This window comes from Bacillota bacterium (assembly GCA_040755295.1).
GTDB lineage: Bacteria > Bacillota > Desulfotomaculia > Desulfotomaculales > Ammonificaceae > SURF-55.
The window spans coordinates 1-57,671 of record JBFMBK010000004.1 but is presented as its reverse complement, the minus strand read 5'-3'; the positions used below and the strand labels follow the sequence as shown (position 1 = coordinate 57,671).

General features: G+C 55.6%; 51 protein-coding genes, 1 tRNA gene and 1 pseudogene (1 of these 53 running past the window's edge). 9 read left to right on the top strand and 44 right to left on the bottom strand.

Annotation, left to right across the window (positions count from 1 at the left end):
- Positions 1-73, top strand: the 3' end of a protein-coding gene (locus AB1500_04550; GenBank protein ID MEW6182433.1) for a sulfite exporter TauE/SafE family protein. It extends 896 nt beyond the left edge of the window; 73 of the gene's 969 nt are visible here — the last part of the coding sequence; its start codon lies beyond the left edge, outside the window; it ends in the stop codon at positions 71-73.
- A 149-nt stretch (positions 74-222) separates the two neighbouring features.
- Here AB1500_04550 and clpX read toward each other — a convergent pair whose 3' ends face one another.
- From clpX to AB1500_04470, 16 genes are all read right to left on the bottom strand, one after another.
- Positions 223-1,476, bottom strand: coding sequence for an ATP-dependent Clp protease ATP-binding subunit ClpX (gene clpX, locus AB1500_04545; protein MEW6182432.1), 1,254 nt, complete (start codon positions 1,474-1,476; stop codon positions 223-225).
- Positions 1,477-1,491: 15 nt separating this feature from the next.
- Positions 1,492-2,091, bottom strand: coding sequence for an ATP-dependent Clp endopeptidase proteolytic subunit ClpP (gene clpP / locus AB1500_04540; GenBank protein ID MEW6182431.1), 600 nt, complete (start codon positions 2,089-2,091; stop codon positions 1,492-1,494).
- A 174-nt stretch (positions 2,092-2,265) separates the two neighbouring features.
- Complete coding sequence (gene tig / locus AB1500_04535; protein ID MEW6182430.1) at positions 2,266-3,612, bottom strand: trigger factor; 1,347 nt, start codon at positions 3,610-3,612, stop codon at positions 2,266-2,268.
- Between the two features lie 279 nt (positions 3,613-3,891).
- The gene (locus tag AB1500_04530) at positions 3,892-4,944 is read right to left on the bottom strand and encodes a 3-isopropylmalate dehydrogenase (GenBank protein MEW6182429.1); all 1,053 of its coding nucleotides are present in this window, start codon (positions 4,942-4,944) and stop codon (positions 3,892-3,894) included.
- 243 nt (positions 4,945-5,187) lie between these two features.
- Positions 5,188-5,409 carry a hypothetical protein gene (locus AB1500_04525; protein ID MEW6182428.1) on the bottom strand — a complete coding sequence of 74 codons (222 nt, stop codon included), beginning with the start codon at positions 5,407-5,409 and terminating at the stop codon, positions 5,188-5,190.
- A gap of 92 nt (positions 5,410-5,501) precedes the next feature.
- The gene (gene argH / locus AB1500_04520; GenBank protein MEW6182427.1) at positions 5,502-6,878 is read right to left on the bottom strand and encodes an argininosuccinate lyase; all 1,377 of its coding nucleotides are present in this window, start codon (positions 6,876-6,878) and stop codon (positions 5,502-5,504) included.
- A gap of 334 nt (positions 6,879-7,212) precedes the next feature.
- On the bottom strand, positions 7,213-8,421 hold the full coding sequence (locus AB1500_04515) for an argininosuccinate synthase (GenBank protein ID MEW6182426.1): 1,209 nt from the start codon (positions 8,419-8,421) through the stop codon (positions 7,213-7,215).
- A gap of 29 nt (positions 8,422-8,450) precedes the next feature.
- Complete coding sequence (gene argF / locus AB1500_04510) at positions 8,451-9,389, bottom strand: ornithine carbamoyltransferase (protein ID MEW6182425.1); 939 nt, start codon at positions 9,387-9,389, stop codon at positions 8,451-8,453.
- Between the two features lie 418 nt (positions 9,390-9,807).
- Complete coding sequence (locus tag AB1500_04505; GenBank protein MEW6182424.1) at positions 9,808-11,025, bottom strand: aspartate aminotransferase family protein; 1,218 nt, start codon at positions 11,023-11,025, stop codon at positions 9,808-9,810.
- Between the two features lie 275 nt (positions 11,026-11,300).
- The gene (gene argB, locus AB1500_04500) at positions 11,301-12,188 is read right to left on the bottom strand and encodes an acetylglutamate kinase (protein MEW6182423.1); all 888 of its coding nucleotides are present in this window, start codon (positions 12,186-12,188) and stop codon (positions 11,301-11,303) included.
- Positions 12,189-12,280: 92 nt separating this feature from the next.
- The gene (gene argJ / locus AB1500_04495) at positions 12,281-13,474 is read right to left on the bottom strand and encodes a bifunctional glutamate N-acetyltransferase/amino-acid acetyltransferase ArgJ (GenBank protein MEW6182422.1); all 1,194 of its coding nucleotides are present in this window, start codon (positions 13,472-13,474) and stop codon (positions 12,281-12,283) included.
- 194 nt (positions 13,475-13,668) lie between these two features.
- Positions 13,669-14,709 (bottom strand): N-acetyl-gamma-glutamyl-phosphate reductase, encoded by a 1,041-nt coding sequence (gene argC / locus AB1500_04490; GenBank protein ID MEW6182421.1) that lies wholly within the window; start codon positions 14,707-14,709, stop codon positions 13,669-13,671.
- A gap of 265 nt (positions 14,710-14,974) precedes the next feature.
- The gene (gene amrS, locus AB1500_04485) at positions 14,975-15,982 is read right to left on the bottom strand and encodes an AmmeMemoRadiSam system radical SAM enzyme (protein ID MEW6182420.1); all 1,008 of its coding nucleotides are present in this window, start codon (positions 15,980-15,982) and stop codon (positions 14,975-14,977) included.
- Positions 15,983-16,068: 86 nt separating this feature from the next.
- Complete coding sequence (gene amrA, locus AB1500_04480) at positions 16,069-17,448, bottom strand: AmmeMemoRadiSam system protein A (GenBank protein MEW6182419.1); 1,380 nt, start codon at positions 17,446-17,448, stop codon at positions 16,069-16,071.
- 399 nt (positions 17,449-17,847) lie between these two features.
- The gene (locus AB1500_04475) at positions 17,848-18,570 is read right to left on the bottom strand and encodes a LysE family transporter (protein MEW6182418.1); all 723 of its coding nucleotides are present in this window, start codon (positions 18,568-18,570) and stop codon (positions 17,848-17,850) included.
- Positions 18,571-18,757: 187 nt separating this feature from the next.
- Entirely contained in the window at positions 18,758-19,492 is a 735-nt protein-coding gene (locus tag AB1500_04470) for a YkgJ family cysteine cluster protein (GenBank protein ID MEW6182417.1), read from the bottom strand.
- Positions 19,493-19,641: 149 nt separating this feature from the next.
- Here AB1500_04470 and AB1500_04465 point away from each other — a divergent pair, with 149 nt between their 5' ends.
- Complete coding sequence (locus AB1500_04465) at positions 19,642-20,478, top strand: hypothetical protein (protein ID MEW6182416.1); 837 nt, start codon at positions 19,642-19,644, stop codon at positions 20,476-20,478.
- 132 nt (positions 20,479-20,610) lie between these two features.
- Here the strand turns inward: AB1500_04465 and AB1500_04460 are convergent, their stop codons facing one another.
- The 20 genes and pseudogenes from AB1500_04460 to AB1500_04365 form a co-directional block, all read right to left on the bottom strand.
- The gene (locus tag AB1500_04460) at positions 20,611-21,297 is read right to left on the bottom strand and encodes an N-acetylmuramoyl-L-alanine amidase (GenBank protein MEW6182415.1); all 687 of its coding nucleotides are present in this window, start codon (positions 21,295-21,297) and stop codon (positions 20,611-20,613) included.
- A 513-nt stretch (positions 21,298-21,810) separates the two neighbouring features.
- On the bottom strand, positions 21,811-22,203 hold the full coding sequence (rpsI, locus tag AB1500_04455; GenBank protein MEW6182414.1) for a 30S ribosomal protein S9: 393 nt from the start codon (positions 22,201-22,203) through the stop codon (positions 21,811-21,813).
- Between the two features lie 64 nt (positions 22,204-22,267).
- The gene (gene rplM / locus AB1500_04450; protein MEW6182413.1) at positions 22,268-22,696 is read right to left on the bottom strand and encodes a 50S ribosomal protein L13; all 429 of its coding nucleotides are present in this window, start codon (positions 22,694-22,696) and stop codon (positions 22,268-22,270) included.
- Between the two features lie 156 nt (positions 22,697-22,852).
- A complete protein-coding gene (rnr, locus tag AB1500_04445) occupies positions 22,853-24,979 on the bottom strand; it encodes a ribonuclease R (GenBank protein ID MEW6182412.1) in 2,127 nt (708 codons plus the stop codon).
- 334 nt (positions 24,980-25,313) lie between these two features.
- Complete coding sequence (gene minE, locus AB1500_04440; GenBank protein MEW6182411.1) at positions 25,314-25,595, bottom strand: cell division topological specificity factor MinE; 282 nt, start codon at positions 25,593-25,595, stop codon at positions 25,314-25,316.
- A 97-nt stretch (positions 25,596-25,692) separates the two neighbouring features.
- Complete coding sequence (gene minD / locus AB1500_04435; GenBank protein MEW6182410.1) at positions 25,693-26,487, bottom strand: septum site-determining protein MinD; 795 nt, start codon at positions 26,485-26,487, stop codon at positions 25,693-25,695.
- A gap of 326 nt (positions 26,488-26,813) precedes the next feature.
- Positions 26,814-27,245, bottom strand: a complete 432-nt coding sequence (locus tag AB1500_04430) for a septum site-determining protein MinC (protein ID MEW6182409.1) — start codon at positions 27,243-27,245, stop codon at positions 26,814-26,816.
- A 214-nt stretch (positions 27,246-27,459) separates the two neighbouring features.
- Entirely contained in the window at positions 27,460-29,445 is a 1,986-nt protein-coding gene (gene mrdA / locus AB1500_04425) for a penicillin-binding protein 2 (protein ID MEW6182408.1), read from the bottom strand.
- 1 nt (position 29,446) lies between these two features.
- Positions 29,447-29,944, bottom strand: a complete 498-nt coding sequence (mreD, locus tag AB1500_04420) for a rod shape-determining protein MreD (protein MEW6182407.1) — start codon at positions 29,942-29,944, stop codon at positions 29,447-29,449.
- Between the two features lie 110 nt (positions 29,945-30,054).
- Positions 30,055-30,873 (bottom strand): rod shape-determining protein MreC, encoded by an 819-nt coding sequence (gene mreC / locus AB1500_04415; GenBank protein MEW6182406.1) that lies wholly within the window; start codon positions 30,871-30,873, stop codon positions 30,055-30,057.
- Between the two features lie 2 nt (positions 30,874-30,875).
- Positions 30,876-31,907, bottom strand: a complete 1,032-nt coding sequence (locus AB1500_04410; protein MEW6182405.1) for a rod shape-determining protein — start codon at positions 31,905-31,907, stop codon at positions 30,876-30,878.
- Between the two features lie 22 nt (positions 31,908-31,929).
- The gene (radC, locus tag AB1500_04405) at positions 31,930-32,649 is read right to left on the bottom strand and encodes a DNA repair protein RadC (protein ID MEW6182404.1); all 720 of its coding nucleotides are present in this window, start codon (positions 32,647-32,649) and stop codon (positions 31,930-31,932) included.
- 375 nt (positions 32,650-33,024) lie between these two features.
- Complete coding sequence (locus tag AB1500_04400; GenBank protein ID MEW6182403.1) at positions 33,025-33,597, bottom strand: Maf family protein; 573 nt, start codon at positions 33,595-33,597, stop codon at positions 33,025-33,027.
- Entirely contained in the window at positions 33,594-33,848 is a 255-nt protein-coding gene (locus AB1500_04395) for a DUF4321 domain-containing protein (GenBank protein ID MEW6182402.1), read from the bottom strand. The genes AB1500_04400 and AB1500_04395 overlap by 4 nt, the downstream gene beginning before the upstream one ends.
- 384 nt (positions 33,849-34,232) lie before the next feature.
- Positions 34,233-34,694, bottom strand: a complete 462-nt coding sequence (locus AB1500_04390) for a RidA family protein (protein ID MEW6182401.1) — start codon at positions 34,692-34,694, stop codon at positions 34,233-34,235.
- A 580-nt stretch (positions 34,695-35,274) separates the two neighbouring features.
- On the bottom strand, positions 35,275-35,526 hold the full coding sequence (locus tag AB1500_04385) for a hypothetical protein (GenBank protein ID MEW6182400.1): 252 nt from the start codon (positions 35,524-35,526) through the stop codon (positions 35,275-35,277).
- A gap of 18 nt (positions 35,527-35,544) precedes the next feature.
- Positions 35,545-36,540: pseudogene (locus tag AB1500_04380) on the bottom strand (Ger(x)C family spore germination protein).
- Positions 36,541-36,555: 15 nt separating this feature from the next.
- Complete coding sequence (locus AB1500_04375) at positions 36,556-36,777, bottom strand: hypothetical protein (protein ID MEW6182399.1); 222 nt, start codon at positions 36,775-36,777, stop codon at positions 36,556-36,558.
- A gap of 179 nt (positions 36,778-36,956) precedes the next feature.
- A complete protein-coding gene (locus tag AB1500_04370; protein ID MEW6182398.1) occupies positions 36,957-38,591 on the bottom strand; it encodes a spore germination protein in 1,635 nt (544 codons plus the stop codon).
- A complete protein-coding gene (locus AB1500_04365; GenBank protein MEW6182397.1) occupies positions 38,563-39,753 on the bottom strand; it encodes an endospore germination permease in 1,191 nt (396 codons plus the stop codon). The genes AB1500_04370 and AB1500_04365 overlap by 29 nt, the downstream gene beginning before the upstream one ends.
- A 162-nt stretch (positions 39,754-39,915) precedes the next feature.
- Between AB1500_04365 and AB1500_04360 the strand changes: the two genes are divergently transcribed.
- The 4 genes from AB1500_04360 (at position 39,916) to AB1500_04345 (ending at position 43,944) form a co-directional block, all read left to right on the top strand.
- Positions 39,916-40,341, top strand: coding sequence for a hypothetical protein (locus AB1500_04360; GenBank protein ID MEW6182396.1), 426 nt, complete (start codon positions 39,916-39,918; stop codon positions 40,339-40,341).
- A 4-nt stretch (positions 40,342-40,345) separates the two neighbouring features.
- A complete protein-coding gene (locus AB1500_04355; protein ID MEW6182395.1) occupies positions 40,346-41,344 on the top strand; it encodes a hydrogenase small subunit in 999 nt (332 codons plus the stop codon).
- 591 nt (positions 41,345-41,935) lie between these two features.
- Complete coding sequence (locus AB1500_04350; GenBank protein MEW6182394.1) at positions 41,936-43,342, top strand: nickel-dependent hydrogenase large subunit; 1,407 nt, start codon at positions 41,936-41,938, stop codon at positions 43,340-43,342.
- Positions 43,343-43,368: 26 nt separating this feature from the next.
- Positions 43,369-43,944 (top strand): cytochrome b/b6 domain-containing protein, encoded by a 576-nt coding sequence (locus AB1500_04345; protein MEW6182393.1) that lies wholly within the window; start codon positions 43,369-43,371, stop codon positions 43,942-43,944.
- A gap of 231 nt (positions 43,945-44,175) precedes the next feature.
- Here AB1500_04345 and AB1500_04340 read toward each other — a convergent pair whose 3' ends face one another.
- The 4 genes from AB1500_04340 to AB1500_04325 form a co-directional block, all read right to left on the bottom strand.
- Positions 44,176-44,439 carry a DUF3243 family protein gene (locus AB1500_04340; protein ID MEW6182392.1) on the bottom strand — a complete coding sequence of 88 codons (264 nt, stop codon included), beginning with the start codon at positions 44,437-44,439 and terminating at the stop codon, positions 44,176-44,178.
- A gap of 117 nt (positions 44,440-44,556) precedes the next feature.
- Positions 44,557-45,891 carry a folylpolyglutamate synthase/dihydrofolate synthase family protein gene (locus tag AB1500_04335; GenBank protein ID MEW6182391.1) on the bottom strand — a complete coding sequence of 445 codons (1,335 nt, stop codon included), beginning with the start codon at positions 45,889-45,891 and terminating at the stop codon, positions 44,557-44,559.
- A gap of 169 nt (positions 45,892-46,060) precedes the next feature.
- The gene (locus AB1500_04330; GenBank protein MEW6182390.1) at positions 46,061-46,579 is read right to left on the bottom strand and encodes a transposase; all 519 of its coding nucleotides are present in this window, start codon (positions 46,577-46,579) and stop codon (positions 46,061-46,063) included.
- A 65-nt stretch (positions 46,580-46,644) separates the two neighbouring features.
- On the bottom strand, positions 46,645-49,290 hold the full coding sequence (locus AB1500_04325; GenBank protein MEW6182389.1) for a valine--tRNA ligase: 2,646 nt from the start codon (positions 49,288-49,290) through the stop codon (positions 46,645-46,647).
- Between the two features lie 490 nt (positions 49,291-49,780).
- Here AB1500_04325 and AB1500_04320 point away from each other — a divergent pair, with 490 nt between their 5' ends.
- On the top strand, positions 49,781-50,734 hold the full coding sequence (locus tag AB1500_04320) for a hypothetical protein (protein MEW6182388.1): 954 nt from the start codon (positions 49,781-49,783) through the stop codon (positions 50,732-50,734).
- A gap of 249 nt (positions 50,735-50,983) precedes the next feature.
- On the opposite strand, the gene lon is transcribed toward AB1500_04320, so the two are convergent.
- The gene (lon, locus tag AB1500_04315) at positions 50,984-53,389 is read right to left on the bottom strand and encodes an endopeptidase La (protein MEW6182387.1); all 2,406 of its coding nucleotides are present in this window, start codon (positions 53,387-53,389) and stop codon (positions 50,984-50,986) included.
- Between the two features lie 93 nt (positions 53,390-53,482).
- On the bottom strand, positions 53,483-55,183 hold the full coding sequence (gene lonB / locus AB1500_04310; protein MEW6182386.1) for an ATP-dependent protease LonB: 1,701 nt from the start codon (positions 55,181-55,183) through the stop codon (positions 53,483-53,485).
- A 548-nt stretch (positions 55,184-55,731) separates the two neighbouring features.
- Here lonB and AB1500_04305 point away from each other — a divergent pair.
- Positions 55,732-56,085 (top strand): winged helix-turn-helix domain-containing protein, encoded by a 354-nt coding sequence (locus AB1500_04305; GenBank protein ID MEW6182385.1) that lies wholly within the window; start codon positions 55,732-55,734, stop codon positions 56,083-56,085.
- Complete coding sequence (locus tag AB1500_04300) at positions 56,082-56,339, top strand: hypothetical protein (protein ID MEW6182384.1); 258 nt, start codon at positions 56,082-56,084, stop codon at positions 56,337-56,339. The genes AB1500_04305 and AB1500_04300 overlap by 4 nt, the downstream gene beginning before the upstream one ends.
- An 811-nt stretch (positions 56,340-57,150) precedes the next feature.
- Here the strand turns inward: AB1500_04300 and AB1500_04295 are convergent.
- Together AB1500_04295 and tuf are read right to left on the bottom strand one after the other, a co-directional pair.
- A tRNA-Asn gene (locus AB1500_04295) sits at positions 57,151-57,225 on the bottom strand.
- A 309-nt stretch (positions 57,226-57,534) separates the two neighbouring features.
- Positions 57,535-57,671, bottom strand: a 137-nt coding sequence (tuf, locus tag AB1500_04290; protein ID MEW6182383.1) for an elongation factor Tu, incomplete at its 5' end; no start/stop codon positions are given.

Sequence of the window (57,671 nt, the reverse complement as noted above, 5' to 3'; positions counted from 1 at the left end):
GTGGATACGTATTTTGCTGGGCATGCTGGTTACCGGTCTCGCGGTCCAGTACGTCGCGCAATACTTTGTTTAGAGCCTTTAATCCAAAGATCTTAGCAAATCGTAAAAAAGCAATTCTGTTAAAGATATTTAGGCTAAATCAACTTCAGTCCCACATGTAAAAAAGGGCCGTCCCCTGAGAGGATCGGCCCTTTTTTGCCTGCCGTTTTTTTACTCCTGCCTTTACACGGCGCCTTCTTTTTTCTTTTTCCGGTCAACCGTCACAATCAGCGGTTGCTCGTGCTTTACCACCGTATCCTTTGACACGACGCATTTTGTTACGTCGCCGCGGGAAGGTATGTCGTACATGACGTTCAGCATGATCTCCTCGAGTATCGCCCGCAACCCACGGGCACCGGTATTCCTGCGGATGGCCTCCTGCGCTACGGCTTTCAGGGCCTCCAACTGGAACTCCAGGGTTACGCTGTCGATCTCGAAGAGCTTCTCATACTGACGCACCAGGGCGTTGCGCGGCTCAGTCAGGATCCGCACCAGATCGTCTTCCGTAAGCGGCTCCAGGGTTACTATGATCGGAAGCCGTCCTACAAATTCCGGTATAAGACCGTATTTGAGCAGGTCCTGAGGCAGGATCTGGCGTAAGACCTGGCCGATATTCTGTTCCTTGCGGACGACAAGCTCCGCCCCGAACCCCATCGTCTTCTTACTGACGCGGGTCTGGATGATCTTGTCTACGCCCTCGAAGGCCCCGCCACAGATGAACAGTATGTTCGTGGTATCGAGCTGGATAAACTCCTGGTGCGGGTGTTTCCTGCCACCCTGAGGCGGCACGCTGGCCACCGTACCTTCGAGAATCTTCAAAAGCGCCTGCTGCACACCCTCACCGGAGACGTCACGGGTGATCGACGGATTTTCCGATTTGCGCGCGATTTTATCGATCTCGTCGATGTAAACGATCCCTTTTTCCGCTTTCTCGATATCATAGTCCGCCGCCTGGATCAGCTTGAGAAGAATGTTCTCAACATCCTCACCCACGTAGCCTGCTTCGGTAAGCGAAGTAGCGTCGGCGATTGCAAACGGAACGTTAAGCATCCGGGCCAGGGTCTGCGCCAGGAGCGTTTTACCGCAGCCCGTCGGCCCAAGCATTACGATGTTGCTCTTCTGCAACTCCACTTCATCGATTTTACCGCCGAGATTAATCCGCTTGTAATGGTTGTAAACAGCCACCGACAGCATCTTCTTTGAATATTCCTGGCCGATTACGTACTGGTCAAGAAATTCCTTGATTTCTTTCGGCGTCGGTACGTCACGTAACTCAGAACTAAGGTCCTCGCTTAGTTCCTCTTCAATGATTTCGTTGCATAGTTCTATACATTCATCGCAAATATAGACCCCGGGTCCTGCCACGAGTTTCTTTACCTGATCCTGATGTTTGCCGCAAAACGAACACTTCAGATGCCCCTTCTCGCTGTTAAGCATTGCCTTCCACCTCGCTCACTTCGTCGGCTTCTTTCGAACCGTTATTACTTCATCCACAACCCCGTATTCCCTGGCCTGCTGCGCCGACATAAAGAAATCTCTTTCAGTGTCCAGGCTGATCTTATCGACCGATTGTGCAGTGTGTTTGGACAATAGTTCATTCAGGATGCTTCTTGCCCTTAAAATCTCCTTCGCGTGAATCTCAACCTCCGTCGCCTGCCCTTGAATCCCGCCGAAAGGTTGATGAATCATTATCCTGGCGTAAGGAAGCGCGTACCGTTTCCCTTTAGCCCCCGCCGCAAGAAGGAACGCCCCCATACTCGCCGCCTGCCCGAGACAGATGGTGGAGACATCAGGGCGGATGTACTGCATCGTATCGTAAATGGCCATCCCTGCGGTAATAAGTCCCCCCGGCGAGTTGATGTAGAGGTGGATGTCCTTTTCCGGGTCCTCCGCCTCAAGAAATAGAAACTGGGCTATGATAAGGTTGGCGATATGATCGTCGATCATCCCGCCGATAAAGATTATCCTATCTTTAAGTAAACGTGAATAAATATCGTAGGCGCGCTCGCCTCGATTCGTCTGTTCCACAACCATAGGCACCAAGGTAGACATGTTCCCCACTCCTCTTCTTTATGATAAACCCTAACCTCTTTTTTTAAAAAGGGGTATCTTAAGGTTATTTCCCTCCATTTGTCTCTATAAAACCTTTTTCCCTCCGGGCATTTTCCCGGGGTTCCCCACCGGCCGATGCGCGGTTTGGCTCTAAGCGGATCAGGAATTCTCTCGTTATGGTTGTTCTTCGGAAGCCTTTTCCGGAACTTGACCTTCAGCTTCAGGTGCTTTTTCATTCACAATCGCGTTATCTACAAGAAATCTTATAGCTCTTTCACGCAGTAGTTTTTCTTTGACGACATCGATCCGGCCCCCTTCTTCCAAGGCCTTACGCAATTCTTGTGGGTCCTGGCGATAAACCGCGGCCAGCTTTGCTATCTCTTCATCCACTTCCGTATCGGTTACATCGAGGTTCTCAGCTTTAACGACCGCATCAAGCACGAGCCGCATCTTGATGGTTCTTTCGGCGTCGGGTTTCATTCGCTCCCGCATCTCCTCGGGAGAACTGTTCAGAAGTTGAAAAAAGCGCTGTGGTTCAACCCCCCGGCCTTCGGCCGAATTCACCATATCCTCCACCATTCCCTCGACCTGCTCCGTTATCATCGAGGACGGGACCTCAACCTTTGCGAGCTCCGAGACCTTATCCAGGATATCCTGGCGGACGGCCAGGTCGGCCTGGTCTGTTGCGGCTTCTCTCAGCTTATTCTCAAGGTCCGTTTTCAATTCCTCAAGTGTGTCAAACTCACTTACTTCCTTAGCCAAATCATCGTCATAAGGCATCAGTTCTTTACGACGAACGCTCTTGACTTTAATCTGAAAAACCGCCTTCTTTCCGGCCGCTGCGGTGTCCGGGGATTCGGCAGGGACGTCGACCCCCACTTCTTTCGTTTCACCGGCACGCATCCCGATCAATGCATCGTCCACATCCGGGATCAAGTACCCGTGTCCGACCTCGATCTCTCTGCCTTTAGCAGTACTGCCGGAAAACGCTTTACCTTCAATCGTTCCCTCGTAATCTATGGTAACAATATCGTCTTTGTCCACGGCCCCGTCTTCAACCGTCACCAACCGGGCGTAGCGGTTCCGCAGCTTTTCAAGCTCCGCTTCAACGTCCTCCCGGGTGACGGAATTAACCCGCCGTACGACCTCTATACCTTTATACTGTCCTAATTCAACCTCCGGCTTGACCTCTACCTTGGCCTTGAAAATCAGCGGCTTCCCCTTTTCAGCCTGAACGATTTCCACTTCCGGCTGAGAAACCGGATCTATTCCGGCGTCGCTTACCGCTGTCGGGTAAACCTCGCCGAGAACCAGTGTCGCCGCCTCCTCATATAGTTTCTCCTTGCCCACATAACGTTCGAGGATAACCTTCGGTACCCTTCCCTTGCGGAAACCAGGGATTGTAACATCCTTCGCCACCTTCCGGTAAGCGCGTTCAACCGCCTGGTCAAAGTGTTCCGCCTCTACTTCTACCTGCAAAAGTACGGTGCTCTTCTCTAAACGCTCCGACGTAACCTGCATCCGCGTCCTCCCGTCTCCGTGTTTTAACATCTATTCACCGCGTTCCGTCAAAGAAACACTAGGCGGCTGAATACTTCCTCAAAATAAACTACCTATTCGGCGTGCTGTAGTCAAGTCCTTTAAAATTTTCAGCGCATTTGTCCAAAAAAACCCAACGAAAAAGATAACCAGGGTACAACCCCTGGCACCTGACTGACTACCACTCATTATAGCAAAACCCATCGGAAAATCAAGTTTTGTCATTTTCAAGGTCGACCGGCCCCGTTTTGCAGCAGCCTCCTAGGAAAGGTGTCTGATGACCAGATCACCCACTTCGCTCGTGGAATGGCCCATCCTCCCGGCGGCGAGGCTTTTCAGGTGTTTTGCGCACACCTCCTGAACCGCGCGCTCAACCCGTGCAGCCGCCCGCTCCTCACCAAGCTGTTCAAGCATCATCGCCCCGGCGTAGATAGCGGCAAGCGGGTTAATGACATTCTTCCCCGCATACTTGGGCGCCGAACCGCCGATAGGCTCGAACATGGAAACCCCGGTCGGATTGATATTACCGCCTGCGGCGATGCCCATGCCGCCCTGGATCATTGCTCCGAGGTCGGTGATGATATCACCGAACATGTTGTCCGTTACAATCACGTCGAACCATTCGGGGTTTTTTACCATCCACATGCAGGTGGCGTCAACGTGCGCGTAATCCCGCTGAATATCCGGGTATTCCTCTCCTACCCCGTGAAAAACCCTCTCCCACAGGCTGAAGGCGTAAGTCAGGACGTTTGTTTTCCCGCAAAGCGTCAGTTTCTTGTTTTTATTTCTTTTCCGACAGTACTCAAAGGCGTAGCGAATGCAGCGCTCGACCCCTCTGTAAGTATTAATCGAATTCTGGACGGCCACCTCATCCACGGTCCCCCGCTTCAGAAAACCTCCCGCGCCGCAGTAAAGCCCTTCCGTATTCTCCCTGACCACCACAAAGTCGATATCCTGAGGGCTCTTGTCTTTAAGCGGGGTATCAACACCCGGGTAAAGTTTAACAGGCCGCAGATTAACATACTGATCGAGTTCAAAACGAAGACGCAACAGGATGTCCTTTTCCAGAATACCGGGTTTAACGTCGGGGTGTCCGATCGCGCCCAGATAAATTGAATCAAATCCCCGCAACTCTTCAAGGGCGCTGTCTGGAAGCGTCTCACCGGTTCTGAGGTATCTATCGCCGCCGAAATCATAGGTAACGGCATCGAACTTGAATCCTTCGATTTCCGCCGCCGCTGACAGGACCTTCATTCCCTCTCTAATTTGTTCCGGACCCGTCCCGTCGCCGGGTATCACCGCGATTTTGGGCACAAGGTTCTCCTCCTGCAGGCTCTTTTTAAGCTGGGTGAAATTTTACCTCTATTTACCCGTCATGTCAAGATGAACCGATTACTAAAATCTTATCCCCAGAGGCGGGACTCACCCGCCGTAAAAATTAAAAACTCGTGAAAAAAGAAACACTCACAAGCGATCGGCTTTAATCAAAAAAATAGGGCCAGTCAAACTGGCCAAAGGGATGGGGGTTATAGTTAAGGTATCACCAATGAATTTATGTTATACGATGAGGCTGTTTACATTTGCCGTATTCACTTTATGTAACCACTCTCGGATTTGTGCCGGTTCGCTTCTTTCGAGGACTTTAATAATGTCCTTTTCCTTCACCAGCACCATCCAGCCCTCCGGGGCGTGCAGTTCGTACCATTTCGTGCCGGGAACCGGAAGGAGTCGGCACCCCGCCGCTTCAAGGACCCGATAAGCTTCATCAAGCTTACTCATTGCAATCACCCCGCTCGGATGGGCGGAATAAACCATCTTCTTGTGAAAGATATAACTTGCACTTTTAAGTATATGGTGGAAATGGAACATTGTCAATCATATTTTAGAATTTCTTTCAAATATTCAATTCTTTCCCGTACCACGTCGGGTGAAGGGCCGCCCAACACCCGGCGGGCTTTAACCGACTCCTCAAGTTTAACCGCCTGAAAAACGTCTTCCGCGATAACCGGGGAAAAACGGCGGTATTCTTCGAGGTCAAGATCATCAAGCCGCTTACCTGCATCAAGACAATATAGAACCACCCCGCCGACCACCTCGTGCGCCTCCCGGAACGCAAGCCCCTTGTTGACAAGGTACTCCGCCAGGTCGGTCGCGCACAGAAAACCAACGGAAGCCGCAGCGGCCATTCGCCCGCGGTCAACCCGGAGCGACTCGATCATGGGGATGAAAACCTCAAGACACCCCTTCAGCGTATCCACGGTGTCGAAAAGCAGGGGCTTGTCCTCCTGCATGTCCTTGTTGTAAGTAAGCGGTTGTCCCTTCAGCAGTACCAGCATCCCCGTCAGGTTCCCGATCACCCGCCCCGTTTTTCCGCGGGACAGTTCCGCGACATCCGGGTTTTTCTTCTGGGGCATCATGCTCGATCCTGTGGTAAAGGCGTCATCGAGCTCAATAAAACCGATTGCGGGCGTACTCCATAAGATAATCTCTTCGCACAGGCGGCTCAGGTGGACCATGGCAAGCGCCGCCGCCGAACAGAACTCCACCACGAAGTCCCGGTCGCTCACCGCATCCATGCTGTTTTCGGTAAGGGCGTCAAAACCCAGTTCTTCCGCAAGGAATTCGCGGTCGAGGGGAAAGGTTGTTCCGGCCAAGGCCCCGGCGCCCAGAGGCATCACATTTGTACGGTAGTAGCAGTCTTCGAAACGGGCTTTGTCACGGCTGAACATCTCGTAATAGGCAAGGAGGTGGTGAGCGAAGGTAACCGGCTGGGCCGGCTGGAGGTGGGTAAACCCGGGCATCAGCGTCTCGCAGTGGACCGCCGCTAAATCCACCAGTACCCGGCGGATTCCGGTGAGGAGTTCGCGAACCGCCCTTATTTCATCTCTTAAATACAGCCTTAAGTCGGTTGCCACCTGGTCGTTCCGGCTTCGACCGGTATGCAGCTTCTTCCCCGCGTCCCCCACCCATTTCACCAGCAGCGCTTCGATCAGCGAGTGGATGTCTTCCTCTCCCGTAAGCGCCACCTTGCCGGCGAGAAAAGCATCGTAGATCTTCTCCAGGCCTTTCACGATCATGTTCCCCTCTTCGGAACTGAGGATGCCTGTTCTCACCAGCATCCTGGCGTGTGCCATGCTGCCCTGGATGTCATAAGGCCAGAGGCGGGAGTCGAAACTCAGGGAATCCTGGAAGGCTCTTACCCGCTCGTCGGTTTCCTTCTGAAAGCGGCCACCCCAAAGGGTACTCATAAAACCCCTCCTTCTTTCTCGCCCAACTCGAATAAGCCGGAACCACCCAACACTTAACGGTACGTTAAAACTACATCGTTTTATGCATGTTACTTAGAACGCGCGTCTTAGGATCAGCACATTAAATGTGGGTCACAGCAGAGGCAGATCATCAAGTCCGAAGTCCTATGTCCTGCGTCCTAAGTCCGGAAACAGGAACTGGGGACTTTCGACTGAGGACTTAATTCATGACTCGCCGCTTTATATCAGTACCCTCCGTGTGCTCTGTGCCTCTGTGGTTATTTTTTTTTGCCATCTTGCGCAAATCTTCACGCCCTAAGTGCCTGGCGGCCCGCTATTCACCTTCAGCCTCTTTTTCCACCAGCGCCCTGACTTTTAAGGGCAGGCCGAAGAGATTGATAAAGCCCGCGGCGTCCTTCTGGTCATACATCTCATCGCGCTCAAAAGTTGCCAGGTCCTTAAGATACAGGGAATGCGCCGACCGGATACCGGATGTGGAAATATTCCCCTTATAAAACCGGAGACGGATGCTCCCGGTCACCGTCCGGGTAACCGCGGTGACAAAGGCGTCGAGAGCCTCTCTGAGCGGGGAAAACCATAAACCGTCGTAAACAAGCTCCGCATACTTGAGCGCCACCACTTCCTTGAAGTGAAGCGTGGCCCTGTCCAGCGTCAGACGCTCAAGCTCCCTCAGGGCGTAAAAAAGCGCGGTCCCTCCGGGGGTCTCGTAAACCCCCCGGGATTTCATCCCCACCAAACGATTCTCGACCATATCAACGATCCCGACGCCGCTTTTCCCGGCCAGGGCGTTCAATCGTTCGACCAGGGTAACCGGGTCGGGGCGGGTATCATCAAGCGCCACCGGGGTTCCGGCTTCAAACTCAAGGTTCACGTAGGCAGACTCCGAAGGCGCCTTCTCCGGCGCGGTGGTTATAAGATAAATGTCCTGCGGCGCCTCGTTTCCGGGGTTCTCCAGGTCTCCGCCCTCGTGGCTCAGGTGCCAAATGTTCCGGTCCATGCTGTAAGGGCGCTCTTTGGTAACCGGTACCGGAATACCGCGGGCCGCGGCGTAAGCAATCGCCTCTTCGCGCGAACCAATCTCCCACAGGCGCCAGGGAGCAATCACCGCCAGGTCCGGGGCCAGGGCCTTCACACTGACCTCAAAACGCACCTGGTCGTTTCCTTTGCCGGTAGCGCCGTGCGCTACGGCCTCCGCTCCTTCCTTGCGCGCCACCTCGACCAGTTTCCTGGCGATAAGCGGTCGGGCCATGGAAGTACCGAGAAGGTACTTTCCTTCGTATACAGCGCCTGCCCGAAGTGTCGGGAATGCATAATCCGTCAGGAACTCCTCCCTGACGTCCTCTATATAAACCTTGCTCGCGCCGCTCTTCAGGGCCTTTTCCCTTACCGCTTTCAGTTCCTCACCCTGGCCGAGGTCGGCGGCCATGGCGATTACCTCACAGCCGTAATTCTCTTTAAGCCAGGGGATAATGATCGAGGTATCGAGGCCCCCGGAGTATGCAAGCACAATTTTCCTGGTCATTAAGTCACCCCTTCTTGCCGCGGCCGGCTCTAAAGCAACAATGACAACAACGCTTTCTGCACGTGCAGCCGATTTTCCGCTTCGTCCCACACCCGGCTTGCCGGTCCGTCAATAATCTCGTCCGTAACCTCCTCGCCGCGGTGCGCCGGCAGGCAGTGCAGGAATATGTAATCGGGCTCGGCGTGGGCAACCAGAGCGCTGTTGACCTGGTAAGGCTGAAAAACCTTCGCCCTTTCCTCGCGCTCGTCGTCCTGTCCCATGCTCGCCCACGTGTCTGTAACCACAACGTCCGCGTTTCGGACTGCCTCAACCGGATCGTTAAGAACCTCCACCCTGCTCCCCCTACACGCCGCCCTAGCCATGTCGACTATTTCCGGGAGCGGTTCGTAGCCCGGCGGGCTGGCGACGGCGATATGCATCGCCACATTGGGGCAGGCCAGCAACAGGGAATTGCAGACGTTGTTGCCGTCTCCCACCCATGCAAGTTTCAGCCCTTCAAACCGCTTTTTATGTTCCAGAATCGTCATAAGGTCCGCAAGGATCTGGCAGGGATGCTCCCGGTCTGTGAGTCCGTTGATTACCGGGACCGTTGCCTCCGCAGCAAAGATTTCCACGTCCCGCTGGTTGAACGTACGAATCATTATACCACCCACGTAACGGGAAAGAACCCGCGCCGTGTCGGCGATTGTTTCACCCCGGCCGAGTTGAAGATCCCCCACGTTCAGGTTAAGGGCGTGTCCCCCGAGCTGGGACATTCCGACCTCGAAGGAGACCCTTGTTCTGGTTGAAGGCTTCTGAAATATCATGGCAAGGGTTTTACCCGCGCAAAAGGTGTGGGTTTCGCCCCTTGATTTAGACCCTTTCAACTCGCGTGAAAACTCAAGAATATCCATAATTTCCGGACCTGTAACGTCTGCCATCGTGAGAAAATTCCTTTTGTGAAACCTCTTCCGCAAGGACGCATACATAATGTGATCTCACCTCCTTGAAAATAGTGCTGCTTTCGGTGGGCGCATCGATAAGTAACACATTGCTGTGTCAGCCCGGCAGAGCCGAATCCTCACGTACCATTTTGGAGGTGAGAGGCCAGAAGTTAGAGGTTAAACCTTTTACAGGAATTCGCTTTGTGAATTCCCTTAATAACTCCAACTTCCAACCTCCTGCATCCAACTTCTAAAATGGTTCGTCTCCTCCGGTCTTCCTTGCACTGCATCACTTCTCGCTGCGTTCCGCCTTTGTTACGTTACTGCTTCAAAGTGACCAGCTCAAAGGGTCCTCTTTTTCATTCGACGTAGTGCCGCTGAATGCGTCATATAGAACTCTTCTGGATCTGAGTAACCGGCTTACGGGTCCGACATATTGATATTTATAAACCTATAGTTAAAATTAATTCCCTGCAACCGCCAGCAAACCTTTTTTCAGGATAGCGGTAGCGCTGTCTACATCCTTACGGGTGATTGTAAGCGGCGGCACAAAACGTAAGGTATCCTCTTTCACCGCGTTGGTGAGAAGCCCGCGCTCCTGGCAGGTTTCAACCACCACATTGGCCGGAACCGACAATACCGCTCCGAGCATGAGACCGAGACCTCTTACCTCCCGTATCATCCCGGTTTCCTCTCCCAGGGCTGTTAATTTTTCTTTAAAGTAAGCACCCAGTGACGCCGCGTTTTCCACGAGACCTTCCCCGGTCATGGCGGTGACGGATGCCAGAGCAGCCGCTGCCGCCAACGGGTTCCCCCCGAATGTCGAAGCATGGTCCCCCGGGCTGAAACCTGAAGCCGCCTCGGCGGTGGCCAGCAGTGCCCCCATAGGAAAACCGCCGGCAAGCGCCTTGGCAAGACAAGTAAGGTCCGCCGTTACCCCGTAATGTTCTTGGGCCAGGAGGCGCCCGGTCCTTCCCAGCCCGCACTGCACCTCGTCAAAAATGAGTAAGGCTCCTTTTTCCAGGGTCACCCGGCGCGCCGTTTCGAGGAATTCCGGCGACGCCGGATATATTCCTCCCTCTCCCTGCACCGGCTCTAGCAGCACGGCCGCGGTTTTTTCATTAACCGCCTCCCGCAGGGCCGCCACATCGTTGAACGGTATGTATCTGAAACCCGGAACCAGCGGCTCGAAGCCATTGTGGTACTTCGGCTGCCCCGTGGCGGTAACCGCACCGAAGGTCCGGCCGTGAAAGGAACCCTCCGCCGTTACGATCTCGGAACAACCGGGGCCGCGCTTCTTATACACATACTTCCTGGCCAGCTTGAGTCCCGCCTCCACCGCTTCCGCACCGCTGTTGCAGAAAAACGCCTGGTCAAAAGCGGTATTCTCGGTCAGCCATTTCGCCAGCGCAACCTGCGGAATCGTATAATAAAGGTTGGAACAATGCATTAGAATGCCCGCTTGTTCTCTGACGGCGGCCACAACCCTCGGGTGACAGTGTCCCAGGGAGTTGACCGCAAGGCCGGCCAGAAAATCAAGGTATTCCTTGCCTTCGGCGTCCCAAACCCGCGCCCCGCTGCCTCTCACCAGCACCAGCGGCAGGCGGGAGTAGGTCTTTATTATATGTTTCTCGGCAAGCTCGGTAATTTCTTTTGATGTGAGACCTTGATATTGTTCCACGTTTTCCAACCCCTCCTGTCTAAAAACAATAACCGCCAAGATGCCAAGGACGACACCATGAATCAATACAAAATGCGACACAGGTAAATCATGGTTTTATGCCGATTCTGATTATCTAAACAGCCAGCTTCGGTCTACATTTTAATTCCTCGTTGAGCCGTAATCCTCATATTTTAATTAATGTCTACTGTCTACTTCCCTGATGACTACTGTTTACTGTCTACTGACTCCTAATTCCCGGCTTCTGACTTCTATATTCCACATTCTACATTCCATTAGTGAACCACCATTGTTCCGACGCCTTCGTCGGTAAAGACCTCGAGCAGGATGGCGTGCAGCACCCTCCCGTCGAGAATGTGGGCGCTGTTGACCCCGTCCTTGAGCGCCGCGGCGCAACACTCCAGTTTTGGGATCATCCCCCCGGAAATCTTCCCGGAGGTTGCAAGCGCCGGGATTTCTTCCAACTTGACCTTTGAAATCACCGAACCCTTATCCTGCGGGTTTCTCAATATGCCCTCGACGTCCGTAAGAATGATCAGCTTGTCGGCGCCCAGGGCCCCGGCGATCCTCCCGGCCACGGTATCGGCGTTGATGTTGTAACCCTCCCCTTCGGGTCCCAGGCCGATCGGCGCCACCACCGGGATATAGCCCTGCCTGATGACGCTGAAAAGAAGCTCGGGGTTTACCTCTGTGACCTCCCCTACCAGCCCGATGTCCTGCTCGATTTTAGTGCCGTCGGCGACGCTGATGATGCCCGGTTTTTTGACCGCCTTGAACAGATTGGCGTCTTTTCCCCAAAGGCCCACCGCCCTGCCGCCGAGGCGGTTAATCAGAGCGGCGATCTCCTTATTCAGGCGGCCGAGAACCATTTCGACTATTTCCATTGTTTCCGCGTCCGTAACACGGAGGCCGCCGATAAAAGAGGACTCCTTACCGAGTCGTTTCAGCATCTTGTTAATCTCGGGGCCGCCGCCGTGAACCACGACCGGGTGCATCCCTACGTACTTCATAAGCACGAGGTCTGTCATAACCGCCTGTTTCAGCTCGCAGTTGAGCATTGCGTGCCCGCCGTATTTCACCACGATAATCTTTCCGTAAAACTGCTTAATGTAAGGCAGGGCCTCTACTAGGATTCCTGCCTTCTCAACCGCCGTTAAAACCATTCTTAATCCTCCAAGCAAAGCGTTGCTATCTACTGTCTACCACCTGCTGCCTACCATACGCCTCCGACTTCCGACTTCTTGCTTCTTGCCTCTTAACTCCTGTAGCTGGCATTTATCTTAACGTAATCGTACGTAAGGTCACAACCCCAGGCCGTGGCCGCGCCGTCGCCGTCCTTCAAATCCACTGTAATAATGACCGGATCCTTCTCCAATTCCTTCATGGCGCTTTCCTCGGAAAAGACAAGACCCGCCCCGTTTGCCGCCACCTGTTCCTCACCCAGGAAGATATCGACCGTGGCCGGGTTAAAATCGGCGCCGGAGTAACCGGCGGCGCACAAGATGCGGCCCCAGTTGGCGTCCCGGCCGAAAACAGCCGCTTTGACCAGGTTGGACGCGGCGATTGACCGGGCCGTGGTCCGTGCATCACCGGGTGTGCGGGCCCCCTTGACCCGCACTTCGATCAATCTGGAGGCGCCTTCCCCATCCCGCGCGATTTTCTTCGCCAGTTCGATCGATACCGCGGTAAGCGCGGCCAGAAAAACCTCATAATCCTCACCCGGGCCGTCAATTACCTTGTTGCCGGCCTGACCGTTGGCAAGCGCCAGCACCATATCGTTGGTACTGCTGTCCCCGTCCACCGTAATCATATTGAAAGAAGCATCCACCGCGGCCTTCAGGGCCTGGGGAAGAAGCTCCGCTTCCACCGCCACGTCCGACGTTAGAAAGGCGAGGAGCGTAGCCATATTCGGGTGAATCATTCCCGAGCCCTTGGCCATACCGCTGACGGTACACCTCCTGCCGCCGATAGTGAACCGGACGGCAGCTTCCTTAACAACCGTATCCGTGGTAAGGATCGCTTCCGCCGCCGCGCGGCCGGACGGCCCCAACGCCTTCACCGCCGCCGGCAGCGCCGCCTTAATCTTTTCCACCGGAAGACGCTGACCGATAACCCCGGTGGAACCCACCAGAACAAGTTCTTCCGGCAACCTCAACGCCGCCGCCGTCGACCGGGCCATTGCCGTCGCGTCCGCGAACCCATCCGGGCCGGTACACGCGTTCGCATTGCCGCTGTTGACGATGACCGCCTGCGCCTGGCCGCTTTGCAGCCGCTCCGCGGTGATCAGAAGCGGCGCCGCTTTGACCCGGTTGGTCGTAAAAACCCCTGCCGCCGCAGCAGGCACCGTGCTGACAAGGAGCGCCAAGTCTTTCTTGGCCTTTTTAATCCCGGATGCCACACCGCTTGCCATGAAACCGGCGGGGAGAGTAACGCCCCCTATCCACTCCATCAGATTCCTTCCCTTCGGTCAAAGGTAAATTTAACTATTAAAAAGTCCATTACCCGGAAACGCCGGAACCACCCAGCACTCAACGGTACGTCGATATCTAATCGTTTTATGCATGTTATTTAGAACGCGCGTCTTAGGATCAGCACATTGAGTGCTGGGCTTGCCCATTTTGCGCAGATCCTGGCGTCAAGCGCCTAAGGGAAAATCCCTGCAAAGTCCAACCCGGTTGTCTCCGGCAGCCCGAAAAGCAGGTTCATGTTTTGCACCGCCTGCCCGGACGCTCCCTTAACCAGGTTGTCGATCGCGGCAAGGAGCACCGCCCGGCCCGTTCGCGAATCGGCCACCGCTCCCAGATGAACACAGTTTGACCCCGCGACGCCCTTGGTTTGCGGCAATACCCCTTCCGGCAGAACCCGGACATAATACTCGTCGCGGTAAAACTCCCGGTACTGATCGAGGAGTGCCGCCGTCGAAAGCGGCTTCTTCAAGCCGGCGTAAACGGTCGCTAAAATGCCCCTTGTCTGCGGCACCAGGTGCGGAGTGAACGAAACCTTCAGCTCCCGGCGCGCCGCCGCCGACAATCCCTGTTCTATTTCAGGCGTGTGCCGGTGCACCCCGACATTATATGCCTGAACGTTGTCATTAACTTCCGCGTAATGCACCCGCAGGTTGAGCGTGCGGCCGGCGCCCGAAACCCCCGATTTAGCGTCGATGATGATGCCTTCCGGCGAAATCAGCCCCGCATGCAGGAGCGGAACCGCAGCCAAGAGCGACGCCGTGGGGTAGCAGCCCGGATTGGCTATCAGACGGGAATTCTTTATCTGCTCGCGGTAGAGCTCCGGCAGGCCGTAGACCGCTTCTTCAAGCAGCGCCGGGGCCTCGTGTTTTACCTTGTACCAATCCTCGTAAACCCGTACGTCCCGGAAACGAAAATCCGCCCCCAGATCGATGAACCGCTTACCACGATCCAGAACCGTCTTTGCCACAGACACCGCGTGACCATGGGGAAGCGCCACGAAGACGACGTCACAGCCCGCCGCCACCTCGTCCGCGTCAAGCGCGACCAGTTCCCGGTCCGAAAAACCGGTAAGGTGGGGAAAGACCTCACTCAACTTCTTCCCCGCATAACTGCGGGATGTCAACATCGCAATCTCAACCGCGGGGTGCCTGACCAACAACCGCACCAGTTCCGCACCCGTATAACCTGTTGCCCCGATAATACCGACCTTGATCAATTAAATCACCCGTATCGACATATTATATAAATAATTATACAACTGGTTGCATAAAAATACAACAAGACAGGGAAATATTTTTTAAGATAAACCCTGTCCCTCTCACAAAACCGGAGATACTCGTATTTCAAGATATCAGGGCTTTTGCCGTCTGATAACGCAATACTTGTATAAAACTAAATCGCGGGAAATATCACGCGGTTTTTAAGGGAAGCACCCATGTAATAAATGAATTTTAAACTATAAATCCTTTATCTTATAATAATTATTTTTCGCGCCAGACCGTTCCCTTTATCGGAATATGGTTCCCGCACACGGCGCATTTACCGTCCTCGAAAGCGCGGTTTCGAGCCGTGTATCCCGTGCGCGAAATAACCACCGTACCGCAGGCGGGACAAAGGGTATCACCGGCGCCTTCACCCTGAATGTTCCCAAGATAAACATAGTTCAGACGCTCACGGGCTATCCGGAGCGCCCGGCGCAAGGTGTCCGGGGGTGTCGGCGGACGGTCCATTTCAAAGTTGGGAAAGTAACGTGAGAGATGAAGCGGCATGTCCGGATCCAACCCGGACAACCATTCTACCAGCTCGCCCAGTTCCTGTTCCGAATCATTGAGACCGGTGACAATGAGGGTGGTCACCTCGACGTGACATTTCTCCCGGGCCCACGCCACCGTTTTCTTAACCGGTTGCAGCCGACCGGCGCAGGTCTTTTTGTAGAAATCATCCCGGAAGGCTTTGACATCGATGTTCAACGCATCAATGTAAGGAAGTATCTCTTTCAGCGGCTTTTCGTTCACCATCCCGTTGGTCACCAGAACGTTTTTATAACCGGCCTCGCTTACCAGCCGGGCGGTATCCCTTACAAACTCGTACCACACCATCGGTTCGGAGTAAGTATAGGCCACACCGGTACAGCGCGGCCCTTGAGCCCCAACCATCGCCGCCACCCGTTCGGGTTCAAGACTGACCGCGGGAGGCGAGCCGTGGGCAATCTCCCAGTTCTGGCAGAAGGAACAGTGAAGGTTGCAGCCGAAGGTCCCTAGAGATAATATCGTGTGCGCCGGGTAGAAATGGTAGAGCGGTTTTTTCTCCATGGGGTCGACTGAACAGGAGGTGCATCTTCCGTAATTAAGCGTATAAAGAACACCCTCGCGGTTCTCGCGCACCCGGCAGTATCCGGCCCGGTCTTGCTTAATAACGCACGCCTTGGGGCACAGTCGGCAGACGACCGTGTTGTCTTTGCGTTTTTTATAAAAAAGAGCTTCGCGCACTTTTTAGCTAATTCTGCTCCTTTTGGGGTCAGAATTCAGTAGTCAGTAGTCAGAATTCAGAATGGGGAAGACATGGCTTCTGGCTTCTAAAAGTACCTTTTCACTTCAAACCGCTCCAACTTCACCGGCTCGTCGGGCCCGATGCCGGCCTTCTGCCTGGCAACAGCCACCTGCCGATCCGGCGTGTCGACCCCCTCCAGGTCGGGCAGCAACAGCCCTTTCCGTAAACGGCGGGAAACAATCACCCCGTATCGTTTCGGGTCGAGTTCGTCCAGCCCGCTTACAGGTTCCGGCCGCCCGAGCACGTCAACAGAAATACTCAGGTCTTCAATCTCCGACGCTCTCACCGGATCGAACCGGGGGTCGCGGGTGGACGCGCCGATTGCGTTTTCAATCACTTCTTCCACGATGTTTGACCTCGTCGGGCTGATCGTACCTATGCAGCCCCTCAGGAAGGTGCCTTTCTTAAGGGAAACGAAAACCCCCGCCTGCCCGCTGAATTCGGGGGGCACCGTTTCGGCTTGGACACGCTCCCCTTCCTCTAGGTAAGCGCGTATCGCCTTCCGGGCCAGGCGTACCAGGAAACCTTCCTTCGCGCGCCGCGCCTCGGCCTCTTTCAGCAGATCCTCGTAAATGCGCCGGTTCTCATCCTCGCCTTCCGGCACCAGACCCGCCACCATGTACCCCACACCAAATGGTCCCTCATAGGACAAAACCGCCGGCTTGACCTTGAGCCCTTCCAACGCGCCGAACAGCATTATGATCGGCCTGTAACCGCACTCTCCCGCTCGCTCGACCAGCACCGGGTCAAGCTTCATCAGCGCCCGCACATCCGCCGCCCCTATTATCTCCTGCATCCGCCGGTCGAAGACTTCGCCGTAAGGATCGTAACCGTTCGGCGCTTCCGGAGACAGCCGGTGGGAAAGATCCCCGCTCGCGATAACCGCTACCTTCCTACCCGATTTGAGCGCCGCCTGTTGCACCGCAACCCCAAAGCCGTAAAGCCGGTGAAGCGCCAAGAGCGCCGTCCCGCAGACCACCACCGGCAGTTTCACGCCGCCTTCCCGCAGCCAGTAAAGCGGTGCGGTCACCCCATGGTCCAACCGGTAACCCTGCCCTTCACCCGCCTCGACACCAGGAACCCCGATTTGCAGCAATTCCTGCCGCAGAACGTCAACCAGCACCGTGTCGGTCCTGAGATCGAATGATACGCCCGGAGCGCCGAACCGGCCGAGATTCCCGTGGAGTTCCTTTGTGGCGACCACACCCACGGCATCCCAGAGCACCGGACCATGCGGGGATATGAAGATCATCGTCGCCGCGCCGCTCCGGTTTATCATCCCTCCGAGTTCGCGAAGCGCCTCTTGGGTTCGGCGAACCTCCCCGGCATCGCCCCGGCCTACCTCGGGAACCATAATCGGCGGATGGGGAACGATGCCGCCTATTACTATACTACCGGTACGCACATTCTCGCCCCCTTAAAGCCTAACCGGAAGAGCCGGAACTAAATATTCTCACCATAGAGGCACGGAGTTCACAGAGAAAAGAAATGTCAAGACTAAATAACAAGTATTCATTCAGGTCAGAATCCAGTAGCCAGAAGTCAGAATGTTGGTAAATACCCAATACACCCAGCCATTTTAGACTTCTATAAGGCCGAAATCCACCGTGGTTGGTTTCACAGCTGCAAGGGCCAGCCGCGAGCCTCCGGGGACGCCGACCACTTCTGAATTCGGAATTGAAACCCATGCCTAAATAGTTGCAATAACAAAGAAATTTTGTCTTTCCCCTCCGTGCTCTGTGTCTCTGTGGTTAATTTTTCTTGCCATTTTTTATAGATTTTGGCGTCGAAGGCGCTAAGAAAATCACCAGAAACGCCAGCCGCTTACGATGAAATAACCCGCGAGCCCGATTAGAAAAAATCCGGCCAAAGCCAAAACCAGCCGGTAGCCCGCAGGACTGAAAACACGCCTGCCTCCGATGATCGCCGCGGCCACCGCGGCGTACCACGCCAGATCGGCCAGTATGTGACCGGTATAAAAAACAGTCAGTCCCGTAAAGCCCAAAGGCAGCGCGTCGCTTATATACTTGATGCCGATCGTAGCCCACCAGAGGCTCCAGTACGGGTTCGAAAAGCTGACCGCTACCCCGAGCCCGACCAGACGCCCCATTTCCCTTCCGGTTAGCTGTCCTGCTCCGGCCGTAAAAACCATTTTATTGACGGCGCCGGCGCGATCAGCCGGGGTGCCGCCCGGACCGTCACGCTTCCGTGTGGGTTCGAGGGTTAAGGTGGCGCGTCCCGCCAGAACATCCCTTACTATTGTTACCCCCATCCACAGTAAAAACCCGCCGCCGACAAGCGCAATCACGGCAACCACATTCGGGCGGGATATAACCGGTCCGAGCCCCAGAGCAAGCGCTCCCACCAACCCGGCTTCCAGTACGCCGTGGCCGATAATAAGAAGCGGTCCCGCCCAGAAACCCCGTCGGACACTTTCGGCCACCGTCACCGTCAAAAGCGGCCCCGGCATCATCGCCCCCGTCAGAGCGACAATGAAAGCGGTAAGAAAAAGACTCGTTATATCCATGGTGCCTAAAACTGTAACTATTCACCCTTTCGCATTACAATTACGGAACGTGGTGAGAAGCAAGCAGAGCGCGAAGGTCGACACCGGACGGAGCGGAGCGTACTCGAAACGTACGTGAGCATCCGGCCGGTAGCGCCGACAAAGCTATGCGCAGCTTATCGCCACGCCCTACGGAATACCTGAATAGTTAGAACTTAAAGCCGTGGCCGCGCCTGGTATATTTATCAAGCAGCTCCCGTGATCCCTTGAGGTACTCCCGCATAATCTCCACGCGCTTACCGCGCACTCCCGGGTTGAGAACCGTCATCGCCAACTGGGCCGGCAGGGGAAGGTAAGTCCTCTGGCTGAATACCAATTCCGGCGATACGATCCTGCTGTCGAGGGAGGTCAAACGCACCCGGCACTCTTCGACGGTGCTGAGGTCTATACTCTCAGGTCCACGGCTTTTATCGCAAAAGGGGCGGGAAACCAGAAGCGCGTCGGGCAGCTCTATCCCGTGGGTGGTGCGGAAACCCTCCGCGATTTCTTTTAATCGCGAAATCCGTTTCTGTTCCATATTCTCGTAATCGTCCTTGTTTAACAGGCCGAATGTGCGACAGCTGAGCGGGCGCACCTGCCGGATAAGACAACCGTTTTCCCCGCCGTGGAAAGCACATTTCTGCTCGGGTTCCACCAGTTCGAGAAAAAAGAAGCCGATGGCCCGCCGGACGATTACCGACTGCTCCTGCGGTAAACGTTCCCGGAGGTGGGTATACACATTAAGGTACTCGAGAAAAAACGCCGCCGGCGCGCCTTTGCAACACTCGCTGCAATCCCCGCACTCCCGCTCCGGGATCTGGGCATAAAGATCGTTGAGTTCGGTGAAATAACCGTTGTTTTTCGCGTAAATCAAGACTGAATATACATCCCCGACCGGTAACATTATCCACTGCTCCTTATTTGCCAGGCTTGGCGTTTTTTAGGCAAACCTGTTAGAATATTTACGGAACCATTTCGCCTCTTCGCGGCTTAATCCTTTTCTCCGGATAAAATAATACAAGCCAATCTGTTTCCTCAAGAAGGAGCGCTGTCATGGCAATTTCTTTTACCGAAATCATCTGGACCATCATTATCATCTCGGCGTTCTGGCCCATGTTGAAGCAGCAACGCCTGGAGATCCAGCGGTTGCGTCTTATCCGGAGCCTGGAGCAAAGAAGGGGATCCCGTGTGATTACCATGATTCACCGCCAGGAGCTTCTGAGCTTCCTCGGCCTTCCCTTGAGCCGTTACATCAACATTGAAGACTCCGAGCAGGTGCTGCGGGCCATCCGCTTCACCCCGCCGGATATGCCGATCGACCTCCTGCTGCATACCCCCGGCGGGCTGGTCCTGGCTGCGGAGCAGATCGCCAACGCTCTGGCAAAACACCCCGCGCGGGTGACGGTCTTTGTCCCGCACTACGCCATGTCCGGCGGGACGATGATCTCTTTGGCCGCAGACGAAATCCTGATGGACGACAACGCCGTCCTAGGACCGGTCGACCCCCAGCTCGGGAACTACCCGGCTGCTTCAATCCTCGAGACCGTACGCCAAAAGGGAGCGGATAAGGTTGACGACAACACCCTGGTTCTCGCAGATATCTCCCGGAAAGCGATCCGGCAGGTCGAGGATTTCGTCAAGTTTATACTGCTCGACAAAGCAGACGAAAAAAAGGCCGCGGCCATTGCCCATTTCTTGACCGGCGGTCATTTTACCCACGATTATCCCATCACCCCGGAACAGCTCAGGAACCTCGGACTGCCCGTTCAAACCGAACTGCCCAAGGAGATCTACGCCCTGATGGAACTGTACCCGCAGCCCGGCCAGCGCCGTCCTTCGGTGCAGTACATCCCGCTCCCGTACAGCCGGGAGCGGGACGGCAAACGTTAGAAGAAGTTCAAGGTTCAAAGTTGAAAGGCAGAATACAGCATAGCTTTTTCTGAGTGGCTAAAACGGTCAGAAGTCTGAATATAGAATGAAAACTATATTCTATATTATATATTCTATCTACTGTCTACTCCGTTACGGTAACGAAAGGACCGCTCCCGCTTTCTCGGCAAAATAACGCACCAGACCGGCGTAGATGGCAAAGGCCACCTTGCTCTGATAGTTAGGCTGCTGCAGAAGGGAAAATTCGCGCGGGTTTGTAAGGAAACCGATTTCCACAACAACCGAAGGCATCTTGGTCGTACGGCCGGTGAAATAATCACACTCCTTCTGAACGCGGTTCGTGTTCCTCAGCAGTGTTTGAAGTTCGGATTGAATAGCCCCCGCCAGTTGGCGACCGTCAGGGCAGCCGGGTTGCGAAAAAGTCTGCGCGCCGTGTTCGTTGTCCTCCTGGAAGCTGTTCACATGTACGCTGACAAAAACATCGGCGCCGTTTTCGTTGGCCACCGCCACCCGCGCCTTGAGGTCCCTGCGTTTCCAGGTCTCACCTTCGCCGGTGTCGGGTTTCGCCACGTCGCTGTCCTTATCCCGCGTGAGCATAACCCGGGCGCCGCCCTGCTCCAGGAATCCGGCCAGCCTGAGCGCCACCGCGAGCGTGATGTCTTTCTCCCGGACATCGCCCCTGACAACCCCCGGGTCAGGCCCGCCGTGCCCGGCATCCACCACCACCAGTTTGTCTATCATTACGGGCGCCAGCGCCGCAACTTCCCGCTGCTCGGCGGATACCACCGTAAAGTTGTACGTCCGCACGGCTGCGGCCACAAAAAAATATGCCCCGACACCCAAAATGAAAATCTTAAGCGCGGGACCAATCCTCGACCTTTTCAGAAAACGCCCCCCTTCCTCCGTTAATTGGTGTTGTTAAAACAGTACGTTTTCGGAAAAGGGGTTATTACTCGGAAAATGGTTCTTCTTTCGTAGGGCACAACGATAATCAACGCATTGCTGCGTCAACCCGTTGGAGCCGAATCCTCACGTACCTCTATGTACGCTCCGGTTCGTCTCCAACGTTCTTCCTTGCACTGCATCACTTCTCGTTGCGCTCCGTGTATGCTAACAATACTGCTTCTAAGTTCCAAGCTTACAGGTCCTAATTTTAAGTGAGCAACTGCGAAGCACATTCTGGATTCCGGCTACTTCCAGCACTCAGGTGTTAAATCCATCGTTAATACGCGGAGTGCAAGTCGGCTAATAGATACCATTACTATCAATGGGTGTAATTACTCCGCTGAGTGCTGGATGAATTGGGTCCCGAAACCCATGCCCGAATAGTCGCTAACGCTTCGAGAACTGCGGCGCCCGCCGGGCCTTTTTCAGCCCGTATTTACGCCGTTCCTTCATCCGCGGGTCGCGCGTCAAGAAACCGGCCTTCTTCAGGGCGGAGCGCAGATTCGGGTCCGCCTGGATCAAAGCCCGGGCGATGCCCAAACGCATCGCGCCGGCCTGGCCGCTGGGCCCGCCGCCGAAGACTTTGGCCCTCACGTCGAAACGCCCCGCCATCCCGGTGATCTCAAGCGGCTGCCGGATCAAAACCTCGAGCGTCTGACGCCCGAAGTAATTTTCAAGCGTCTGTTCGTTTATTGCGAAACTGCCCTCACCGGGCGAAAGAAAAACCCGGGCAATCGCATTCTTTCGCCTTCCTGTGCCGTAAAAATTTACCCCGGCCACCTTAATCCTCCTTTAATGATCGCTTTGAAACTCTCTGTTTGATACGCACCCGATACCGTTATTTTCAAAACACAAAGGGTTCCGGCTTCTGTGCCTGGTGCGGATGCTCAGGCCCCCGGTACACCTTCAGCTTTTCAGCCATGCGGCTCCCCAGTCGATTGTGGGGAAGCATCCCCGTTATCGCCTTGCGGACCGCAAGTTCCGGCTTTGTTTTCATCAGCGTTGCGTAATTAACCATCTTTAGGCCGCCCGGATACCCGGAATGCCGGACGTAGAACTTATTCTGAAGCTTGTTGCCGGTAAGAACCACCTTATCGGCGTTTATCACGATGACGTGATCACCCGTGTCAACATGCGGGGTAAAAATGGGTTTATGCTTCCCGCGCAGGACCCGCGCCGCTTCGGTCGCCAGCCTGCCGAGGGGTTTCCCCGCAGCGTCAAGAACATACCACTTGCGTTCAAACTCACCCGGCTTTGCTACAAATGTCTGCATTTTTCCAACTCCTTATATCAAGACCCGGTTAAGACCTTTGTCCTCGCGAAACTCCAATGCGTTTCGCGACTTCCAAACAAACTTTAATATACCACCGTTTCCGGCAGTTTAGGTTTCAGAAATGTTACTCTAAGCCATAATCATGCAAAGAACAGTTTAATACAGACCGTTTCCATCTGTCAAGAGTTCGAATTCAATCGTCCGGTCTTCGGTGGAAGCCCGGACCACCCGTACGCGGACGGGATCCCCCAGGCGGTAAATCCTGCCGCTGTTCCGGCCCGTCAACGTATAACCCCTCTCATCATAGACGTAGAAATCGTCGGTAAGCGTCCGGACATGGACCAGGCCTTCCACGGTGTTCTGAAGCTCTACATAAAGGCCCCACGCGGTAACCCCGCTCACAAAACCTTCATACAAATTTCCTATTTTATCCTGCATAAAAGCCACTTTTTTGATGTCCGTCGCTTCACGCTCCGCCTCTATCGACACCCTCTCCCGCTCCGATGAGAGCGCGGCTGCGGCGGCTGCCCGCGCCTGCAGTTCGGCGGCCCGTTTTTCCGTCAGTTCCCGGTCAAGCGCTTCACGCAGTACCCGGTGGATGAAAAGATCGGGGTACCGCCGAATCGGTGAGGTGAAGTGGGTGTAGTATTCCGACGCCAGACCGAAGTGACCGGAGCGCTCCGCTGAATATCGGGCCTGCTTCATAGAGCGAAGCATCACCATGTTAATGAGCCTCTCCTCGGGTTTTCCCGTAACGTTGTCGAGAACCGTCTGAAAACTCGCCGGTTCAAGCCGGGTGATTCCCCGCGTGCTGTACCCGAAAGCCCCCAGAAGCTGCTCCAGAGTGGCGAGTTTTTCGCCGTCGGGTTTCGGGTGAACCCGGTAAAGGAAGGGCAACCCGAGGATTGCGGCGTGCCTTGCTACCGTCTCGTTGGCCAGAAGCATGAATTCCTCTATGATCTGCTCGGCGATGGTCCGCTCGGCCCGCAAAATATCAAGCGGCCTGCCGGAATCGTCAAGCTTCACAAACGTTTCCGGAAGGTTGAAGTCTATCGCCCCTTTGTTGAGGCGGCGGCGGCGCAAAACAAGACACAGATCCCGCATTCTGTCGAACTTTTCGACGAGAGGACGGTAACGTTCAGCCAGGGTCGAATCTCCTTCAAGAATCCGGTATACCGCCGCGTATGTCATCCGCTCGCGGGAACGGATAACCGACGGAAATATCTCATGACTTGTCACCCGGCCCTCGGGATCGATGTTCATCAACACCGAAAACGTCAGCCGGTCTTCGTTCGGGTTCAGGCTACAGATTCCATTGGAAAGCCGCGGCGGCAGCATCGGTATAACCCGGCCGGGGAGGTAAACGCTGGTCCCGCGCTCCATAGCCTCCCGGTCCAAGGCGCCGCCTTCCCGGACGTAGTACCCTACGTCGGCGATGTGGACGCCGAGCTGGTAACCGCCCCCGGGCAGAACCGCAAGACTAACCGCGTCATCAAGGTCCTTGGCGCTCTCCCCGTCAATGGTCACAATCGACCATTGCCTGAGGTCGCGACGCCCATGAAGTTCTTCTTCCGCCATAACCCCGGATACGACTGCAGCCTCCGCGAGCACCTTCGCGGGGAATTCGTCCGTCAGTTCGTAGCGGCGGCATAAGGTAAGGATATCCATACCCGGCGCATCGCCGGGACCGAGCACTTCCACCACGCGGCCTTCCGACGGGGTCTTCGCCGAAGGGTAGGCGGTAAGCTCCACCACGACCTTGTCACCGTTCTTTGCTCCGGTCATCCGCCCCCGCGGTATTACAACACCTGAACCCAACCGCGCGTCATCCGGGATTACTACCGAAAACCGCCTGTTCTTGCTGAGCGTGCCCACCAGACGACGGTTGCACCGTTTCAGGACCCGGACCACCTCTCCCTCACGGGTCTTCCCCCTGCCCACGGGCAGCAGGCGCACGGCTACCCGGTCGTTGTGCATCGCCCCGCTCAGGTTCTCCTGCCCCAGGAAGACGTCCGGACTCCCCTCGGCGTCCGGGATTAGAAAGGCGTATCCCTTCCGGTGGCTCTCAATCCGGCCCACCGCCAGGTTAAACTGCTCCGGTAAACCGAAACGCGCCGCGCGCGTCTGGTAGATCAGCCCGTCTTCCACCATCCGCCGGAGCAGCTTTTTAAAGGCGTTCAGTCCCCTGCCCTCCGGAAGAAAGACCCGTGCCAGTTCGGCTTCGGTAAGCGGGCGGTAGACTTTCCGGCGCATATATTCCAGAACTTCTTTCTCACTTGTCATTTGGAAGTGGGGAACTCCTCCTTTTATAAAGAAAACAGAATACAAAAGTCAGAATATAGAATATAGAATGCAGAAGAGAAAAAAGACTTGCAACTCACAACTTCTGTATACTACCTTCTATTTTCCGGCTACTGCTTATTCTACCCGGAAGTAAAAGCCAAGGCAAATAAAAAAAGGCCGCACTCACATGACGGCCAATCTCCTTATCAGACGCCCCTCAAAACCTATCTCCCAAAAGGTGGCTATTCAGACACCCCACAGGCGCGGCGATTTGAGAGGTGGGAGGCGTGGAACCGTATTCCGGCCCTACATGCTCAAATCGCTCCTTGTAGCGTTAAACAGAGGCCATCTTCACCGATCTCTTGACGCTTTGTACCGGAATACTCGCCACAAGGGCCACCATGTTGTCCGAGGTATCAAGGGTAATCTCCAGGCTGTTCTCATTTATATCGAAATACTTTGATACCGCCCGGATGAGATCGTCTTTGAGCATGTTTAACAGTTCGGGCGATATATTCGCCCGGTCGTGAACAAGAACCAGGCGAAGCCTGTCTCTCGCCATATCTTTGCTACCCGGGGAACTCCGCTGAAAAAGCCGCGCTAAGAACTCAAGCAAGGCCCTGCCTCCTTTCCAATGGTTGATCCCTTTATAAAAATAACTCAAATATTCCCGAATCGCAGCCATCCATAATGGCTTTAAAATAATGCTTCTGCTAACTAAGGCCGATTATCTTGCGCAACCGTGTAAAAAGGTTCCCGTTTCGCTCAAGTTCCATCAGCGGTACGGGGTCACCCAGGATCCGCAGCGTAACGTTCCGGAAGGCCTCCCCTGAGCGGGACCGGTCGTCCAGAACCACGGTGTCGCCCCGGTTAGTGGTAACTATTATCTGCTCGTCCTCCGGTATTACCCCGAGGAGGTCTATCGCAAGGATATCGATAATATCATCTATGTTCATCATGTCTCCCTGCCGGACCATCTTTGGTCTTAACCGGTTTATAACCAGTTTCGGCTCACGCAGGTCTGCGGCTTCCAGGAGCCCGATCACCCGGTCGGCGTCGCGTACCGCTGAAACCTCCGGTGTTGTAATCACAATAGCCTTTTCCGCTCCGGCGATGGCGTTGCGGAACCCCTGCTCTATTCCGGCCGGACAATCGATGATTACGTAATCGAATTCCTCCTTAAGCTGGAGGCATATCTCCTTCATCTGCTCGGGCTTAACCGCCGTTTTGTCTTTAGTCTGCGCGGCCGGCAAAAGGTGAAGGCCCTCAAAACGCTTGTCCTTAATCAAGGCCTGCTTTAACCGGCAATGGCCGTGGGCAACGTCCACAAGGTCATAGACAATACGGTTTTCTAAACCCAGAACCACGTCGAGGTTCCGGAGGCCGATGTCGGCGTCTATCAGGGCCACCTTGTAACCACGCAGGGCCAGCCCCGCGCCGATGTTCGCCGTGGCCGTGGTTTTACCGACCCCCCCTTTGCCAGAAGTAACTACAATGACCTCTCCCATTACGTGTCCTCCCTACACCTAAAATTTTCTTCTTGGTATATTGCGCTAAAACCTCACCTGGCTTTCCGCACAAAGGTCAGACGCCGGAAGCGGCAGGTCGACCCAAACATCCCGCGCCCAACCACGTTCTTCCGACCTTCGCTCTAAGAAGCCGTTGCATCCTTCATCCTACATCTGTTTTTCGGTCTCCGCCCAGCACTCAAATCGTGCCGATACAACCCCTGCGTTTTCAATCATTCATTGAGCGCGACAAGTCTGATCACCGAAACCGGCCGTTATATTTTTAGTGATGTTTTGCAACACTCTTCCAAGTCTGCAGGCTGAATCTATGATTCTTCCTCATGATCGTCATCAGGCGACTTTGGGATCCTCAGACTGCTTGTCTGGCGCTCCCCCGCAGTCAGAAAGGGATCAATGGTTACCACACCTTCTTTGATGCGCGCCACCTCGGGTTGCCCCGCCGAAACCATGCCTTCCGGCGGTCTCGAAATATGGCCTGCTATCCGGAGCTGCGTGGGCTCAAATCTGAAAGCGATCACCATCGCTTTTTCGTTTCCGCCGGCACCTGCGTGCACCGTGCCCCTCAGGGCTCCTATAACGATCACATCACCCGTAGCCGCCACCTGCGCTCCGGGATTAACATCCCCTAAGACAACCACGTTTCCGGGATAATAAACGCTTTGTCCAGATCGCAAAGTCCTTTGAACCAGGACCGTCTGGTATTCCTCCGCTCTGACGACCCGGGATTCGGCCAACATCTGCCCGGGCTCTGGCCCCATAATTTATCCCCCTCCTCCCCTTACCTATTCGCCGCCGGGGAACCAAATCCTGCTAAACCAAACTAAAATATCCGGTGATTTAAACGCTTTTTATTTAATTATCTGACAAAATCCATAGGTTTTCAGTGATATTCTTCAACATTGGTAAAAACACGGCATGCTGTTGGAAATGAATTGTTGTCAGCGGTCCGAATCAGTCGCCCGCACCGTCTTTTTGAAGCTCGTCCTGCATCCGCAACGGCAGGCCGAGATACGCCGCAAGAATATCCCGCACCACCGGCGCCGCCACCGAACCACCGTGTCCCGCGTTCTCCACCGCAACCGCTACCGCTATTTCCGGTTTATCCGCCGGCGCGTAAGCCACGGTAAGCCCGTGGGTCGCCCCTCCCGGCGCCTCGGCCGATCCCGTTTTCGCGGCCGCAGGGATCGAAAAATCGTAGAAAGATCCGTAGGCCGTACCGCCCGGCTTGGTGACCAGCGCCATCCCTTCCTGAACCACTTTCAGGTTTTCCGGCTTAACGTCCGCCCTCCGGATTACTTCGGGCTTAAACTCGACCACCTTTTCCCCTTTAGGCCCGACCACTTTTTTCACCAGATAAGGTCTGTAACCGGTGCCCCCGTTCGCGATCATCGCCGCATAGTCGGCGAGCTGAAGCGGCGTGTAAAGATTATACCCCTGACCGATCGAGGTGTTAAGGGTATCGTAAGCGCGCCATTTGAGATCCCAGGCGTAACGATCATACTGCGCCTGAATCCCGGCCTTTTTGCTGTCACGCTCCTTTTCCAGCTTCGTTTTTTCTTCAGGATCTTCGGTCCGGGACAGGAGAAGCTTGTATTCCTTGTCGACCGCCTCAAGCTGCGGCTGATAAACAGAATCGAGGTAAGTCTTCACCGTGTTATACTTGTACTCCGGCGTCGGTACCACCCCTGCCATTTCACCGGGCAGACCGAGTCCGGTTTTCTCGCCGAGGCCGAACATTTTGGCCGTCTTGGCTATATTGTTGATTCCGGTGATATTGCCGACCGTCCAGAAATAAACGTCGCAGGAAACCTGAATCCCCTTGAGCAGGTCCACCTGTCCGTGCCCGCCCACCAGCCAGTCGTTGTACACCCTTCCGAGGCGGAAAACGCCCGGGTCATAAATCCGGAACTTGGGCGTTATCTTCCCCGATTCAAGGCCCGCCAGGGCAGTTATCATCTTGAACGTCGAGCCTGGCGGGTAAGCCCTGAGCGCCCGGTTTAAAAAGGGCTTGTTGGGCGCTCCGAAAACGCTCTGTACCTCCTGCGGCGTCATATCTCCCGTAAACACGGCAGGGTCGTACACCGGGGAACTGGCCATTGCCAGAATCTCGCCCGTCCGAACGTCTACCGCCACCGCCGCGCCGCCGGGCGCCGTGTTCCCTTCCTTCCGCGACGCTTCAATCACCCGTTTCAACGCTTCTTCGGCAACCCTCTGCAGGTTCAGATCGATAGTAAGGACGAGGTTTGACCCCGCCACCGGCTCGGTTATCCCAAGGTCGCGCACCGGGTGCCCCATCGAATCCACCTCCACGTAGCGGGCGCCGTCCTTGCCCCGGAGGTAGTTTTCAAACACATACTCCAACCCGTCCTGGCCGTACGCATCGCCGAGCTTGTACCCTTCCTCCTTATGTTCTTTCAATTGTTTCGGCTTAATCTCCTGAACGTAACCGAGAACATGTGCCAGCATCGTCCCGTACGGATAATAGCGCACCGGGGTTATGTCCACCAGCACGCCGGGAAAATCCTCCTGGTGCTCTTCGATATAGGTCACGAGATCCAGTGGAACATCCGTAGCCACACGCACCGGCTCGTAAGGAAGGGTGTGCGCCGCAAGTTTTTGTTCGATTTCCGCTTCGCTTTTGTCGATAACCTTGGAGAGCCTTTTGATTACCTCCGGGGAAACCGGTTCCCCCAGGTTGGCTAACGAGATAGTAAAGACGGGATGGTTCCCCACAATCTTCCGGCCGAACCGGTCCATGATTTCCCCCCGCGGCGCACGGATGTTCATCGGGCGCAACCGGTTTTCCCGGGCCATCATCTCGAACCGCTCGGTCTGGAAAATCTGAAGCTGAGCCAACCGGAAGAAAAGGACGAGAAAAACCGCGGTGATTATAACCAGCAAAACAGTTGTTTTCTTGTCAACCAATTTCCGTTCCAAATCAGAACCTTTCCTCCCGCAAAATCCCGCGAATTGTTGAGTTTCTGTACGGCTGGTAAAACAACAGACTCACAAGTCCGTTGTAAACGGCTGCGGGCAATACCACCCGCAAGAAGACCTCGCCCGGTGCCAGGGCGATTCCCAACGTAAGAAGCAGGACGTACATCACACAACCGGAAACGAGGCTGGTACCCCAAACCATGGCCGCGGCCACAATCGAATTCTCTTTATAAACGTACTCCCCCAGGCCCGCGACGTAACCCGCCGCAAGCTTGCTCAAAGCATGAAGTCCTATGTAATACCCGAAGGCTAAATCTTCCAGTATACCCGCAATGAAACCCCAAAAGGCCCCTTCACGCGGGCCTTTTAAGAAACCGTTAAAAACCACCAGCAGGAGCAGAAGGTCCGGTTTCACCCCGGCCACCCGGAGGAAATTCAAAACGGTCTGCTCCAGAAGAATCGCGACGGCGATAAGACACAGCATCAGAATGACCCGCATGGCCTAAAAACTCCAATTTAGAATGTAGAATCTAGAATATGGAATGGAGAAGAAAGAATCCTGACTCGTGAATCCCGACTTCCGACTTCTACCTTCTATCTACTGACTTACTACTTTTTGGCAAGCACCAGTACCTCATCCAACCGGCTGAGGTCTACCGCGGTTTTGAGGAAAACCGTTTTAAACAGTCCGCTTCCCTCCTCTTCCACCCCGGTCACTTTCCCGACGGGTATCCCCGGGGGGAAAACACCGCTGAGGTTCGAGGTCAGAACCGCAAACCCTTTGCGAACCGTTTCATCCTTGACCACGTACTGCATCCTTAACCTGCCGGTCGTATCAAGCGCTCCACGAACGATACCGGGTACCTGCGTTTCGTATACCGTACTCCCCACAGCGCTGCGCGGGTCCGTAATCAGAAGGACCTCCGCGGTGTTGTCGCTAACCGCCAGCACCCTTCCTATCAAGCCTGCCGGTGATACAACAACCGCCCCCCGTATGATGCCGTGTACCTTGCCGCGGTTGATGATAACCGTGCTGAACCAGTTATCTGGATCACGACCGATCACCGCCGCTACGATACCGGACTTTTCGTGCGTCGTCTGGTAGTTTAACAGCGCCCTAAGCCTCTGGTTTTCTTGTTCCACGGCCTGCAGTCTCTGGATTTGTCCCTCCAGATCGGCCACCTTTTTTTCCAGGGAGCGGGAATAACCGGTCTCCCGGCCCCAAGAAAAAACAAAGGCCGCGCCGGCGTTAACAATCCGAGCGGTTCGCCACATCCCCTGCTGAAGCGGAGCCGCCTTGTCCCTCGCCCACACCCAGAAAGAGTTCTGCTCCCCGGTTCGATCGATCGCCGTCAGGCGCATGGCAGCCACCGTCAGCCCGACAAGGATTAACACCAATAAAATTTTCTTTGTAACTTGCCAGGACACCGTTAGATCACCTTTCGTGGTTGTAAGAGCACCCGGCGCAACACCGCGATGTTGTCAAGAACCTTCCCTGTTCCCTGTGCAACGGCCGAAAGGGGCTCGTCCGCCAGGCATACAGGCATCCCCGTCTCTTCGCTGACAAGACGGTCCAAACCCTGAAGGAGTGCTCCTCCACCCGCCATAATGATACCGCGGTCCATTATATCGGCCGCCAGTTCCGGCGGGGTTCGCTCGAGGGTACTCTTAATCGTTTCGATGATCGCCGCCACCGTTTCGGACAGCGCCTGGTGGATCTCCGCAGCGGAAATCCTAACCGTTTTGGGCAGACCCGTAACAAGATCCCGGCCGCGCACCTCTTCGTCCAACATACCCGTCGGTTTGTATGCCGACCCGATTTTAATCTTGATGTCTTCCGCGGTGCGCTCGCCGATCATCAGGTTGTAGTTCCGTTTGATGTACTGGATAATCGCCTCATCCATTTCGTCGCCGGCGATGCGGATCGAACTGCTCGTCACGATTCCGCCGAGAGAAATGACCGCGACCTCCGTCGTCCCGCCGCCGATATCAACGATCATGTTCCCGGTGGGCTCGTGCACCGGCAGGCCGGCGCCTATGGCCGCAGCCATCGGTTCCTCGATCAGGTAGACTTCGCGCGCTCCGGCCTGAATCGCCGCCTCACGCACCGCCCGCTCCTCGACCGGCGTTACTCCTGACGGGACACCGACTATCACCCTGGGCCGGATGAAAAAAGTCTTGTTCCTAAGGGCTTTGTTAATGAAGTAGCGGATCATCGCCTGGGTAGTGTCGAAGTCGGCGATAACCCCGTCTTTGAGCGGCCTGATCGCCACAATGTTACCGGGGGTGCGGCCGATCATCTGTTTAGCCTCTTCCCCCACCGCAAGCACCTGTCCCGTATCCCTTTCAATCGCCACAACCGACGGTTCCCGGAGCACAACGCCGCGTTTTTTCACAAAAACGAGACTGTTGGCCGTCCCTAAGTCAATCCCCATGTCCCTGGAAAAAAGGCCTAAACGCAACTCTTCCAGGCTCCCTTCTTCATCAGATCAGTTTTTCCGCCTTCAGGCTGACATATCTATTATCCCCGATGATGATGTGGTCTAGGATTTCAATTCCTACAAGTTCTCCGGCCTGAATAAGCCGCCGGGTAAGCGCGACATCCTCGCGGGTCGGCGTCGGGTCACCGCTCGGGTGGTTGTGCGCCAGGATTAACGCCGCCGCGCTGCGCCGGATCGCGTTTTTAAAAACCTCCCGGGGCTGTACCCCGGTGCTGTTAAGCGTTCCAACAGCCACAGTTTCGATTTGTATCACGTGATTTTTCGTATCAAGCAAAATCACCCTGAACTCTTCCCTGTCAAGGTGCCGCATCCGGCTCATCACAAGGCGGGAAGCATCATCCGGCGTGGTAATCACCGGACGCGTTGCAGCCGGGTCACCGAGCCTCCGGCCGAGTTCAAGCGCGGCAGCCACCTGAGCCGCCTTGGCGGGACCCATTCCTGTTACCGCGCTCAACTCCTCGAGCGATACCCTGCCAAGTCCTGTAAAACCGCCGAACAACCCCAGAAGGTACCCGGCAAGGTCTAGCGCCGACCCGGCCCGTGAACCCGTCCGCAGAATAATGGCGAGCAGTTCCGTTTCGGTAAGCATCCCGGGGCCTTCCCGCCATAGCCGCTCGCGCGGTCTTGCCGACTGGGGCAGGTCGCGTATCGCAACCCGGTAAACCGCCGCGTTTTCTTTGTTTTTATCCTCCGGCTCTTTCATCTAATCTCCGCTTGGCTCAAAAACACAAATCGCGCAGTCTCGTCGTTTTTAGAAAAACCTTATCCGGCCCGCACCGCATTATTATCTTTACCACTGGTCTTATCAATAACCCTGCACGCAGACCGGAAGTGTATAAAACCATAACCGGTTTTTCCAAGAACAATAATTCTACAAATTCCGCCTTCCTACCTTCCGCGCACAGTCATCCATTTTCAGGTTAAAACCGGAACCAAAATATTTCACCACAGAGGCATAGAGTTCACAGAGAACAGAGATACCAAGACTTAATAACAAAAATGAATGCTCTGTGTCTCTGTGGTTATTCTTTCCTGCAATCCTGCACAGATCTCCTTCAACCTCCCGCCTCACACCTTCTTAAAGCAGGTTCAAACCGAAACCCCTGAGCAAATCGCCAAGCAGGTTGAGCGGCAGGCCAACGACGTTAAAGTAACATCCCTCAATCCTCCGGATGAAAACCCCGCCCAAACCCTGCGCCGCATAAGCTCCCGCCTTGTCGAGAGGTTCACCGGTAGCCACGTAGGCGTTAATCTCATCCTTTCCGAGGGGGGCAAAATAGACATTTGTCTGCTCATGCCCGACCGCTGCCGCCCCCTCCGGCATCGCCAGCACGGCCACTCCGGTAAAAACCGTGTGTCCGTTGCCCTGAAGGGAAGAGAGCATTTCCCTGGCCTGGGCGGCGTCCACGGGTTTCCCGAGAACGCGGCCGCGGTGAACGACCACGGTATCGGCGCCGATAATCAGGCCTTCCGGTATCCTTTTGGCCGCGGCCTGCGCTTTCCGTGTTGCGAGAACCTCCACCGCCTTTTCCGGAGGGAGCGGGGGCATCGTTTCATCCACGGACGCCGTCAGGACCTCGAACTCGACGCCCAGAGTTGCCAGGAGCGCCCGCCGCCGGGGCGATGTTGAAGCAAGAAAAAGTCGTTTCATAGCCTTCTGTATGCGAGGTATCCCACGATAAAACCCAGGACCGTAAGCGGCCCCATCACCATGGAAAAACCGACGGTGAAACTCAAGAACTCCAGATTAATAATGGCCGGGCCAAAACCCAGATGAGAGGCGTTTTTCAGAAAGGGAACAGCCCCGGCCAAAGAATCTCCGAGGGCGCTCCCCGCGAGGCCGCCGATAACGATTAACGCCACCAGAAGCCACGGGTTCCCGGAAGTCCTGGGCGTTCTCACCAAACTCAATCCCCCAATACAGCAGGCAGCATACAGTAGACAGCAGATAGTAGACAAAATAAGAAGAAATACTGCCTACTACCTACTGCATACCGTATTAAGTTTATCCTAAACGAGACGCGCTTGACAAGCCGCATTGGGGTGGTAGAATTCCCCTCAACTGAAGGCAACTATTCAGGTACCATGTTGGGCGCGGGAATCCCACTTCCAATCCCGCACTTCTCACTTCCCAATTGCTTGCCTCTCACCGCCCCGCACTCAACTCAGCCGGTGAAGGCGGCCTGATTCCGCTGCTTTTACACATAAAGTTGAGTGCTGGGTAAGTGTAATATAAGTTGAATAGTTACAACGTAATAAGGCGTAAAAGACCCTCCGCTCCCTTGATCAGACCGATATCCTAACCACCATTTCCAGTTCCACGGGCGCACCCAGCGGCAGGGCGCTGACGCCCACCGCCGCCCGCGCGTGACGGCCCGCCGCCCCGAAAACCGACTCTAAAAGCTCAGAGGCCCCGTTCAGGACTTGAGGCTGCCCGTAGAAACCCGGCGCGCCCGCCACGTACCCGGTTATTTTTACCACCTGCAGCACTTTATCCAGGCTCCCCGCCGCCGCCCGCACCACCGCAAGGCAGTTTACGGCGCACAGCCGCGCCGCGGTCTGACCCGCTTCCAAGGTCAGTTCCTCCCCCACCCTTCCGGTGTAACGCAGCGCGCCGTCCGCCACGGGAAGCTGTCCCGAGGTAAAGACCAGATCGTTGACCACGACAAAGGGAACGTATGCCGCCACGGGACGCGGCGCCTCCGGCAGCGCTATCCCCATTTCCTTAAGCCGCTCCTCACACCCCACCGCAACTCCCCCCTAAAAAGTTCAAGGTTCAAGGTTCAAAGTGTAAAACAGAATACAGAATTAAAACCAGAATTCAGTAGTCAGTATATAGAATGGAGAATTTTGAAACCGGAATCAAATGCCGGAATACTTAAAAGGCTGCTTCGTCCAGTCCATACTGAGGACCGAGGACTGTCGGCTGAGGACTTCTATCTTTACCTACTACCTACTACCTACTATCTACTATCTAACGCCTACTGCTCCTAGACTAAAGATTGGTTCCGCACTGACTCCCGACTCGGAACCCGCGACTTGTGACTCGTGACTTCTAACCAACGACTGAGGACCTCCGATCCGGGACTTAACGTAACCCTTACCTTTCCTCTTCTCCCTTCCGCCTTCTACCTTCTGCATTCTACCTTCTATATTCTCCCTGCTGCCTGCGGCCTCTGCCAAGGTCAAGATGAACCGCATATTCGTCTTCGGTCTGACGTTTGTATTTTCGCCGTGCGGGTTTAAACTCCTTTCTATCTGCGTTTCATAGCAGACTGCACCCTTTTTAATACTGTTTTTCTTGGCGTCTTGGCGGCTGGAATGGTTTCTATTTAGGAAATTCCGGCGGCAGCAGCAGCGTCTCCACCGCCTCGTACAACGGTCTGACAACCGTCTCAATCCCTTTGGTGATGTTCGGCAGCGGAAGGTGTAAGATCTGACCGGCTGCCAGGGTGAAACCAAGGGCGGAAATCACGATAAAGGCGTACAGTTCCCGGCGCATGTTGTTCTTAAGCATGCGGGGCACCTCAAAGTAAGCCATTGCCGTGAAAATCAGAATCAAGAGCAAGATATAGGCCATTTAACCCTCGCTTCTTGTTTATTTTCTCAGTTTCGACGTCGTCGTAAGCGGCGACTTCCGCAGTCCGGTGCGCCTTATCCTGGCGTCGGCCGCGACCTTTACCTCAACCCTGGGAAAATGCTGCTCGGACCAGTTCTTCTCCATCGCCCGCCATTGGCGGGGGTAACGCCGGTGAAAGGCCGCGCCGAAACCAAAGACGTCGCTTTTACACGCCTGGGCCTTACGCACCGCGCTTGTCACCTCCCTCGCGATAACTTTGGACTGCAGCGCGTCAAGCTTCTTTATCCCCTCCGGCTTCCCCACATCAAGGTCGCACTCGGTTTCTTCGAGGTTGGCCTCCTCCCGGATGTTTACAGTAATCTTCAGCCGCCCGTCGCGTGTTATCTCCGGTTTCATTTCAGCATTCGAGCGGATTACCTCGATCGTGGTGTAATTCTTCCCTTTGGGGCAGGGCAGCGGGAGCGGGCCTCCCCTAACAATCCCCTGGGTCCACAGGAGCCCGCGCGTTTCCGTATCGTCCAGAAACCCGACAAGTCTGTCCTTCCTGAAAAGCGCCGTGCCCCCTACTTCTATTTCGAGATAGGGCTCCGGAGCAGTGTTGGGGGCGTTCTTGTACGGTCGGAGGGTCTGAGTCGGATTCTTCCGTACCCTGACCACCGGACAGTATGCCTCCCGCCCCTCCTGGCTCATCGTATCCATGAAATCGCCCAAGCGCACAACCGGAAAGTAGTATGTAAACCTCTGGTGGCGTAAAATCGCCTCGATGCGCAGCGTCGCGCACGTCTCGATCGCGCCCGGAACGTCCATGATCTCCTCCATCTCCCCTCTCCCGACCATCGCAAAGCTTAGCTTGCGGCTTTCTTCGCGACGGTTGAAAAAGCTCAGTACATGAAGAAGGCCTTTGCGCGCAAGCCTTTCGGAAAATATTACCTCGCGGTTCTGGGTCATAGTGATCCGCCGCGGCACCAACAGGTTCATCTTCCTCAGCGCTTCGAAGGCGGTCGGCCCGACCGCCTGGTAGTTCTCGAATCACTTCGCGGAGATGCTCGCGGCGGGAGTTATTCCCCTGGCGCCGCCGCCGATGACACGCGGGTTCACAACCTGGGCCGTCAACTTGATTTTATTCCCGGAAGCGATGTCCACGCTCATCCCCGTAACGTAGGCCTGGTCTTCGATCTCCACAACATCCCAGCAGCCCGCCGCCAGGGCTGAAAGGACAACCGCCAGAAACAGCGCGACAACCCGCTGCAAAACCCCTCACCCCCTTTCCTACGTTAAAGCGTTCAAGTTTCTAAGTTCAACGTCTGTAGAAGTGCACCGGAACTGACGCGCCATTTTCTTTTGTAACCGTTCAGGCACGTTCCAGCTTTATTCTCTTATTCCGGCTTCTAGCTTCTGACTACTGGCTACTGACCCTCTACACCTTCCCTTTACTTATCTTCCGGCGGTCCCGGTTTCAGACCGGGCGCCATGCGGTGCCAGTTGCGCTTGGACGTTCCCGGCCGTGTGCGCATCGCCCACAAGGGCGCCCTCACCAGCACATCCTTCAGCTCGTTGAATTTGAGGGGCGCCAGCGGGGAAAGGTACGGCACCCCGAAAGAGCGCAGTCCCGCAAGGTGAATGATTATCGCAAGAACACCGGTGGTCACGCCGAAAAGCCCGAGGCTTGCCGCCAGGAAAATAAGCGGGAAGCGCAGGAGGCGCAGCGGAATGGCCAGTTCGTAGGAAGGGGAGGCGAAGGAGGAGATGCCGGCCAGCGCCACCACGATCACCATCTGCGGTGACACCAGACCCGCCGTAACCGCCGACTGCCCGATGACCAGCGCCCCGACGATGCTTATCGCCTGGCCAACGGACCGCGGCAGCCTGATGCCCGCCTCACGCAGAAGCTCGAAAGTCCCTTCCATCAAAAGCGCTTCCAGGGCGGCCGGCAACGGCACCCCTTCCCGCGCCCCCGCGATGTTGAGAAGCAGTTCAAACGGGATCATCTCCTGGTGGAAGGTGGTGATGGCGACATAGAGGGGTGAGACGATAAGCGAAACCACAAAGGCCAGGTACCTGAGCCAGCGGATAACCGTGCTGATCCCGAAGGGGTGGTAATAGTCCTCGGGCGACTGCAGCAGCATGGGCAGCGTGGCTGGAACGATCAACACGAAGGGCGTGGTGTCGACGATCAGCATCACCTTGCCCTCCGCAAGGTAGGCGGCGATACGGTCCGGCCGTTCGGTGGCGAGCGCCTGCGGGAAGGGGGAATACGGGTTGTCGGCGAGCACCTCCTCAATGAAGTTCGACGCCAGAAGCGCGTCCACGTCGATGCGCTCAAGCCTCTCCCGGACCTCCCGCACCAGGTCCGGCGCCGCCAGCCCTTTTATATAGCCCACCACCACCGACGTCCGGGTCAGCCGCCCGAAGTAGAACCGCTCGAGCACCAGGTTCGGGGTCCTTATCCGCTGCCGGACGAGCATCATGTTTCTTCCGACGTTTTCAACGAAAGCGTCCCGCGGGCCGCGCACCACGCTTTCGGTGGACGATTCCTGGACCGCCCGCCCTTCGTAACCGCGGACCCTCAGTTCGAGCGCCCGGTCCTCTCCGGATACGAACAGCATGGCTCTACCGCCGAGCAGGCCGTCCGATACCGCCCAGAGGTCGCCCGCCTCTTCGACGCCGGCCAGCGTGACCGCGCGCTCCGCTATCGACGCCAGTGAAATCTTAAGGTCCTGAGGACAATCGGTAGTCAGGCCCCGCAGCACGTGGTCGCTTATCTTGGCGCCGTCGACCAGCGGCGCGAAGTAGGCCACCGCCGCCGGCGTTTTGCGCGGCCCTATCGCAAGCTCTCTTATCACGAAGTCCGTGTTCTGCCCCAGCAACTCCCGGAGCAGTCTCAGGTTCTCTTCAAGGTCGGCGGAAACCGGAGTTTTTTCGAGTTCGGAAGGCTCCCACACCTTATCCGGGTCGCCCTCCGGTTGCGCCGGCCGGGACGGCATCGGGGATTTGCGCCCGGTCCACCGCGGTTTTTGGGACTGAATTAATAAATCCTTAAGCTTTTTTATCAGGCGCGGACGCACGCTTCTCACCTCCTGCAGCCGGGTCGTCGCGCATCTTCCGTAAAACCGCTGCCAGAAGAAGTATCACTGGAAGGACAATGGTGATAAATAAGATGAAAAAAGGGACCCCCTGCGCCGCAAAGTCGGCCAGCTCGGTAACGTTCCCCCAAGCCTGGATCCCGAGGGCCGTCACCAGCGCCCCTACCGGAAGGATCAACGGGCGGTGGCTTTTGAACCCGAGCCACTGACCGAGGCTGAGCATCCCCGCGTGAAAGAAAGTGGCGAGCTTCAGCAGCATCCCTCCCACCCAGATCGCCATATAAAGGGCGTCCTGCCTGTCTAAAACCGGTAAAGCCTCGACATGCATGCGCCGGTAAAGGGTAAACCCCGGAAACATAAGCCGCCCGGTGGTTTCGGCCCCCATCATACCTATGGCGCCGATGAGCACGACGGCGAATAGAACACAAACGCCGGTGACCGCCGCAAGTCCGGCGCCCAGCGCGCGCCGCTTATCGCCGATGAAGGGTAAGAGTATCAGGACCACCACCGCCGCCTCCGTAAAGGTCGCCCCGGGCAAAAAAGACCCGGCCACTACCGGACCTATCCCATGTTCCAGGACCGGCTGGAAATTGCCGACTTCAATGTCCTTGGCGATCAGCGCAAAGAGCAGGAAGAAGGCGGGGACAAAAACACCCCAGATCAACGCCACCCGGCAGATGACCTCCAGGCCCATGTAAACCATGTACGCGGCAAGCAGAGTAAGGAGAGCGATTAAAACGATGTTGGGAGTGAGGGGGAAGTATGATGTCGACATAAGTTCGCCGAACTGGCGCTGGACGTAATACATTAAAAAGAAAAAGTAAAAGACGTAGATAAAGCCGATAAGCTTGCCGAAGAAAGCGCCGAGAACCCTGGGGGTGTATTCCACCACCGTCTGCTCCGGGAAGCGCAGCGCCAGTCTCGTTGCAATAAACACCGCCATAAAACCCAGAAGAAGCGCCGGGAATATTGAAAGCCAGGCGTCACCGCGCGCCTTCATCGCCGCCACACCGGGCGTGAAAAGGATCAGCGTCGCCAGCATCATGCTGATCTGGTAGATCATCGCCTGAAACGCCGAAATCCTGCCTTCCTCAAGCATCGCTGGCACACCACCCAGAATTTCATTTCCACTCTCGCTTCTCATATTGTTTCTCCAAAAGGAAAAAAAATAGTAAGAATTCAAAATTCGGAACCATGGTCGCGGGTTCTGCCTTGCGACTTCCGGCGTCTGGTATGACTTCCCCGAATCTTATCTGTGCAAACAAACAATAATAAGAACAAAAGCAACAGAGGAGACTTGCAATTAGTGCAAGACACTATTTATACAGGTGCGATTGCAGGCATCTCGGGCGGGCTGGTCAAACTCACCGTAGGACTCAGCCTTTACGTCATCGGCGTGGCCGAAACCACCATCCTGCACCAGGCCGCATTCGCTTTCCTCCCTGAGGGAGCGGCGATCAACTCCGCGCCGGCGCTGGTTATAGGTCTTGTGGTGCACTCGGTGTTGGCGGCATTGCTCGGCGTAATAGGGGTTTACATCTTACGTCTCACCGGTCTTTTGTACGGCGGGCTGCTCTGGGTAGTGGTCTACGGGGATTTGGCGGCGCATTTGGTACCGCTCCGGCTTTTGCGCCCGGACCTGGCCACCGTCGTAACGATGCTTTTCAACCACCTTGCCTTCGGCCTTACCACCTTTTACGCAGCAGGCCGTTTAAGAGCCGCGGCCGCCTAAAAGAATGCTGCAAAATAAAACAAAGATAATCTGGCTCATGACCAACACCTGTGCGGGAGATTCCATCTCCATGCTTAATTCGCTGCACCCGGACTACCGCCAGATGGTGGAGGAACTTTTCCATTTTTCCTTTAACGAGTTCTTTATGGCGGGGGAAGGCGGCGTCGCCACGGGCGTGCTCGAACAAGCGCTTCGAGAACCCAAAGGATCTTACATCCTGGTTGTCGAGGGGTCCATCCCGACAGCCGCCGGAGGTTTTTACTGCGTTGTGGGACAGCGCAACGGCAAGCCGTGGACGGCGCTTCAGGCCGTAACCGAACTTGCCGCCGGAGCGAATTACGTGGTCGCCGTCGGCACCTGCGCCTCTTTCGGCGGGCCGTACGCCGCCCATCCGAACCCCACGGGTTCCAAACCCGTAAACAAAGTCATACCGCAAAAGGTGATCAACGTGCCCGGTTGCCCGGTGCACCCGGACTGGATCGCGGGCACCCTTTTCCACCTCGTGCGCTACGGCGAGCCGCGCCTTGACGATAACAACCGCCCGGTCCTTTACTACGGCGAAACCATCCACGACCGCTGCCAGCGGCGCTACTACTTCGAAAACAGCATCTTTGCGGAAAAACCGGGAGAGCCTTGGTGCACGTATAAGATCGGCTGCAAGGGACCGGTGACCAGGGCCGACTGCCCCGTCCGCCCGTGGTGCGGCGGGCACACGAACTGGCCGGTGGGGGCCAACACCCCGTGCATCGGCTGCACGAGCCCGGAGTTCCCGGACGGGATGTCGCCCTTTTTCGAGCACCTCCCGGACATCAGTCTGCCCGGCGTTAAAGTCGCCGCGGACCGCGCGGGGATTATCACGGGCGCCGCTACCGCGCTCGGCATCGGCGTCCACCTGGCCGCAAACATCGCCACCGGAAGATTGGCCCACGTGCTCCGGAAGGGCAAAAAGGGGCAAAACACGCCCTCGCGCATATTCAAGAGGCTTGCGCAGCGTCGGAAGTAATGGATCCATTGCCGCATTCATCGCGTACTACAATAATGATTGCGGAATGATGAATGATGAATAAAGGAACATTGAGCGCGTTTCCGGTTTGACCGTAAGCGTGTTGCTCAACTGCAGAAGTGTAACATAAACGAAACGCCGTGAGAAGCGAACAGAGCAAGGAAGATTGGCAAGGACGGGCCGGAGCGTACAGTTCTTAGAGGTCGGAGACCAGAAGTCAGAGGTCAGATTCAAAGTGGGAATTCACAACTGCGAATTCCTTCAAGAATTCCGACTTCCGACGTCATGCATCTGACTTCTGAAACACGCCGCAATGCGTCGCTTATCGCGGCGCCCTGCCGAAAGAAGAGTTAGCTATACAACCGAAGGGTGGCACCATCAGAAGAACGAAAACCGGGAGACCCGTAAGCTTGGTTGCATAGAAGCAAGAGAGTAACATGAACGGAACGCGGCGAGAAGCAAGTAGAGCGCGAAGGACGACGCCGGACGGAGCGGAGCGTATTCGAAACGTACGTGAGCATCCGGCCGGTGGCGCCGACAAAGCTTTACGAAGCTTATCGTTGCGCCCGCCGAAAGAAGGATTAGTCTTTATTGAGCAGGAAAGTGGTCATCGACCCGGTTACCCGGGCGAACAACCGGGGACACGTTGAAATAACCATTGAAGACGGCAGGATGGTGGACTGCCGGTTTGCCACTCTCGTTTTCCGGGGTTTTGAGATCATGCTCCGGGGGCGCGACCCCCGGGACGCCCCTTATTTCACCGAAAGGATATGCGGCATTTGTTCCAGCGCCCATGCGACGGCCGCCGCCTTCGCCCTGGAGAACCTTGCGGGAACCCACCCGCCGGAAAACGGCAACCTGCTCCGAAACCTCATTCTTGCCGCGGATACCCTTCAGAATCATCTCCGGCAATTCTATCTTCTCGGTCTGCTCGATTATATCCCCGGGCCGGACCACCCGCCCTTCAGCCCGCGTTACCGGCGCGATTACCGTCTTTCCCCGCAGTTAAACCGGCGGCTTTTGGAACACTACTTTGAGGCCGCGGACATGAGCCGTATCGCGCACGAGATGCTCGCCGTACTCGGGGGTAAAGCGCCGTTCCAGCACGCCGTCCTGGCCGGCGGCGCCACTGTGCCCCCCGACGGAGCGGTGCTGCTCGATCTGCAGTCCAAGCTCAACCTGATCAGCCGTTTTGTGAAGGATAAGATGGTTCCCGACGCCCGGGTCATCGCGGAAGCCTATCCGGAGTACTATGAACTCGGAAAACGGCCGATGCGTTTACTCGTTTTCGGCATGTTCCCTCAAGACGCCAAACGCAAGCGTTTTTACTTCCCCGGCGGTGTGTTTGACGGTGACAGCTTTGAAGTATTCGACCCGGCGTTCATCGCGGAGCACCTGCGCTACGCCTACTACGAAGAAGACACTCGTTCCGACAAACCCACCGCCCGGCATACCGAGCCAAAACCCGGAAAGCCCGGCGCCTACTCCTGGATCAAAGCCCCGCGCTATCGGGGCAAGGCGTTTGAGGGAGGGCCGCTGGCCCGCCTATGGATTTTAGACAAGTACCGGCGCGGTGTTTCGGCGATGGACCGGATCATGGCCCGGGTGCTGGAAACAGATATGCTCTGCGGCCTGATGAACCGATGGCTGGAGGAATTGGAACCGGACGAGCCGATTTTTACCCCTTTCGAAGTGCCTAAGGCCGGCGAAGCCCTCGGCCTGACCGGTTCCATGCGGGGGTGCCTCCTGCACTACCTCCGCGTCGAAGGCGGGCGGATTGCAGGCTACAACATCATCACGCCGTCCGCATGGAACTTCTCCCCCCGCGACGACAACGGGGAACCCGGCCCGGTGGAGGAGGCGCTCCTCGGCACACCGGTGGCGGACCCCCGGGAACCGATCGAATTGGGACGCATCATCCGTTCCTTCGACCCGTGTTATTCATGCGCGACGCATCTGATTATTTCGGGGAAAAAAATTAAAGAATATATTCTGTGACTGTTTTTAAATTGAGGTGAGGATTCGTGACCATCCAATCCCGGCACCCGTTGCCCGTCAGGCTCTTCCACTGGACGCTGGCGCCGCTGGCGATCGCTCTCCTCGTTAGCGGTTTCTACATAAGCAGTCCGCCGAAGTGGGGCAGCATGCGGGTGGCACGGAAGATCCACGTAATCGCCGGGTTCTTGTTCACCTGTGGTTTTATCGCCCGTGTTTATTACGGCATTATACGCCGTGACTGGCGGATGATCGTTCCCGACCGCTATGACTTAAAAAGACTGCCCCACTTCGCCAAATACGAACTTTACCTCACCTCCAAGAAACCGGAGTTCCGTAAGTATAACCCCGGCAAGAAGTTTCTGTACACCGCATGGCCGCTCCTGGCGCTTGTCATGCTGCCCGCAGGCTTTCTACTATACGCTCCCAAAGTCTTCGCCCGTCCCATAAAATGGATCGGCGGCCTGAACCGGCTCAGGAGCATAGCCTATCACACTGCCCTATTCACAGCGGCAACCATTGCCTATCACATATACCTAAATCTCACCGACAGCGTGGGGATACTGAAATCTATCTTTACCGGTTATTACGAACGTGGAACTTAAAGAATATAGGAGGCGGAATATAGAATGTAGAAGCAAGGAGACAGAAAACAGCAACTCGGTAACAAGCCCCAACCGAAGAAAAAATCAATTGATCACAGATTGAAATATTGATTGTGGCTTGTCCGGATTAGGAAAGAATCCCCTTTCTACTGCCTACTGTCTCCTGAATCAGGGTTTCTCCCGGCCCTCCGTTGTTTCGTCGGGCACCGCTTTATCGCCTAATTGGGACGGCTACTTGCGTTCGAGGGTTTCGCGTTCAACCAGTCTCGACACCATAGAAGCCAGCACCCGGCGTTCGTTTGCGGTCCCCTGATCCCATAACTCTTTAATCAGACGCTGTTCCCGGTTTGACGGATCGATATGGCGGTTGAGGAATTCGCCAAAATGGTAGCCTATATCCTCGGTGTTTTCGTCGGAGACGCCAACAAGCCGCAGCGCCTTGAGGCCCTTCCCGAGCCATTCTTTGAATTCATTCCAGCCGAGGTCGACCTCCAAAGGCCGGTTCCTCCCCACCTTTTAACCTATTTTTAGTATGCCGCGTTTGTTTGCCTTAATTCAGGACGGAGTGCACGAAGGAATTAATATAGAATTAAGTAACAGGAGTGTGGTACCTCAAAGAGGACCCTTATTATCGCGTAAAACCGCTCGCGCCTCGGCGATGAGGTAGAGCGACCCCGTGACCACAACCAGGTCCTTCGGTCCGGCAAGCGTGACAGCCTGCGACACCGCTGCGGGAATATCCTCTATTTCATAAACTCTGGGCGCGTGCTCCCGGGCCGATCCCGCCAGTTCCCGCCAGTTCCCGGCGCGCGAACCCGGCGGGCGCGTCACGACCACCGCGGCCGCCAAAGGACAGAGTTTCGCCGCCGCCTCGGAGCGTTCCTTGTCGGCCAGCATCCCCAGCACGAGAACCAGACGCCGTCCCGGAAAATAGTCTTCCAGCGCGTTTTTAAGCGCCGCCGCTCCGGCGGCGTTATGCGCCCCGTCCAGAATGACCAGGGGGCTGTCGCGCACCACCTCAAGACGTCCGGGCCACACCGCCGAGGCCAGTCCGGCCCTTACCGCGGTTCCGCCGAGCCGCCGGCCCTGTTCCTCCAGCAGCCTTACCGCCGCCACCGCGCAGGCGGCGTTTTTAAGCTGATGACGGCCCAAAAGCCTTATCCTGAGCCCCTCATCCGCGCCCCACCAGCCGTAAACGTCAAATTCCTGGCCTGAAAATGGAGGCAGGAGGTCCGCAAGTTTTTGCCCCGAAAGACCGGCGCCTCGTCCGACCGGATAGAAATCCCTCCCTGAAACAAAAAGCGGAGCGTTCTTCGCACGACACGCCTGTTCGATCACTTCCAGCGCCTCTCCTACGGCCGCCGTCACCACCGGCGTCCCGTGCTTGATTATCCCTGCTTTTTCCCCGGCGATCTGCAGGATGCTGTCCCCGAGGTAGTCGGTGTGGTCGACCGTAACGTTGGTGATTACCGCCACTTCCGGCGAAATGATGTTCGTGGCGTCGTACCTGCCGCCCAGGCCGACTTCCACCACCGCAACGTCCACCGCTTCCTCGTTAAAATAAAGAAACGCCAGCGCGGCATGGATTTCGAACTCCGTAGGTATCACACCGCCCGCCCGCAGGACTTCAAGCTCGGGCCGCACCCCGGCGGCCAGGGCGCCGAAACGCTCCGGCGGCAGATCCCGGCCGTTGATGCGAAAGCGTTCCGTATAAGAATGGAGGTGCGGCGAGGTAAACGTTCCGACCTTATACCCGCTTTCGACAAGCATCGCCGTCAGCATGGCGCAGACCGAACCCTTACCGTTAGTCCCCCCCACGTGGACGCACTTGAGACGCTGCTGGGGATTACCGAGGCGCGCCGCGAGCGCCCGGATCCTTTCGAGTCCGGGCCTGATCCCCGCCGCCGCCGCATTTTGGATATAATCCACCGCTTCTTCGTAAGTCATGGAACGCCTTTCTAATAAGGATTTAGTTCCTCCCGTAGGCCGGAATAAGGCTGAAGGCCGTTTCCGGCAAAAACGGAGACACCATATCCAGACGCCGGAAACGCTATCGCTTATTCCGGCCTACTCGCTTTCGACTCTGTGCCACATGTAGTAGGCCGTTTCCGGCAACCTAATCCAAATCCATTCCTACAATCTTCTCCGGTTCAGCACGCCCCCAATCCGTTTCGTACCAACCCCGGCGCACAAAATGCCCAAAAGAACTGTGTGACCAATCCCCGGGTGCAACCGCAAGGCCGTGCTTGACCGGGTTATAATGAATATAATCCAAGTGGCGGTGCAGATCGTCCTCATCCCGGATTAGATGCTCCCAAAACCTCGGCTTCCATATCGTTTTACTACCTTCTCTCCGGGTGGAGGCCGGAACGCGGCGAGAAAAACAGCTCTTAAGGATTTGCCACCGTCCCGAAAAATCAGCATCCCCCGCCGGTAATGTCCAAATGCAATGCAGGTGATCCGGCAGCACCACAATCGCACTCAGCAAAAACAGCCTCCTCCGCAGGGTGTACCGGAACGCCTCCCGCAGCAGCGTAACATTGGCCTCGTCCGCAAACCATCGCTGACGGTTGTAGGTTACCACGGTAAAAAAGTAAGTGCCACCTGGTACGTATAACCGCCTGTAATCGCTCAAGGTCTTCCTCCCGTATTCGACCGCCGGAAACGCTGCGCTTATTCCGGCCTACCCGCGACTACTGACTATTCCTCCAGCATCCTCCGCCGGTTTTGCAGCGCCTCCCGCTTCGCGGCAAGCTCGTCCCGTTTCTCCCGCTCCCCGGCCACCACCTCTGCCGGGGCCTTGGACAGGAACCCGGAGTTGGCGAGTTTTCCTTCGACCCGGATAAGTTCCTTTCCCACCGCTTCTATCTCCCGGGCCAGCCGCGCGCGTTCCTTTTCCATGTCCACCAGCCCGCCGAGGGGCATGAACACCTCCACTCCCGCCGCAACGGCGTGGGCCGCCTGCGCCGGCTTCGCCGTAAGCTCCGCGGCCAGTGTTACAGACCCGACAGCCAGTTCCTCAATGTATCCCTTTCCCTTTTTAATAATGCCCCGCACTCTTTCATCCGGGGCAACCAGAACCAGAGCGGCCCGCCGCCCGGGGGGCACGTTCATTTCCGCCCTGACGTGCCGCACCGCCCGGATCACTTCAATGATCAGGCCCATCTCTTCCTCCGCTTCCGGGTCTTCCGCCCCCGGCCTTTGCTCCGGCCAGGACTGTCGAATCAACGGCGCCCCGTCTTTATCGAGACGGCTCCAAATCTCCTCGGTGACGAAGGGAATGAACGGGTGCAGAAGCCTTAGTATGCCTCCCAAAACCTCGCGCAAAACCGTCCGGGCTGTCGCCGCCTCCCCGGGTGTACCGCGGTACAACCGGGGCTTTGCCAGCTCCACATACCAGTCGCAAAATTCGTCCCAGACAAACTCGTAAAGCGCCCGCGCCGCCTCGCCGAGTTCATATGCCTCAAGTCCCGCTGTGGCCCTTTCAACCGCGCCCCGGTAACGGCTGAGTATCCAGCGGTCGCTCAGTTCGGCTTCCGCCGGGGCCTCCGCCCCCGTACCTTCGATGTCAAGGTTCATCAGTACGAACCGCGAGGCGTTCCAGAGCTTGTTGACAAAGTTTCGCGCGCCGTCCAGTTTCTCGTAATTGAAACGCAAGTCGTTTCCGGGAGTATTCCCGGTTATGAGCATGAACCGCAGGCTGTCGGCGCCGTGGCTTTCTATCACATCGATCGGGTCGACACCGTTGCCGAGCGATTTGGACATCTTGCGTCCCAGAGCGTCCAGCACCAGGCCGTGGATGAAGACCTCCCTGAAAGGCACTTTCTCCTTGAAGGCCAGCCCCATAAAAAGCATCCGCGCCACCCAGAAAAAGATAATGTCGCGTCCGGTGACGAGCACCGCGGTCGGGTAGAAATATTTGAGGTCGGCGGTATCTTTCGGCCAGCCCAGGGTGGAAAAAGGCCACAGCGCCGAAGAAAACCAGGTGTCGAGCACGTCGGGGTCCTGCTCCACCCGCGCCGAGCCGCAGTTCGGACACTCATGGACCTCCCGCCCTGAAGCGGCCGTTTCACCGCAATCCGCGCAGTACCAGACGGGGATTCGGTGTCCCCACCAAAGCTGGCGTGAGATGCACCAGTCCCGGATGTTTTCCAGCCAGTGCAGGTAGATTCGCGTGAAACGCTCCGGCACGAACTCCACCCGGCCTTCACGCGCAGCGTCGATCGCAGGTTCGGCTAGCGGTTTCATCCGCACGAACCACTGCTTCGAAACCAGGGGTTCGATGACCGTATCGCAGCGGTAGCAGTGTCCCACGGCGTGGTTCAGGTCCTCGACCTTTACCAGCAGACCCTGCGCCTCAAGATCCCGGACGACCAGTTTCCGGCACTCCCACCGGTCGAGCCCCGTATAGCGCGCGCCGGCCTCCGGCGTCATCCGGCCGTCCTGGTCGATCACCCGCACCGCCGGCAGGTTGTGGCGGCCGCCGATCTCGAAGTCGTTCGGATCGTGCGCGGGTGTCACCTTCAGCGCTCCCGTACCGAACTCCGTTTCGACGTGCGCGTCGGCGATGACCGGGATTTCCCGCCCGGCCAGCGGCAGGACTATAACCCGTCCGATAAGCTCCCGGTAGCGCTCGTCGGCGGGGTTGACCGCCACGGCCGTATCGCCGAGCATCGTTTCCGGACGGGTGGTGGCGATTGCCACAAAACGGTCTTCGTTTTTGACCGGATATTTGATGTAGTAAAGGTTGCCGGCCGTATCCTTGTGTTCGACCTCAATGTCGGAAATCACGGTCCGGCAGTGCGGGCACCAGTTGACAATATAACTGCCCCTGTAAATGAGCCCCCGGGCGTAAAGCTTTAAAAAAACCTCTTTTACCGCCTCCGAGCATCCCGCATCCATCGTGAACCGCTCCCGGTCCCAGTCACAGGATGCCCCCAGGCGTCGCAACTGCTGCGTGATGCGGTTGCCGTATTTCTCCTTCCAGGACCAAACCTGTTCGAGGAACTGCTCCCTTCCGAGTTCGTGGCGGGATGTCCCTTCTTTGGCAAGCATCGCTTCAACCCGCGCCTGGGTGGCGATTCCCGCATGGTCCGTCCCCGGCAGCCAAAGGGCGGCGTAACCCTGCATCCGGCGCCACCGGATTAAAACGTCCTGGAGCGTATTGTCAAGGGCGTGGCCCATGTGCAGCTCTCCCGTGACGTTGGGCGGCGGCATCACGATACAAAAAGGGTTTTTCCCGGGATCAACAGCGGCGCTGAAGAAGCGTCCTTCCTCCCAGAACCGGTACCATTTTTCCTCGACCTGCTCCGGCGCGTAAACGGTCGGCAGTGTCTTCTCGGCCATAACGTCATCCTCCGGACAATCAATAAAAGCTTATTCCGCCAAACTCCATAGGTCAGAATTTAGTAGTCAGAATCCAGAAGTCAGAAGTCGGGAATTAAAACAGAACCAAAATTTTCTCTTCCATATTCTACATTATAAATTCCAAATTCTGAACCCTGGAACACAGCTCCAAATTCTTACCACCATATCTTATCCGGCCCGGCTTTTCATGTCAACTTACCCGAATATCCACCGGAGTACAGCCATAACATCCACTAAAAGATAGTTTACGCGTTTCGGGTTGCGAGTTACGGGTTGGAGATTTAAAGTCCCGAGTCCTCAGTCGAAAGTCATTAGTCCGAAAAGAAAGGGCCCTAAGCGTAAGGCGTGGTACGCAGGACAGTTGCTTAGGTATGGGGTTCCGGTGAGCAGCCGGAATAAAGTTTATTTCATCCTCCGGCTTCCGGCTTCTGATTACTGACTACTGACTTCTAAACAGGAGGATATAATTTTGCGCCTGCTTGGTGTTGGTTTGGCCTGCGTCTGTATTCTGATTTCCATACTGATGTTTTCCAGGCAGCTGTGGGAAAAGGAACGTCCTTTGCTCCTTATCACGTCGCCGGCGCCCCGGATGGAACTGCTGCCGGTCTACATCGGGGTCTGCCTCGGTTATTTCGAGACGAACGGGATTGAAGCACAGATAGTAAACACGGCCGTTCAAGATGAAAAACAAAAACAGACCGTTCTAAAGACGTGTGAAATTGAAGAAGTGCTATATGCCCGGGCGTTCGACGGCGCCAAAAACGTGGCGATTACCGTGCTGTCCGAACGGGATTGCGCTGTGCTGCTCGGGCGCAGCCCCGAACCCTTTACGTGGGATGAGATGCGCGAAAATAGCGTCATAACCGCCGGTCCGTCAAGCGCGACAACCGCGGTCCTGGAAGAAACCCTGCGGGAAAACAAGGTCCGCCCGCACCGGGAGGTCACCCTGATGCAGAATATACCGGAAGAACTGCGGATACCGGTTTTCCTAGCGGGCACCGGCGACTACATTGTGGTTTCCGAACCATTGGCAACCGTGTTGATCGAACAGAAAAAGGCCTTTCCCGCCGCCCGCATCGGCGACGGGAAGCCTCTCCCGCGCACCGTTATCGCGGCCGGCGAAGATTGGGCGATTCAAAACCCCGCACTGACGGCCTCCGTTGAAAAATCTTTAACCCGCGCCCGGGCGTATATCTACTCGCACTCACCCGCCGAACTCGCCTGTTTGACCGGTCCTTTCTTCCCCAATGTCAGCCTTTCCACGCTGGAGAAGGTCATAGCCCGGGGGCAGAGTAATAGAACTTGGGGACTTTCCGGAAAGGCAAACGCCGACTCATTCAACGGTCTGCAGGAAATACTGAAGCAGGCCGGGGAACTCCCCAGACCTTTAGTCTACGAAGAAGTGTTTAAGGATCGGAAGTGACCCGGCACTCAACATACACTTTAAATAACATTTTTCCAGAATAAAAATTATAATCCCCAAAGTAAACTTTTCGCTTACCGGGTTGAATGCCGGGTAAATTTTAAGGGCCCCAAAGGGCCCTCATGACTCGTGACTGTCAACTTTTGACTCGTTAACCTGCGACTCCGGTTTCCCGTCCCCTGATCCCAGACTAAGGACTGAGGACTTTCGACTCAGGACTGAACTCGTCACCCGTAACCCGCGAATGATTCAGGCCTGCGTCCAGGTTACCGCCGTAAGGGATTCCGTTTCCGGATAAGTCAGCGGCACCTCTTCGACCAGAGCGGCCTTCAAAACCTCATCCATATGGTCGACAAAGATGAACCTGAGCCTATTCTTTACGTAAGGCGGGATGTCTTCAAGCTCTTTCTTGTTATCCGCGGGCATGATTATCTTCTTGATGCCCGCCCGGTGCGCCGCGAGGATCTTCTCTTTAACGCCGCCCACCGGCAACACACGCCCCCGCAGGGTGATTTCGCCGGTCATCGCCAGGTCGTGCCGCACCTTCCGTCCCGTGAGCGCCGAGGCAAGCGCCGTGGCCATGGTTATCCCCGCCGACGGGCCGTCTTTCGGCGTCGCCCCTTCCGGGACGTGGATGTGAATATCCATCTTCTCATGAAAGTCCTCGTCTATCCCCAATTGCGTCACCCGGGAGCGGATAAAGCTGTGTCCGGCCTGCGCGGACTCCCGCATTACCTCCCCTAGTTTCCCGGTCAGGGTCAGGCCGCCCTTCCCCCTGCAGAGCGTCACCTCTATATAAAGGGTATCCCCCCCCGTCTCGGTCCAGGCAAGGCCGGTGGCAACGCCGACCTCGTCTTCCTTCTCGGCAAGACCGTAACGGTAACGTGGAATACCGAGCAGTTTTTCCACGTTCTGCGCGGAAGCGCGGACCACCTTGGCTTCCTCGGATACTATCTGCTTGGCCGTCTTCCGGCAAACCGCCGCGATCTGTCTTTCCAGATTCCGCACACCCGATTCCCTGGTGTATTCTCGGATTATCTTACGCAAGGCGTTTTCGGAAAAAATCAACTGGTCCTTTTTAAGGCCGTGTTCTTTCAACTGTTTCGGCATCAAATGTCGGACGGCGATCTGAACCTTTTCTTCCTCGGTATATCCCGGGATCTGAATGAGTTCCATCCGGTCCAGAAGCGGTCTCGGGATGTTGTACTGGTAGTTGGCCGTGGTAATGAACAACACCTGCGATAGATCGTAGGGTATTTCGATGTAATGGTCGGAAAAGCTGTTGTTCTGTTCCGGGTCCAATACTTCCAAAAGCGCGGATGACGGGTCGCCCCGGAAATCCGTGCTCATCTTATCCACTTCGTCCAGAAGGAACACCGGGTTCTTGGAGGTCGCCTGACGCATCCCCTGAATGATCCGCCCCGGCAGCGCCCCCACGTAAGTGCGCCGGTGCCCGCGGATTTCCGCCTCGTCCCGTACGCCGCCGAGGGAGATACGGACAAATTTCCGTTCCAGCGCTCGCGCAATCGAACGCCCGAGGGAAGTCTTCCCCACGCCGGGCGGGCCCACAAAGCACAGGATAGGCCCCTTCATAGTTTTGACCAGTTTTCGTATCGCCAGATATTCAAGAATACGCTCCTTGGGCTCCTTAAGACCGTAGTGATCCTCGTCGAGGATCTTCTGGGCCGCATCAATGTCCAGACGGTCGCGCGTGGCCTTCGTCCAGGGCAGGGCAAGAATCCAATCAAGATAATTGCGTACCACCGTAGCCTCGGCCGCCATCGGCGGCATTTTCTCCAGACGCTCAACCTCTTTCAGCGCCTTTTCTTCCACCTCTTTGGGAAGTTTGGCTTCGGCGATTTTTTCCCGGTATTCCTCACCCTCGGCCTGACGCTCGTCCTTATCGCCAAGTTCCTTTTGAATGGCCTTTATCTGCTCGCGTAAATAATACTCTTTTTGTGTCTTTTCCATCTGCTTGCGTACCCGGATATTAATCCGCCGTTCAAGCTCGACTATTTCCATCTCCCGGGTAAGAATGGCGCAAAGCTTTTCCAGGCGCGCCGCCACGTCTATCGCTTCCAGGAGTTCCTGTTTATCCTCGATTTTAAGGGTGAGGTGCGATGCTATAATGTCCGCTAATCGACCCGGTTCTTCGATATTCACAACCGAAACCACGGTATCCGGAGAGATGCGCTTAGACAGTTTGACGTACTGTTCAAACTGGTTCACAACGCTGCGCATCAGGGCTTCCACGTGGCTGTTCTTCGTGTGCGCCTCGGTGAACTGCTCAATCTCTACCGTAAAGTAGGGCTGCTGCGCCATGAAACGCGTGATCTTCGCCCTATTCAAACCCTCGACCAGCACCCGGATCGTCCCGCCGGGCAGCTTGAGCAGCTGTTTGACTTCGGCCACCGTTCCGACATCATAGATATCCTCGGGCTGAGGATCATCGGTCTGAGCATCCTTCTGGGTGGCAAGAAAAATAAACCGGTCGCGGAGCATTGTCTCGTCAATCGCCCGGACTGATTTTTCCCTTCCAACATCAAGGTGGATCACCATATAAGGAAAAACCAAAACGCCTCGTAAAGGAAGAAGCGGTAAGACCCCTGTTTTTGCCTCCACTGTAGCACCTCCTTGTCTGCTTGACTCTTCCATCAATTAGCTAACCTTTATTTTAACATACGACAAATACCTGTGCTACAGGAATAAACGCCCCGAATATCAAATATGCTCTGGAAATGGTATTATTTATACCTTTAGGGTTAGCTCTCCGTAAAGCGACATATTGTTTAAGGAAGGGAAAAGTTCCGCCGTACCCTTTTCTTTCAAAAGCGCTCCTTTAATTACCTCCTCGAGGCGGTCCACCGGAACCACTTCAACCTCACTGATATCGTCAAAAAGCTTCTGGTAGTTGCCCTTCGGGATCAAGACCCGTTTCGCCCCCGCCCGGACGGCCGCCATTACCTTGGGAACGATCCCGCCCACGGGCTTTACCATGCCCCAGATGGACACCTCCCCGGTAAGCGCCACCCGGTGGTCGACGGGGACGCCGGTTATCGCCGAGTACACGGCCGTTGCCACCGCAACGCCCGCAGACGGACCGTCAACCGGTATCCCGCCGGGGAAATTGATATGAATGTCGTAATCCTTCGGTTCTATTTGCGCCACGCAGCGCAGGGCTGTAACCACATTTTCCACCGCGCTCTTGGCCGAGCTCTTCCGGCGGATCAGTCGCCCGGTCCCCTGCATTTCTTCCTCCTCGACCACCCCTGTGACTATCAAACGGCCGCGTCCCTTTTCCACCGGAAGGGCGGAAGCCTCGATCTCCAGGACCATACCGACGTTCGGCCCGTAAACCGCCAGACCCGTAACCCGGCCTACCGACGGCTCCGAAGGCATCCTTTCTTCCGGCCGGGGGTTATACTGTCCACACGCAACAACCCACTCCATATCCGCCACATCAAGCGCCGACCGTCCCTCAGCCAGCGCCATACCAGCCCCCAGTTGCACCATACTTACGGCTTCCCGTCCGTTGGTGGCGTATTTCGTTAGCACGTCCAGAACCCCTTCCTCCGGCTCCAGGTCCACACGCCGTATGGCATTCACGGCAATGACCCTGATTTCCGCAGGAGAAAGCGGCCGGAAGAAAATTTCCACGCACCGGGACCGGATCGCCGGCGTGATATCCTCAGTCTGGCGTGTGGTGGCGCCTATCAGGCGGAAATCCGCGGGCAGCCCGTTTTGAAACATATCGTGGATGTGGGCGGGCGTATTCATATCCTCGGGACTGTAGTAAGCGCTTTCAAGAAAAACCCGCCGGTCTTCAAGCACCTTTAAAAGCTTATTCATCTGGATGGGATGAAGTTCCCCTATTTCGTCTAGGAAGAGGATGCCGCCGTGAGCGCGGGTCACCGCGCCCGGTTTTGGCTGCGGAACACCGGCGACCCCCAGCGGTCCCGCGCCCTGGTATATGGGATCATGCACCGACCCGATGAGCGGATCGGCGATTCCCCGCTCGTCGAACCGGGCGGTGGTTGCATCCATCTCCACGAATTTCGCTTCTTTTTTAAACGGCGACCTGTCGTTTTTTTTGGCCTCCTCCAGAATCAGCCTGGCAGCCGCCGTCTTACCGACCCCCGGGGGGCCGTAAAGAAGCACGTGCTGCGGATTCGGGCCGCAAAGCGCCGCCCTTAAGGCTTTGACCGCCTCTTCCTGACCGACAAGCTCGCTGAAGTCCTGAGGGCGCGTCTTTTCCGCAAGCGGCTCGGTGAGCGAGATCGCCCTCAACTGGCGGAGCTTTTCAACCTCGCGGTGCGAATCCCGTTTTACCACCACCTTACCGCTCTGTTGCGCCTTAAGCAGGTTCCAAAAATAAAGTCCGATAACCACCCCGAAAAAAACCTGGATAACGGTCAGGATACCGGCAAAGTTGCCCGGAAACCAACCCACAATTGCTCCTCCTCACAAAAAGACGTTCAAGGTTCAAAGTTCAATGTTCAAGGTTTGAAAACAGAATAGCCTCTTCTGATCGGCTAAGACGGTCAGAATATAGAATGTAGAATAAGACTCGTAACTCGAGACTCATAACCCAATACTTCTTCTTACCTTCTACACTTCTACCTTCTTCTTCTGCCTTCTGACGGTCGTATCGTTAACGTGTAGTATTGCTAAGTTTTCCCGTTTTTAAACAAAAATAAAAAAATTCGCCGGTTTTCCGACGGTCTCAATCTCTGATTCCGCGGGCAGGATGCTGTCTTTCTTTCCCGCTTCCGATCCAGGTAAACTTACACGCCCAACGGCCTCCCGGGGTAAAACACCCCCGTGAGTATTGGGTTCGGTAAAGTCAGCCTTGACATGTTACGCTTATACGTGTAATATTATTATTACACATGAAAGGATTGAAGCATCTATAATCCTTCCGAAGAGATCTCATATACGCTGGACATTGACGACGGAGAGGAGGGGTAAGAATTAATGGAAAAAGTGATTCAAAACCGATGTCGCCATCCGGAAATGACCTGATTAAAATACTGGGAGCACTGGCCAATCCTTACCGGATAAAGATCATCGCCTTATTGACAGGCAGGCGTATCCATGTCAGTCAGCTCGCCCGTGAGGTTATGATAAGCCGGCCGTTACTGTACATGCACTTAAAGCGTTTAGAGAACGCCGGGTTGGTGGCGGGTAAAATGGAATTGTCGGATGACGGTAAAGCAATGAACTATTACGAAGTGACACCGTTTACGCTGCGCATAAGTCCGGAGAGCATCGCCGAAGCGGCAAATACACTTGCTATTGCGAAAGCCGGCGGCGGTTCGGAAGCTAATAGTGGAAAGGAGGATAATAAATGAATACGACATTTGCCGGGATGGGCTTTGTGCTTGCCATTTTAACGATGTTAACCGTGCTGGCTGTGGTGGTGATATGGCAAGCATTAAAGACTTCCCGAGCTAAAACCCGAAGCATGGCTGAAATCGCCAGGGACGAAGCGTATCGGAAACTTGCGGAGGAAGCCGTTTCAGTACAGCGGAAGATGGCTGAGGATCTGTCGGACCTGCGCGCCCGCATAATTTCCATGGAAAAGATGCTTCGCGAGGTCGATTGAGGTTGCCAAACGCCGAAGGGACCGCTGCAGTTAAAATACGGAGAGATCCCTTCTGAATCCGGACAAATGATTGGATAGGCTGCAATGCTTCGTGTCACAAAAAGAAGCGGGTGGTATTAAATGGGTGTGTTACTCGACATATTGACAACACTTCTCATGCTGGTCGTGCTGACTCTCATCCTGGTGATGATCGGAAAATTTATGTCTAAAAAATTAAGCAATAAGCAGAAAAACGGGTGGCTGATAATACATATCATCGCCGTAATTGTTTATTTCAGCGGTCTATTCGGCACGCTTCTGTTAGCCGTTTCGACGACATTTTTCACGGACGGAAAACTGATCTATGCGGCACATTTATTTATCCAGTACTTTGACTGGTTCTTAATTATCCCCGGTGCATTCGGTTCTCTGATGACAGGTATCTGGCTTGCCATACGGACACATTGGGGGCTTACGAAACATTATTGGGTTATTGCCAAATGGTTCGGAAATGTTTCAGCAATTCTTTTCGGTGCTAATTTCATGCGTGTGTGGATTCACGATTCATTTCCTGAAATATTTTCCGACACCCTTCATCCCCTTCAGAACCCGGCTTATCTTAGAAATCGGCAAATGTTGTTCATCGGCACTGCGATTAGTTTTGCTATTCTACTCTCCTTATTGGTTGTCTCTTATTTGAAGCCGTGGAGGAAAATAAAGCCGAGAAACATCCCAGTGAAAGTAAAAGCGTATACCTGGTCATCCGGAACCTGTCAAGAAAATAATACACCCGCAAATCCTTGTACCAAGGTTTTGCGGGCGGGAAATTTTCTGGCTCCGCGAGCAGGATTCGAACCTGCAACCCTCCGGTTAACAGCCGGATGCTCTACCGTTGAGCTATCGCGGAACGGCTTTTGTAAACCTTATAAAGCGGTGTCTTTACATCACGGACACCAGGAAGTATTATAGCAACTACTCCTGCAAAACGCAAGCCGTAGTATGTGCCAAACAGTCCCGAGTTCCGAGTCGCGAGTCGAAAGTCACAAGTCCTTTTAAAATCAAGGACTTTCAATCAAGGATTTAACCCGTAACTCATAACTCATTTTCCCCATCCCCTGACTGAGGACCTAACCGTAAATCGTAACCCCCAATCCCGTTTCCGTTCCCTGTTCCTGACTGAGGACTGAGGACTTTCGACTGAGGACTTAGTCCGTGACTATTCTCTTACCCCGGTGACCACACCGCAGCCGACCGTCCGGCCGCCTTCACGGATCGCGAACCGAAGTCCCTCTTCAATCGCGATCGGGGTGATCAACTCGATGTCTATCGTGACGTTGTCGCCGGGCATTACCA

Bases quoted from the DNA above. Each gene is read 5' to 3' on its own strand.
- clpX (MEW6182432.1), bottom strand. From the start codon at position 1,476: ATGCTTAACAGCGAGAAGGGGCATCTGAAGTGTTCGTTTTGCGGCAAA.
- clpP (MEW6182431.1), bottom strand. From the start codon at position 2,091: ATGTCTACCTTGGTGCCTATGGTTGTGGAACAGACGAATCGAGGCGAG.
- tig (MEW6182430.1), bottom strand. From the start codon at position 3,612: ATGCAGGTTACGTCGGAGCGTTTAGAGAAGAGCACCGTACTTTTGCAG.
- AB1500_04525 (MEW6182428.1), bottom strand. From the start codon at position 5,409: ATGAGTAAGCTTGATGAAGCTTATCGGGTCCTTGAAGCGGCGGGGTGC.
- argH (MEW6182427.1), bottom strand. From the start codon at position 6,878: ATGAGTACCCTTTGGGGTGGCCGCTTTCAGAAGGAAACCGACGAGCGG.
- AB1500_04515 (MEW6182426.1), bottom strand. From the start codon at position 8,421: ATGACCAGGAAAATTGTGCTTGCATACTCCGGGGGCCTCGATACCTCG.
- argF (MEW6182425.1), bottom strand. From the start codon at position 9,389: ATGTATGCGTCCTTGCGGAAGAGGTTTCACAAAAGGAATTTTCTCACG.
- argB (MEW6182423.1), bottom strand. From the start codon at position 12,188: ATGGTTTTAACGGCGGTTGAGAAGGCAGGAATCCTAGTAGAGGCCCTG.
- argJ (MEW6182422.1), bottom strand. From the start codon at position 13,474: ATGGAGTGGATAGGGGGCGTTACTCTCCCCGCCGGTTTCATGGCAAGC.
- AB1500_04475 (MEW6182418.1), bottom strand. From the start codon at position 18,570: ATGGATATAACGAGTCTTTTTCTTACCGCTTTCATTGTCGCTCTGACG.
- AB1500_04470 (MEW6182417.1), bottom strand. From the start codon at position 19,492: ATGTTACCGGTCGGGGATGTATATTCAGTCTTGATTTACGCGAAAAAC.
- AB1500_04465 (MEW6182416.1), top strand. From the start codon at position 19,642: ATGGCAATTTCTTTTACCGAAATCATCTGGACCATCATTATCATCTCG.
- rplM (MEW6182413.1), bottom strand. From the start codon at position 22,696: ATGCAGACATTTGTAGCAAAGCCGGGTGAGTTTGAACGCAAGTGGTAT.
- rnr (MEW6182412.1), bottom strand. From the start codon at position 24,979: ATGACAAGTGAGAAAGAAGTTCTGGAATATATGCGCCGGAAAGTCTAC.
- minD (MEW6182410.1), bottom strand. From the start codon at position 26,487: ATGGGAGAGGTCATTGTAGTTACTTCTGGCAAAGGGGGGGTCGGTAAA.
- AB1500_04430 (MEW6182409.1), bottom strand. From the start codon at position 27,245: ATGTTGGCCGAATCCCGGGTCGTCAGAGCGGAGGAATACCAGACGGTC.
- mreD (MEW6182407.1), bottom strand. From the start codon at position 29,944: ATGCGGGTCATTCTGATGCTGTGTCTTATCGCCGTCGCGATTCTTCTG.
- radC (MEW6182404.1), bottom strand. From the start codon at position 32,649: ATGAAAGAGCCGGAGGATAAAAACAAAGAAAACGCGGCGGTTTACCGG.
- AB1500_04400 (MEW6182403.1), bottom strand. From the start codon at position 33,597: ATGAAACGACTTTTTCTTGCTTCAACATCGCCCCGGCGGCGGGCGCTC.
- AB1500_04385 (MEW6182400.1), bottom strand. From the start codon at position 35,526: ATGGCCTATATCTTGCTCTTGATTCTGATTTTCACGGCAATGGCTTAC.
- AB1500_04365 (MEW6182397.1), bottom strand. From the start codon at position 39,753: ATGAGAAGCGAGAGTGGAAATGAAATTCTGGGTGGTGTGCCAGCGATG.
- AB1500_04355 (MEW6182395.1), top strand. From the start codon at position 40,346: ATGCTGCAAAATAAAACAAAGATAATCTGGCTCATGACCAACACCTGT.
- AB1500_04335 (MEW6182391.1), bottom strand. From the start codon at position 45,891: ATGACTTACGAAGAAGCGGTGGATTATATCCAAAATGCGGCGGCGGCG.
- AB1500_04325 (MEW6182389.1), bottom strand. From the start codon at position 49,290: ATGGCCGAGAAGACACTGCCGACCGTTTACGCGCCGGAGCAGGTCGAG.
- lon (MEW6182387.1), bottom strand. From the start codon at position 53,389: ATGGAAGAGTCAAGCAGACAAGGAGGTGCTACAGTGGAGGCAAAAACA.
- AB1500_04305 (MEW6182385.1), top strand. From the start codon at position 55,732: ATGTCGCCATCCGGAAATGACCTGATTAAAATACTGGGAGCACTGGCC.
- AB1500_04300 (MEW6182384.1), top strand. From the start codon at position 56,082: ATGAATACGACATTTGCCGGGATGGGCTTTGTGCTTGCCATTTTAACG.